This window comes from Roseobacter sp. MED193 (genome assembly GCF_000152965.1).
Classification (GTDB): Bacteria; Pseudomonadota; Alphaproteobacteria; order Rhodobacterales; family Rhodobacteraceae; genus Pseudophaeobacter.
The window spans coordinates 114,275-171,311 of record NZ_AANB01000005.1 but is presented as its reverse complement, the minus strand read 5'-3'; the positions used below and the strand labels follow the sequence as shown (position 1 = coordinate 171,311).

52 protein-coding genes (2 of these 52 cut by a window edge) are annotated in these 57,037 nt (G+C 57.6%); 21 read left to right on the top strand and 31 right to left on the bottom strand.

Annotation, left to right across the window (positions count from 1 at the left end; translation table 11 throughout):
* A protein-coding gene (locus MED193_RS00765) for a serine/threonine protein kinase (RefSeq protein WP_009807705.1) crosses the window boundary here: on the top strand, positions 1-34 show its end. The gene continues 2,135 nt to the left of window position 1, outside the view; 34 of the gene's 2,169 nt are visible here — the last part of the coding sequence; its start codon lies beyond the left edge, outside the window; its stop codon occupies positions 32-34.
* 82 nt (positions 35-116) lie between these two features.
* Here MED193_RS00765 and MED193_RS00760 read toward each other — a convergent pair whose 3' ends face one another.
* On the bottom strand, positions 117-1,259 hold the full coding sequence (locus MED193_RS00760; RefSeq protein WP_039965674.1) for a PLP-dependent aspartate aminotransferase family protein: 1,143 nt from the start codon (positions 1,257-1,259) through the stop codon (positions 117-119).
* Between the two features lie 168 nt (positions 1,260-1,427).
* On the opposite strand from MED193_RS00760, the gene MED193_RS00755 reads away from it, so the two are divergent.
* Positions 1,428-1,913, top strand: a complete 486-nt coding sequence (locus MED193_RS00755) for a GNAT family N-acetyltransferase (RefSeq protein WP_009807703.1) — start codon at positions 1,428-1,430, stop codon at positions 1,911-1,913.
* Positions 1,914-1,926: 13 nt separating this feature from the next.
* Here MED193_RS00755 and MED193_RS00750 read toward each other — a convergent pair whose 3' ends face one another.
* From MED193_RS00750 to MED193_RS00740, 3 genes are all read right to left on the bottom strand, one after another.
* Entirely contained in the window at positions 1,927-3,135 is a 1,209-nt protein-coding gene (locus MED193_RS00750; protein ID WP_009807702.1) for a pyridoxal phosphate-dependent aminotransferase, read from the bottom strand.
* 163 nt (positions 3,136-3,298) lie between these two features.
* Entirely contained in the window at positions 3,299-4,186 is an 888-nt protein-coding gene (locus MED193_RS00745; RefSeq protein ID WP_009807701.1) for a LysR substrate-binding domain-containing protein, read from the bottom strand.
* Position 4,187: 1 nt separating this feature from the next.
* A complete protein-coding gene (locus MED193_RS00740) occupies positions 4,188-5,084 on the bottom strand; it encodes a LysR substrate-binding domain-containing protein (RefSeq protein WP_009807700.1) in 897 nt (298 codons plus the stop codon).
* A 143-nt stretch (positions 5,085-5,227) separates the two neighbouring features.
* On the opposite strand from MED193_RS00740, the gene MED193_RS00735 reads away from it, so the two are divergent.
* Entirely contained in the window at positions 5,228-6,730 is a 1,503-nt protein-coding gene (locus MED193_RS00735; protein WP_009807699.1) for an aldehyde dehydrogenase family protein, read from the top strand.
* A complete protein-coding gene (locus MED193_RS00730) occupies positions 6,720-7,994 on the top strand; it encodes an FAD-binding oxidoreductase (RefSeq protein ID WP_009807698.1) in 1,275 nt (424 codons plus the stop codon). Before MED193_RS00735 ends, MED193_RS00730 begins: the two co-directional genes overlap by 11 nt.
* A 66-nt stretch (positions 7,995-8,060) precedes the next feature.
* On the opposite strand, the gene MED193_RS00725 is transcribed toward MED193_RS00730, so the two are convergent.
* Positions 8,061-9,170, bottom strand: coding sequence for a zinc ABC transporter substrate-binding protein (locus MED193_RS00725; protein ID WP_302621662.1), 1,110 nt, complete (start codon positions 9,168-9,170; stop codon positions 8,061-8,063).
* 118 nt (positions 9,171-9,288) lie between these two features.
* On the opposite strand from MED193_RS00725, the gene MED193_RS00720 reads away from it, so the two are divergent.
* The 3 genes from MED193_RS00720 to MED193_RS00710 are packed head-to-tail and all read left to right on the top strand — an operon-like array spanning position 9,289 to position 11,362.
* Positions 9,289-9,777, top strand: a complete 489-nt coding sequence (locus MED193_RS00720) for a Fur family transcriptional regulator (protein ID WP_009807696.1) — start codon at positions 9,289-9,291, stop codon at positions 9,775-9,777.
* Positions 9,768-10,553: a metal ABC transporter ATP-binding protein gene (locus MED193_RS00715; RefSeq protein WP_009807695.1), complete on the top strand. Its 786-nt coding sequence runs from the start codon at positions 9,768-9,770 to the stop codon at positions 10,551-10,553. Before MED193_RS00720 ends, MED193_RS00715 begins: the two co-directional genes overlap by 10 nt.
* The gene (locus MED193_RS00710) at positions 10,553-11,362 is read left to right on the top strand and encodes a metal ABC transporter permease (protein ID WP_157041240.1); all 810 of its coding nucleotides are present in this window, start codon (positions 10,553-10,555) and stop codon (positions 11,360-11,362) included. The genes MED193_RS00715 and MED193_RS00710 overlap by 1 nt, the downstream gene beginning before the upstream one ends.
* Positions 11,363-11,393: 31 nt before the next feature.
* Here MED193_RS00710 and MED193_RS00705 read toward each other — a convergent pair whose 3' ends face one another.
* On the bottom strand, positions 11,394-13,685 hold the full coding sequence (locus MED193_RS00705; protein ID WP_009807693.1) for a response regulator: 2,292 nt from the start codon (positions 13,683-13,685) through the stop codon (positions 11,394-11,396).
* An 18-nt stretch (positions 13,686-13,703) separates the two neighbouring features.
* Positions 13,704-14,594 carry a PhnD/SsuA/transferrin family substrate-binding protein gene (locus MED193_RS00700; protein WP_009807692.1) on the bottom strand — a complete coding sequence of 297 codons (891 nt, stop codon included), beginning with the start codon at positions 14,592-14,594 and terminating at the stop codon, positions 13,704-13,706.
* A 279-nt stretch (positions 14,595-14,873) separates the two neighbouring features.
* Between MED193_RS00700 and MED193_RS00695 the strand changes: the two genes are divergently transcribed.
* Complete coding sequence (locus MED193_RS00695; RefSeq protein ID WP_009807691.1) at positions 14,874-15,830, top strand: MurR/RpiR family transcriptional regulator; 957 nt, start codon at positions 14,874-14,876, stop codon at positions 15,828-15,830.
* Positions 15,831-15,854: 24 nt separating this feature from the next.
* Here the strand turns inward: MED193_RS00695 and MED193_RS00690 are convergent, their stop codons facing one another.
* From MED193_RS00690 to dctP, 8 genes are all read right to left on the bottom strand, one after another.
* Entirely contained in the window at positions 15,855-16,637 is a 783-nt protein-coding gene (locus MED193_RS00690) for an arginine deiminase family protein (RefSeq protein ID WP_009807690.1), read from the bottom strand.
* Positions 16,638-16,641: 4 nt separating this feature from the next.
* The gene (locus MED193_RS00685; RefSeq protein WP_009807689.1) at positions 16,642-18,249 is read right to left on the bottom strand and encodes a 5-guanidino-2-oxopentanoate decarboxylase; all 1,608 of its coding nucleotides are present in this window, start codon (positions 18,247-18,249) and stop codon (positions 16,642-16,644) included.
* Positions 18,246-19,430, bottom strand: coding sequence for a pyridoxal phosphate-dependent aminotransferase (locus MED193_RS00680; protein ID WP_009807688.1), 1,185 nt, complete (start codon positions 19,428-19,430; stop codon positions 18,246-18,248). Before MED193_RS00680 ends, MED193_RS00685 begins: the two co-directional genes overlap by 4 nt.
* 419 nt (positions 19,431-19,849) lie before the next feature.
* Positions 19,850-21,361 carry a malonyl-CoA synthase gene (locus tag MED193_RS00675; RefSeq protein WP_009807687.1) on the bottom strand — a complete coding sequence of 504 codons (1,512 nt, stop codon included), beginning with the start codon at positions 21,359-21,361 and terminating at the stop codon, positions 19,850-19,852.
* Positions 21,354-22,625, bottom strand: coding sequence for a malonyl-CoA decarboxylase (locus MED193_RS00670; protein WP_009807686.1), 1,272 nt, complete (start codon positions 22,623-22,625; stop codon positions 21,354-21,356). The genes MED193_RS00675 and MED193_RS00670 overlap by 8 nt, the downstream gene beginning before the upstream one ends.
* The gene (locus MED193_RS00665; protein WP_009807685.1) at positions 22,622-23,938 is read right to left on the bottom strand and encodes a TRAP transporter large permease; all 1,317 of its coding nucleotides are present in this window, start codon (positions 23,936-23,938) and stop codon (positions 22,622-22,624) included. The genes MED193_RS00670 and MED193_RS00665 overlap by 4 nt, the downstream gene beginning before the upstream one ends.
* On the bottom strand, positions 23,939-24,487 hold the full coding sequence (locus MED193_RS00660; protein WP_039965671.1) for a TRAP transporter small permease: 549 nt from the start codon (positions 24,485-24,487) through the stop codon (positions 23,939-23,941). It lies immediately after the preceding gene.
* A gap of 81 nt (positions 24,488-24,568) precedes the next feature.
* Positions 24,569-25,555 (bottom strand): TRAP transporter substrate-binding protein DctP, encoded by a 987-nt coding sequence (dctP, locus tag MED193_RS00655; protein ID WP_039965618.1) that lies wholly within the window; start codon positions 25,553-25,555, stop codon positions 24,569-24,571.
* Positions 25,556-25,693: 138 nt separating this feature from the next.
* Between dctP and MED193_RS00650 the strand changes: the two genes are divergently transcribed.
* Together MED193_RS00650 and MED193_RS00645 are read left to right on the top strand one after the other, a co-directional pair.
* Positions 25,694-26,350 carry a GntR family transcriptional regulator gene (locus MED193_RS00650; protein ID WP_009807682.1) on the top strand — a complete coding sequence of 219 codons (657 nt, stop codon included), beginning with the start codon at positions 25,694-25,696 and terminating at the stop codon, positions 26,348-26,350.
* Positions 26,351-26,579: 229 nt separating this feature from the next.
* Positions 26,580-28,298: an alkaline phosphatase family protein gene (locus MED193_RS00645; RefSeq protein WP_009807681.1), complete on the top strand. Its 1,719-nt coding sequence runs from the start codon at positions 26,580-26,582 to the stop codon at positions 28,296-28,298.
* Here MED193_RS00645 and MED193_RS00640 read toward each other — a convergent pair.
* The gene (locus MED193_RS00640) at positions 28,287-30,869 is read right to left on the bottom strand and encodes a non-ribosomal peptide synthetase (protein ID WP_009807680.1); all 2,583 of its coding nucleotides are present in this window, start codon (positions 30,867-30,869) and stop codon (positions 28,287-28,289) included. The two genes, MED193_RS00645 and MED193_RS00640, sit on opposite strands and share 12 nt — an antisense overlap.
* Between MED193_RS00640 and MED193_RS00635 the strand changes: the two genes are divergently transcribed.
* Positions 30,819-32,069, top strand: coding sequence for an indolepyruvate oxidoreductase subunit beta family protein (locus tag MED193_RS00635; RefSeq protein ID WP_050757559.1), 1,251 nt, complete (start codon positions 30,819-30,821; stop codon positions 32,067-32,069). The genes MED193_RS00640 and MED193_RS00635 overlap by 51 nt on opposite strands.
* 68 nt (positions 32,070-32,137) lie before the next feature.
* Here the strand turns inward: MED193_RS00635 and MED193_RS00630 are convergent, their stop codons facing one another.
* Entirely contained in the window at positions 32,138-32,320 is a 183-nt protein-coding gene (locus MED193_RS00630) for a hypothetical protein (RefSeq protein WP_009807678.1), read from the bottom strand.
* Between the two features lie 213 nt (positions 32,321-32,533).
* The gene (locus tag MED193_RS00625) at positions 32,534-33,796 is read right to left on the bottom strand and encodes a replication initiation protein (RefSeq protein WP_009807677.1); all 1,263 of its coding nucleotides are present in this window, start codon (positions 33,794-33,796) and stop codon (positions 32,534-32,536) included.
* A 598-nt stretch (positions 33,797-34,394) separates the two neighbouring features.
* Here MED193_RS00625 and MED193_RS00620 point away from each other — a divergent pair.
* Complete coding sequence (locus MED193_RS00620; protein WP_009807676.1) at positions 34,395-35,780, top strand: AAA family ATPase; 1,386 nt, start codon at positions 34,395-34,397, stop codon at positions 35,778-35,780.
* The gene (locus tag MED193_RS00615; protein ID WP_009807675.1) at positions 35,773-36,840 is read left to right on the top strand and encodes a ParB/RepB/Spo0J family partition protein; all 1,068 of its coding nucleotides are present in this window, start codon (positions 35,773-35,775) and stop codon (positions 36,838-36,840) included. The genes MED193_RS00620 and MED193_RS00615 overlap by 8 nt, the downstream gene beginning before the upstream one ends.
* A 30-nt stretch (positions 36,841-36,870) precedes the next feature.
* On the opposite strand, the gene MED193_RS00610 is transcribed toward MED193_RS00615, so the two are convergent.
* From MED193_RS00610 to MED193_RS22175, 5 genes are all read right to left on the bottom strand, one after another.
* Complete coding sequence (locus MED193_RS00610; protein ID WP_009807674.1) at positions 36,871-37,884, bottom strand: GDP-mannose 4,6-dehydratase; 1,014 nt, start codon at positions 37,882-37,884, stop codon at positions 36,871-36,873.
* Positions 37,885-37,997: 113 nt separating this feature from the next.
* Positions 37,998-39,239, bottom strand: coding sequence for a lytic transglycosylase domain-containing protein (locus MED193_RS00605; protein WP_009807673.1), 1,242 nt, complete (start codon positions 39,237-39,239; stop codon positions 37,998-38,000).
* 83 nt (positions 39,240-39,322) lie between these two features.
* Positions 39,323-40,318: a HAMP domain-containing sensor histidine kinase gene (locus tag MED193_RS00600; RefSeq protein ID WP_009807672.1), complete on the bottom strand. Its 996-nt coding sequence runs from the start codon at positions 40,316-40,318 to the stop codon at positions 39,323-39,325.
* On the bottom strand, positions 40,318-40,992 hold the full coding sequence (locus MED193_RS00595; protein ID WP_009807671.1) for a response regulator transcription factor: 675 nt from the start codon (positions 40,990-40,992) through the stop codon (positions 40,318-40,320). The genes MED193_RS00600 and MED193_RS00595 overlap by 1 nt, the downstream gene beginning before the upstream one ends.
* Complete coding sequence (locus MED193_RS22175; protein ID WP_198133839.1) at positions 40,970-42,349, bottom strand: DUF4173 domain-containing protein; 1,380 nt, start codon at positions 42,347-42,349, stop codon at positions 40,970-40,972. The genes MED193_RS00595 and MED193_RS22175 overlap by 23 nt, the downstream gene beginning before the upstream one ends.
* Positions 42,350-42,551: 202 nt before the next feature.
* Between MED193_RS22175 and MED193_RS00585 the strand changes: the two genes are divergently transcribed.
* Positions 42,552-43,736, top strand: coding sequence for a lytic murein transglycosylase (locus tag MED193_RS00585; RefSeq protein WP_009807669.1), 1,185 nt, complete (start codon positions 42,552-42,554; stop codon positions 43,734-43,736).
* A 57-nt stretch (positions 43,737-43,793) separates the two neighbouring features.
* Here MED193_RS00585 and MED193_RS00580 read toward each other — a convergent pair whose 3' ends face one another.
* The 3 genes from MED193_RS00580 to MED193_RS00570 all read right to left on the bottom strand — a co-directional run bounded on the left by MED193_RS00580 (position 43,794) and on the right by MED193_RS00570 (position 46,995).
* Complete coding sequence (locus tag MED193_RS00580) at positions 43,794-45,344, bottom strand: TRAP transporter large permease subunit (protein ID WP_009807668.1); 1,551 nt, start codon at positions 45,342-45,344, stop codon at positions 43,794-43,796.
* Entirely contained in the window at positions 45,337-45,840 is a 504-nt protein-coding gene (locus MED193_RS00575; RefSeq protein ID WP_039965663.1) for a TRAP transporter small permease subunit, read from the bottom strand. The genes MED193_RS00580 and MED193_RS00575 overlap by 8 nt, the downstream gene beginning before the upstream one ends.
* 69 nt (positions 45,841-45,909) lie before the next feature.
* Positions 45,910-46,995, bottom strand: a complete 1,086-nt coding sequence (locus tag MED193_RS00570) for a TRAP transporter substrate-binding protein (RefSeq protein ID WP_009807666.1) — start codon at positions 46,993-46,995, stop codon at positions 45,910-45,912.
* Positions 46,996-47,376: 381 nt separating this feature from the next.
* On the opposite strand from MED193_RS00570, the gene MED193_RS00565 reads away from it, so the two are divergent.
* The 5 genes from MED193_RS00565 to MED193_RS00545 all read left to right on the top strand — a co-directional run bounded on the left by MED193_RS00565 (position 47,377) and on the right by MED193_RS00545 (position 52,958).
* Entirely contained in the window at positions 47,377-48,903 is a 1,527-nt protein-coding gene (locus MED193_RS00565; RefSeq protein ID WP_039965615.1) for a class I adenylate-forming enzyme family protein, read from the top strand.
* A 79-nt stretch (positions 48,904-48,982) separates the two neighbouring features.
* Entirely contained in the window at positions 48,983-50,047 is a 1,065-nt protein-coding gene (locus MED193_RS00560; RefSeq protein WP_009807664.1) for a C4-dicarboxylate TRAP transporter substrate-binding protein, read from the top strand.
* Between the two features lie 85 nt (positions 50,048-50,132).
* Positions 50,133-50,636, top strand: coding sequence for a TRAP transporter small permease (locus tag MED193_RS00555; RefSeq protein ID WP_009807663.1), 504 nt, complete (start codon positions 50,133-50,135; stop codon positions 50,634-50,636).
* 119 nt (positions 50,637-50,755) lie between these two features.
* Complete coding sequence (locus MED193_RS00550) at positions 50,756-52,096, top strand: TRAP transporter large permease (RefSeq protein WP_009807662.1); 1,341 nt, start codon at positions 50,756-50,758, stop codon at positions 52,094-52,096.
* 67 nt (positions 52,097-52,163) lie between these two features.
* Positions 52,164-52,958, top strand: coding sequence for an IclR family transcriptional regulator (locus MED193_RS00545; RefSeq protein ID WP_009807661.1), 795 nt, complete (start codon positions 52,164-52,166; stop codon positions 52,956-52,958).
* Between the two features lie 49 nt (positions 52,959-53,007).
* Here MED193_RS00545 and MED193_RS00540 read toward each other — a convergent pair whose 3' ends face one another.
* Complete coding sequence (locus MED193_RS00540; RefSeq protein ID WP_009807660.1) at positions 53,008-53,529, bottom strand: CBS domain-containing protein; 522 nt, start codon at positions 53,527-53,529, stop codon at positions 53,008-53,010.
* A gap of 123 nt (positions 53,530-53,652) precedes the next feature.
* Between MED193_RS00540 and MED193_RS00535 the strand changes: the two genes are divergently transcribed.
* The gene (locus MED193_RS00535) at positions 53,653-53,835 is read left to right on the top strand and encodes a hypothetical protein (RefSeq protein WP_009807659.1); all 183 of its coding nucleotides are present in this window, start codon (positions 53,653-53,655) and stop codon (positions 53,833-53,835) included.
* Here MED193_RS00535 and MED193_RS22795 read toward each other — a convergent pair.
* The 4 genes from MED193_RS22795 to MED193_RS00520 all read right to left on the bottom strand — a co-directional run bounded on the left by MED193_RS22795 (position 53,832) and on the right by MED193_RS00520 (position 56,102).
* The gene (locus MED193_RS22795; RefSeq protein ID WP_157041222.1) at positions 53,832-53,975 is read right to left on the bottom strand and encodes a hypothetical protein; all 144 of its coding nucleotides are present in this window, start codon (positions 53,973-53,975) and stop codon (positions 53,832-53,834) included. The two genes, MED193_RS00535 and MED193_RS22795, sit on opposite strands and share 4 nt — an antisense overlap.
* Before the next feature lie 165 nt (positions 53,976-54,140).
* Complete coding sequence (locus tag MED193_RS00530; RefSeq protein WP_009807657.1) at positions 54,141-54,599, bottom strand: FAD-binding oxidoreductase; 459 nt, start codon at positions 54,597-54,599, stop codon at positions 54,141-54,143.
* A 217-nt stretch (positions 54,600-54,816) separates the two neighbouring features.
* On the bottom strand, positions 54,817-55,065 hold the full coding sequence (nqrM, locus tag MED193_RS00525; RefSeq protein WP_009807656.1) for a (Na+)-NQR maturation NqrM: 249 nt from the start codon (positions 55,063-55,065) through the stop codon (positions 54,817-54,819).
* Positions 55,066-55,076: 11 nt separating this feature from the next.
* Positions 55,077-56,102 (bottom strand): FAD:protein FMN transferase, encoded by a 1,026-nt coding sequence (locus MED193_RS00520; RefSeq protein ID WP_009807655.1) that lies wholly within the window; start codon positions 56,100-56,102, stop codon positions 55,077-55,079.
* A gap of 208 nt (positions 56,103-56,310) precedes the next feature.
* On the opposite strand from MED193_RS00520, the gene MED193_RS00515 reads away from it, so the two are divergent.
* On the top strand, positions 56,311-57,037 hold the 5' portion of the coding sequence (locus MED193_RS00515; RefSeq protein WP_009807654.1) for a Na(+)-translocating NADH-quinone reductase subunit A. 611 nt of this gene lie beyond the right edge of the window; only the first 727 of its 1,338 coding nucleotides appear in the window; the start codon lies at positions 56,311-56,313; its stop codon lies off the right edge, out of view.

Genomic DNA, 57,037 nt, shown 5'->3' with positions numbered 1-57,037 from the left:
GGATAGCAAAATCCTGGAAACAGCGCTGCCCTAACGACTGGCCAAGCGGCAGGTCAGCGACACCCCCGGCTCTGTTTTCAACAAAACAGGGGGTGTCGTTCCCATTAACGCGATCGCTAGCCAAGCAGAGCCTGATTCAAATCTGAGATCAGATCATTGGCATCCTCAATCCCGATTGAGATCCGCAACAGGTTTTCGGGAATACCGGTATGGGGTTCAATGGTGTGGCGATGTTCTACCAGGCTTTCGACCCCACCAAGCGAGGTGGCGCGGTGAAACAGGTTCAGGCGCCCCGCCACCGCCAAGGCTGCCTCACGCCCACCCTTGACGAGAAACGACATCAAGAACCCATAGCCTCCCGACATCTGCTGACTGGCCAGCCCATGTCCTGCGTGGCTGGGGAGGCCTGGATATAGCACATCTTCGACCTCAGGGTGACTGGCAAGAAATTCTGCCACAGCCATTGCATTTGCGCACATCTTTTCCACCCGTAGCGGTAATGTGCGCATGCTGCGCACCAGCAGCCAGGCTTCAAATGGCCCCATTACTGCGCCTGCCTCGTTGCGATCCATACAGATCGCCTCCCAAAGCGGCGTGCGCAGACGCGTGCTCAGCACGCCCCCCAACACATCGGAATGACCGTTGATCACCTTGGTCGCCGAATGCATGACAATATCCGCCCCCATTTCCAAAGGACGGGTCAGCAGCGGTGTCGCCGCCGTGCTATCCACAACCAGACTGGCACCCGCGGTCTGCGCACAGGCCTTTGCAGCTTTGATATCAACAGTTTTCAACCAGGGGTTCGACGGGGTTTCAATGAACAAGAGCTGCGCCTGATGCACGGCACACACCGCCTGCAGGGCCCCGATGTCGCTGGCATCAACTTCGTGCAGAGCGATATCGCGGCGGGTGCAAAAATCACGGATCCATTTTGTGGTGCCCCAATAGATACCGGACTGCACAATCACTGCGCCGCCATTTGGCACAGTGCGGAACACCGCCGCGATGGCCGCCATGCCCGATGGAAACAACTGGGTATCCTCAGCGCCTTCTAGACGGGATAGGATTTCCTCACCCAGGCGCACCGCCTCATTATGGGACCGCAGATAGACGTTGCTTTCATTGACCAGCTGATAGTCACGGTCTCGCACAAATGTCGTCGAGGGCTGCAAGGGCGGCACAACGCCGCCACTGGCCGCGTCAATTGTTCCAGCGGCCTGGGCCGCAATTGTCGCGGGTTTCAAATCATTGCGCTGCATATTAAAAGCTCCCTGGCTGCGTTGCCCCATCTTTGAAGCGCACCAGCGCCAAGTTCAATCGCCTTTCACGCAAAAGCTGCAGCGGCCGAGTTCCAGGCCGCACTTGTGGTCACTCAAAATGCATGTTCCTGTCCCTGGCACCAACGGCGCCCAAAGGAGAGCCAGCCCATGCCCGTAGAAATTCGCCAGGCCCAGCCACGGGACGCGACCGGCATTGCGCGCATTGCCAATTCAATGATCCGCGAAACACTGTTTACCTTCACTACTCAGGAGCGTCGACCTGAAGAAATCGCCCTGCGCCTGCGTGAGGACCCACGGCCGTTTCTAGTGGCGGAGCTGGACGGGCGGCTTCTGGGCTTTGCCACCTACGGTGACTTCCGCACAGGGCCGGGGTATCGCCACACGCAGGAACACTCTATCCAGCTATTGCCCGACGCGCAGGGCCATGGCTTGGGGCGGGCCCTAATGGCCAAGTTGGAAGATGCCGCCCGTGCCAGGGAGGTGCATGTCTTGGTGGCTGGCATCAGCAGCGCCAATCCCAAGGCCGTTGGGTTTCACAGCGCCATAGGGTTCACCCAGACCGGCCTGATGCCCCAAGTTGGGCGCAAATGGGATCAATGGCTGGACCTGATTCTGATGCAAAAACGATTGTAGTTCTGTGTGACCCTCAGCTCAACTGCGCCACCGCCCGCGTCAGTCGCGCCAGGGCCTCGCGCAGCTCAGCCGTGCTGGTCGCATAGGAGATCCGGAAATAGGGCGACAGGCCAAATGCCCGCCCTGGTACCATGGCCACATCGTGATGTTCCAAGACATAGGCGCAAAAATCAGCATCTGTGTGCAAAACTGAGCCCTGCGGGGTTCGGCATCCTAGAACACCTGCACAACTGGCAAAGGTGTAAAAGGCGCCCTCGGGACGCGGACAACTGATACCGTCGATAGCGTTCAACCCATCAACCACCAGATCACGACGGGCCTGAAAACTGGCGCGCCGCTCGCGCAGGATCTCTTGTGGCCCGTTCAGTGCCGCCTCAGCCGCCGCCTGCGACACCGAAGAGGCACAAGAGGTCGACTGCCCTTGGATCACCGCCATGGCGGCAATCAGAGCAGCTGGCCCGCCGGCATAACCAATACGCCAGCCAGTCATAGCGTAGGCTTTGGACACACCATTGATGGTTAGGCAGCGCGATTTCAATCGCGGCTCAACCGCAGCCGGGGTGGCAAAATCGAACCCCGGGTAGGTGATGTGCTCATACATGTCATCGGCCATGATCCAGACATGAGGATGCTGCAACAACAGCTCCAGCAGGGGCGCATAGTCCTTTGCCGAATACGCCGCGCCAGATGGGTTGGAGGGAGAGTTGAACAAAACCCAGCGCGTGCGCGGTGTGAGCGCCTGCTGCAACTGCTCCGGTGTCATCCGAAAACCGGCCTCAGCACCGCAGGGCACCAGCACCGGCTTACCTCCCGCCAGAGCAATAATATCCACATAGGACGTCCAATAGGGGGTAGGCACAATGACCTCATCCCCCGGTTCCAGACTGGCCATGAAGGCATTGTAGAGCACCTGTTTGGCACCAGTAGAGACGATGATTTCATCCAGCCCGTAGTCCAGATCATGGTCGCGAGCAAACTTGGCGCGGATCGCCTGCTTCAACGCCGGGGTTCCGCCCAGGGCCGTGTATTTGGTTTCTCCCGTCCAAATGGCATCAACAGCCGCCTGTTTGATCGCGTCTGGCGTGTCGAAATCCGGCTCCCCTGCGCCCAATACGATCACCTCTCGCCCTTGGCGCTTCAGCTCCGCAGCCCGAGCTCCGATCTGCAGGATCTCCGAAACTTCAATGGCATCAATACGGCTGGCCTTACGAAACTCTGACATGGATGGGGTCCTCTCGCTGCAAGAACTGGCGCCCAGACTTACCGCCCGAAGCTCACCGTCGAACCTACGCTGGGCAGGCTTGCAGAATACTCCTCAAATCGGACAGCACTCATTCCACCACTGCATGAATGGGCGCAAACAGATGCACCGTTGAGCAGGTAAACTAGCCAGGTTTCTGTCGCAATTGCCGCGTGATCCAGGTCTCAAATTTGCGCACAGCCTCTGGCGCGGCCCCATGCGGGCGGGTCAGATAGTAGCGTTTACTCGACCTCAGAACCGGCCCCGGCAACTGTAGCAAAGTGCCTGCATCCAGCTCCGCCGCCACCATATCAAAGGGCACAATCGCTGCCCCAAGCCCAGCAGTAGCCGCGCCGATCACCATGGAATACTGATCAAAATAGCGCCCATCCTGGCGGGGTTGGCCACGCATATCGGCGGCAAGAAACCAGTCCGCCCAGGCATCACTGCGGCTTTCCAGATGCACCAGGGGCACATCTGTCAGCCTGTTCACACTCGCCAGGTCATGGCTGGCAAATAACTCTGGTGCCGCAATCGGCACCATCTGTTCGCCAAACAGCTCCACCATGCGGGCTCCGGGCCAATTGTCGCGCCCATAGTGGATCGCAAGATCAAAAGGGTCGCGGGCAAAATCAAAGGGCTCCAGCCGCGTCGACAGGCTCAGCTCGATCTCTGGATGGCGCGTAAAAAAGTCCGGCAAGCGCGGGATAAGCCAGCGATTGGCAAAGGTTGGCAGCACCGCAATGCGCAGTGCACTACGCCCGGCCCCAGCCGCCACAGCCTTTTGCACTGAGTTGCGCAGCGCCCCAAGATCCTGGGCCAGATCTGCCGCGAGGCTGGCACCAGCTGCCGTCAACACCACACCGCGCCCCACCCGCTGAAACAGAGCAAAGCCAAGATCCGCTTCCAGCTCCTTAACCTTCTTACTGACAGCACTTTGGGTCAGGCCAATTTCTTCACCCGCTGCTGTAAAGCTCTGGTGACGTGCAGCACTGTCAAAGCAGCGCAGATGTGTGAGGCTCGGCAAACGCATATCAGCACTCCTCTGCTTTGATTTGATCCAGCAGCCAATTGCGAAACTGCATAAGCGGATAGTCATCGGCGTGTTCCGCAGGCCAGACCAGGAAATACTCCCCCAGTGTGACCGGGGCTCCGCTGATGGCCAGTTGCAAGCGACCAGCAGCGATCTCCCCCTCCGCCAGGAAGGTCGGCAGCAGGGCGATCCCCAGCCCGTGCACCGCCGCCTGTGTCATGGCTGAAGACTGGTCAAACAGCATGCCCTGTAACCGCGCTGCTTCCACATCATGCAGGCCAAACCACTGCTCCCAACTGTCGGGATGCGTTTCCAGGTGCAGCAGGGGATAGTCCAGCAGATCCTGGGGCCGGTGCAGGGGGCTGGGCAAAAGGTCTGGCGCACAAACCGGGAGCACATGTTTGGGCATCAGAGGAAGGTATTGCACCCCTGGCCAGTCACGGGTGCCATAGTGAATGGCCGCCTGCGCGGTGCCTGCCTCAAAGCTGAAAGGCAGGTTGTGGGTCTGCAAATTGACAGTGATACCCGGATGCTGACCGACAAAACCTTTGAGCCGGGGCGCCAACCAATGCAGCCCAAAGGAGGCCAGAATCGACAGATTGAGGCTACCCCCATCCGGATTTGCCCGCAGTTTGATCGAAGCCTGCGCCAATCGGGACAGGATGGCCCGGGCCTCTTTGGCATAGTTTGCCCCGCCCGGCGTTAACTGCATCCGCATCTGGTCCCGCGCGATCAGATCGACCTCCATCTGCTGTTCCAACTGCTTTAACTGGCGACTGATAGCACTTTGCGTAAGGTTGAGATCTTCTGCCGCTGCCGAAGCACTCCCGAGGCGGTCCACAGCCTCCAGTGCGAGCAGGGAAGAGATAGAGGGCAAGAACCGACGGGGTGCTATCATATAACCTTACCTCATAGCTTCAGGATTTAGTATCATGTGCATTTTGCGATTTGTCTTGTGATTTATAGAAAAGTGCCGTGAGTTGCCAGACAATAACCCCGCAATGAGCTCATGGCTTGATAGATCCCCTGAAAGGATAGACCATGCCTCATACCCAGATTCTTGCCGCTGCCGGTTTCACCAAAGACGCGCTGACCGGCGGCAGTCTCAGTGTCAAAACCCCGGTTGATGGCAGCGAGATCGCCTGTATCCCCATGCACAGCCTGACCGATGCAGAGGCGCAGATCGCAAAGGCCAAAGACGCCTTCAAATCCTGGCGGCTTGTCCCCGCCCCCCGTCGTGGCGAACTGGTGCGTCTGCTGGGCGAAGAGCTGCGCCGGGAGAAAGAAAACCTTGGGCGCCTGGTGACGCTGGAGTGCGGCAAGATCTATCGGGAAGGTCTGGGCGAAGTGCAGGAGATGATCGACATCTGTGATTTCGCAGTCGGTTTGTCGCGTCAGCTTTATGGCCTGACCATCGCCTCGGAACGCCCCGGCCACGCCATGCGAGAAACCTGGCACCCGATGGGAACCTGCGGCGTGATCACCGCGTTTAACTTCCCCGTAGCACCCTGGTGCTGGAACGCCGCTCTGGCACTGGTCTGTGGCGATCCGGTGATCTGGAAACCTTCGGAAAAGACGCCGCTGACCGCCCTTGCCGTGCAGAAAATCTGTAACCGGGTCACCGCGCAATTCGGCGAGGATGCGCCCGACGGTCTGATCCAGACCCTGATCGGCGAACGCGATCTGGGCGAAGCCCTGACGGCCTCCAAGGATGTGGCGATCATTTCCGCAACCGGGTCGGTACCCATGGGCAAGGCTGTGGCGCAGGATATGTCCCAGCGACTGGGCCGCACCATTCTGGAACTTGGCGGCAATAACGCGATGATCGTAGCGCCCTCGGCGGATCTGGAAATGGCCCTGCGCGCCATTGTGTTCTCAGCCGTGGGCACCGCCGGTCAGCGCTGCACTTCGCTGCGTCGTCTGATTGTCCATGCCGACATCTATGACGCGCTGATCCCGCGCTTGATCAAGGCCTATGCCGGCCTGCCCATTGGCGATCCTCTGGTCGATGGCACCTTGGTGGGACCTCTGATTGACGAACAGGCGTTAAAAACCATGGATCGCGCCTTGACCCAGGCCAAGGCAGAAGGCGGCAAGGTTCATGGCGGCGGCCAGGCCCTAACCGATAGCCACGCTGCTGCCGCCTATGTGCATCCGGCCATTGTCGAGATGCCCGCGCAATCGGCGATCATGCATACCGAGACCTTTGCACCGATCCTCTATGTGGTGAAATATCACGATTTGGATCAAGCAATTGAGCTACAGAACGAAGTCCCGCAAGGGTTGAGCTCCTGCATCTTCTCGACGGATCTGCGTGAGAGTGAATATTTCCTCTCGGCAGCCGGATCTGATTGCGGTATCGCCAATGTCAACATCGGCCCCTCAGGCGCTGAGATCGGTGGCGCCTTTGGCGGTGAAAAGGAAACCGGCGGTGGACGGGAAAGCGGCTCAGATGCCTGGAAAGGCTACATGCGCCGCCAGACCAATACCGTCAACTACTCGCGGGAACTGCCGCTTGCACAGGGAATAAAATTTGACATCTGACCTAACCACGAGCCTCTGGCATCAGACCTGCCAGGAAAACCCCGCCTCCTCGGTTCTGACCGGGGAGGTCACGGCAGATCTGGTCGTCATTGGCGGCGGCTATACCGGGTGCTCTGCCGCCCTAAAGGCAGCCGAGATGGGGGCCTCTGTCTGCCTGATTGAGGCGGAGGTCTTTGGCCATGGTGGATCTGGGCGAAATGTTGGTTTGGTCAATGCAGGGCTGTGGCTGCCGCCAGAGGACATCAATACCCGCCTTGGTCCCGTAAAGGGCAACGCCCTGTCCCAGGAGCTGGGGAAGGCGCCAGACCTGGTTTATGGGCTTATTGAGCGCCATGGTATTTCATGCGAGCCCGTGCGCAATGGCACCCTGCACTGCGCCCATGCCCCCAGCGGCATGCAGGATCTACAGCGCCGCGCCGATCAATTGCAGTCCATTGGCGCGCCAGTTCTGTTGCTGGATGCGGCCCAGGCACAGAGCCGCGTTGGTTCAGAGGCCATCCACGGGGCCCTGTTCGATCCACGCGCAGGCACCATCCAACCCTTGGGCTTTGCGCGTGGCCTTGCCCGCGCCGCAATCAAAGCTGGCGCGCAGCTCCATGATCAAACTCCAGCCACAGCCATCAACCGCAACAAAGGCCACTGGCAAGTCACCACCCCCAAGGGCAGCATCCGCGCCAAGTATTTGGTTATGGCCACAAATGGCTATGCCCGTGCGATGACCGGTTACAGCGCGCCGGCGATTGTGCCCGTGCACTATTTCCAGGGCGCTACCGCGCCACTTAGCCCGGCGCAACAAGCGCAGATTCTGCCGGGGCTCGAAGGCTGCTGGGACTCCGCCCTGGTGATGTCCTCCTGGCGAATGGATCAACAGGGCCGACTGATCATCGGCGCCATGGGCGCCTTGGACCATTTTGGCAGCAGCATTCACCAGAGCTGGCTCACAAGGAAAATGGCTGCCGTTTTCCCAGCGCTTACTGGTGCAAAATTTGAAAGTGAGTGGTTTGGCCGCATCGCTATGACCCAGGAATATTTGCCCAAGATTGGCAAGCTGGAAGATGGCTATGTCAGCTTTGGCTATTCAGGGCGCGGTATAGGGCCCGGTACGCTCTTTGGCCACAAGATCGCAGAGGCGCTGATCTCCGGCGACGAGGGCCTGCTGCCCTTGCCTGCAAGCACGGATCACAAACTGCCCTTTGCCCGGCTCCGCGGCGCCTATTATGAGGCAGGCGCAACGCTGACCCATCTCGTCAACGACAGGATATAAAGCAAAAAAGGGTCAGAGTTTTCCCTGACCCTTTTGAATTTTTCACGGTTCAGTTCAAACCCCTATTTAGTGACAAGCCGCCATGGCTGCGCCCAGCTCTTTCAGCAGCGCCGGATAGAAGTTAGCGCCCAGCTCCAGTCCCGTTCCCAAAGGATCAATGACCACGGTTTGAGCGCCGCTTCCCTCTAGCACAGTTGCCACCAGTTCCGGATTGAACTGCGGTTCTGAGAAGACACAAGAGACCTGTTTCTCCTTCACCACCTGCTGGATTTCCGCGATACGCGCGGGGCTTGGATCGGAGGAATCACCCAGAGAGATTGCGCCGGCGGCCTGAAGGCCAAAGCTGTGCTCGAAATACTGATAGGCATCGTGGAACACCACAAAACCGCCGTCGCGTACTTCCCCAAGGCTAGCCATGATTTCTGCTTTAGCCTCTTTGATTTCCAACTTCCCAGCCGCAGCATTGGCGGCATAGGTTGCGGCGTTTTCGGCGTCATGCTCCGACAGTTCGGCTGCAATCACATCAAGCCAGAGCATCGCGTTTTCAGGTGCCAACCAGGCATGGGGATCCACTCCCTCATGGGCGTGGCCCTCATGGCCTTCGTGATCGTGTCCCACGTGATCTTCATCGTGGCCTTCTTCGTGCTCATCTTCATGGGCATGCCCCGCCTCAGCGTGGCCCGCGTGGTCATGACCTTCATGGTTGCCATGGTCATCGTGGTCATGACCTCCATGGTCGTCGTGGTCACCATGGTCATGACCCTCATGGTCTTCGTGGTCACCATGGTCATCGTGATCGCCATGATCATGGGCCTCAAACCCAACGCCCTCACGGAAGGGAAGCGCCAGACCGCCTTCAAGCTCCAACAACTCGATCACATGGGCATCTTTGGCCAGCTCATCCACGGCGCCCTCCAACCAAGGTGTCAGCGCCTCGCCCATCCAAAAAACGACATCCGCCTGCGACAGCGCGAGGGCCTCAGAAGGGCGCATGGAATGCTGATGTGGTGAGGCACCCGCCGGCACCACCAAGCTCGGCTCACCCAGCCCCTGCATAACCCGCGCCACCAGGCCATGTACTGGCGTGATATCGGTTGCAACCTTTGGCACATCGGCCAGAGAAACGCCTGCCAACCCCATAAGGGCAGCAACGGAAGTCAGAGGAGTATTTAGCATGGGAGCTCTCATGTAATTTTATAACATCTCACGGCTTGTTAAACGTCATACCATAACATATCAAGAGCCAAGATCATCACAGGCCAGGCGACGCCCCTCTCAGCGGAGACCCAAGACCATGGATTCCATCGGGTTTGAAACTCACGACCACGCAAGCTGCATTGCTGACTGCATTGAAACGGCCGATGCCCAATGCAAAGCGCAGGGGCTGCAATTTACCCCCGTGCGCAAACGGGTTTTGGAAATCTTGCTGCAAGAACACCGGGCGCTCGGGGCCTATGAAATCCTAGATCGTCTGCGCGAAGAGGGCCTTGGCTCACAGCCGCCTATTGCCTATCGCGCGCTGGACTTTCTGGTAAGCAACGGGTTTGCCCACAAAATCGAACGCCTGAATGCCTTTATTGCCTGCACCCATCCCGGCGAGGATCACGCCCCAGTATTCATGATCTGCCGGATGTGCAAATCAGTGGCTGAAGCTCAGGCGGTGCCGACCAACGGTCAGCTCGGTCAGGCCGCACGCGACGCAGGGTTTCAGATCGAACGCACAGTAGTCGAGGCCGAAGGTCTCTGCCCAAAATGCCAAGAATCCGCCAATAAATGCAACTGATCTCCCTACAGGATCTCTCTGTCAGCTATGGCGGCAATACAGTTTTGTCGCATGTGACTGTCGGCATCTCACCTGGTGAGATCGTCACGATTGTTGGTCCCAATGGGTCTGGCAAATCCACCCTTCTGCGCAGCGTCATAGGGGCACAGCTACCGAGCCAGGGCAAGGTGATCCGCAGCCCGGGTCTGCGCATTGGCTATGTTCCACAAAAATTGCATATCGACCCAACCCTGCCAATGACAGTGCGTCGTTTTCTCAGCCTGCCGATCAAAGTGTCAGACAAACAGGCCAAAGAGGCATTGGAACAGGCAGGCGCCGGGCAACTGTCCAACCGCCAGATGGTTGATCTTTCAGGCGGGCAGTTTCAACGGGTGTTGCTTGCACGTGCCCTGCTGTGCAAACCGCAGCTCTTGATCCTGGACGAAGCCACCCAGGGGCTGGATCAACCGGGATCCGCCGCCTTTTATCAACAGATCGAAATCCTGCGCCAAACCTTGGGATGCGCCATTTTGATGGTCAGCCATGAGCTGCATGTGGTGATGGCAGCCTCAGACCGGGTGATTTGTCTGAACGGTCATATCTGCTGTGAGGGGGAGCCTGAACATGTGGCCTCGGCGCCAGAGTATCGCGCCCTGTTTGGCAGCGGCACCCAGGGAGCCCTGGCCTTGTATCGCCATGAACACAATCACAGCCATGACCATAGTTGTGGCCATGACCACGGCAAGGAACACCCCGGCTCCCACAGCCCGGATGTTATACAAGAGGCCCGAGGATGATCACGCTGTTGGATAGCTTTCTGCTGCGCGCCGCCCTGGCTGGTACCGGCGTCGCCGTTGCGGCCGCACCATTGGGCTGCTTTGTTGTCTGGCGCCGCATGGCCTACTTTGGCGATGCCACCGCCCATGCCTCCATCCTGGGGGTGGCCTTGGCGTTAGGGTTCCAAGTGCCTATTTTTGCTGGGGTTCTGATCATAGCCTTACTGATGGCGACCGCCGTTTCTGGCCTCAGCGGGCGAGGCTTTGCGATGGACACTTTGCTGGGAGTTTTGGCGCATTCCTCACTGGCCTTTGGTCTGGTGGCGGTATCCTTTTTACAGGGTATCCGCATTGATCTGATGGCCTATCTGTTTGGCGATATCCTGGCGGTGAGCCGCATCGACCTCGCTGTGATCTGGGGCGGAGCTTCGCTGGTCCTGCTGCTGCTTTGGGCCAGATGGTCGGCTTTGCTAACGGCCACGCTCAGCCCCGATTTGGCCTATGCGGCAGGGATCAACCCCAAGCGCGAACAGCTGGTTCTGACCATTGCCCTGGCTCTGGTTGTGGCCGTTGCCATCAAGGTGGTGGGTGTTTTGCTGATCTCAGCCCTCTTGCTTGTCCCTGCGGCAGCGGCCCGCCCCTTTGCCGCCACACCTGAGCGCATGGCTGCCATCGCCGCCGGGATCGGAGCCCTGTCTGCACTTGCTGGTTTGCAGCTGTCTTTTATGCTCGACACCCCGACCGGGCCAACAATTGTCTGCGTTGCGGCGGTGCTGTTTGCGCTGACCAATCTGGGTGGCACGATTTATCGGCAAATAACCGCGGCATAAGAAAGGGCCTGGTAAACACACCAGTCCCTGGCTAGTTGCGGCGGGTCCTGATGTCGACTGGCGCATCCTCGTCGACTTCGACCCATTTTTGAATGGTCGCAATCAAGGCCTTCTTGTTAATTGGCTTGCTGAGGAAATCATCCATCCCCGCGCGCATGCATTTGTTGCGATGGGACTCCATCGCATTCGCGGTCAGTGCAATAATGTGGCAGCCCCTAGACCGAGCAGCCCGTTCGATCTCTCGGATTTTCACTGTAGCCGCAACGCCGTCCATCACCGGCATCATCATATCCATCAAAATGATATCCGGCTGAACCTCCTTGAACCGCTCGACCGCTTCAACGCCGTTAGCAGCAATGGTGATATCGAACCCAGCATCCTTGAGCATTCGGGTCACTACCAATTGGTTGGTTCTGTTGTCCTCAGCGATCAACAACTTGACAAGATTGGAGGTTTGGTAGGTCGCCTGGCTGGACTGAGGCACGCTGAGCGGCTGTTTCTCAAGATGAAGAGCCCGCCGCAGAACCTGCTTTAGTTGCGCAACCCGCAGAGGTTTTTGCGCTATTTCAAAGTCTTGTAACGCGTTCGGATCTGATCGATCTAAAGCATGATCAACCGCTGACAGCACAACAATTGGAGATGTGGCGTAAGCAGGGATTGCCCGAATGCGCTGCGCCAACTCGCAGCCGTCAGTCTCGGGCATCTGGTAGTCCAGAATGAAAAAATCTACAGACCGCCCTTCCCGCCTCAGGTCGGAAATCCGTTCCAAAGCCTGGATTGCGCTCCCAGCCTCAAGACAATCGACACCCCAGGCCCGCAGCCGTTCAGTCAGAACGGATCGGTTCAACTCCAAATCATCTACAATCAGTCCCGTCAGCCCCTGGAAAGCTGTAGTGTTTACTTTGATTTCGCCAACTCGCTCTGCTCTTGGCAGCGGCAGCTGCACCGTAAAGATAGAGCCTTCCCCCGCCTTAGAGGCCACCGCCACCTCACCCCCCATAAGGGCAAGAAGACGCGCGGAAATTGCCAGTCCCAAACCCGTCCCTTCGAAACTGCGAGTTGCGCCACTGTCCACCTGTTCAAAGGCACTAAAGACCGCTTCTAGACGGTTTGCCGGAATTCCAATCCCGGTGTCAGCCACCTTGATCGTCAGGCTATAGTTCTCAGAATTTTTGCCACCCGAAACATCAACATGGACATAGCCCACGTCGGTAAACTTCACCGCATTGCCAATGATATTGGTAATCACCTGACGGACCCGGCCAACATCTCCCTCAAAAAACTCAGGCAGGTTTGGATCATAGCGTAAAATTATCTCAACCCCTTTTGCATTGGCCCTGGGAGAGAGCAACGTGACCACGTCTTCGATCGCGGTCAACAGGTTGAACGGCGCCAGGTTTAACTCCACCTTGCCGGCTTCGATCTTGGAGAAGTTGAGAATATCATTGATAATTGTCAGTAGTGCAGTACCGGATTTTGATATCGTTTCTGCATAGATCTGTTGATCCTCGTCCAGATCGGTTTCCATGATCAGCTCTGCCATACCAATCACACCATTCATAGGCGTACGGATCTCATGGCTCATATTGGCAAGGAAATCCGATTTGGCCTGATTGGCAATATCTGCGTCCTCACAGGCCCGTTCCAGCGCCGCTTCGCGCTCATCGCGCTCGACAAAGGTATCTTCTAGCACGCCAACGGAAAAGTTGAGTGCCCAGAACTCACGCGAGGCATACCAAGGTAATTTCCTCACCTGCCCCTGCACCCCAGAGAGCGCGTCCGACATACGGTCATGGATGGTTTTCAGCGGCTGCAGTGCCAGCATGTTGAGCAAAACCAACATAACCGCAGATAGCCCCACGACAGCGAGAACGGTCCACATGATCGTAAATTGCACCCGATCTTGAACGAGAGCCTTCCCTTCCCGCAGCGACCACTGAACCACCATGGTTCCAAACGTAAATCCCGCCAATTCAACCGGTTGCTCGTAGGTAACAGTGTCTTCCTCTGCGAGGATCTGGCGCCGGTTGGCAGATGCAATTACGAGGCCGTCATTGTTCAATATCTGAATGGACAGGATTTTGGGTACTCGAGCCAGCGTCTCGTAGAGACCTGTTTCCAGGACTGGTACGTCTTCCACAATGATCGATTCAAGCATCAACCCGCCAACCAGCGAGATTGTCAGTCCCGCCTGCTCGGTCAATTCTTCACGTGACCGGTCACTCTCATACCGCCGGGCAACGGCTCCCACAACCATGGCAACCAAAAAGGCCGCCAGAGACAGCGACAGGACAATCTGAAACAGGATGCCGTGGCGTTTCATTTCTCTATTCTTCCCGCGCTAAAAGCTGCGACTTTGCTCGATGGCTTCGCGGATCAAATTAAAATCTGCATCGTCACTCGGCAAAAATCCATTGTTAGAAATATTCCGGATGATCTCTACGTTCTGCGGTGCCAACATGACATCCCGGATTGCCTGCAATATCTCCAAATCTAAATCAGCAGAGGCCAGCCAAGGGTTTGTCACATTTTCAAATGAGACCAGAACTCGGATCGGGACACCCTTGGCAACAAGTGTTCGAAACGTGCTCTGCTTTAGGGCCCCCGCTGCAAATTTTCTGGCGCCAACCGCCTCACCCACCAGATCATGCCGCCCCAAGTAGGAAAATCCGCGCAGATCCACACTGGTGATACCCGCGCCAAGGAGCTGCGCCTGCGCCAGATATCGCCCGGTTGTTGACAGCTGATCCCCAAAAGCAAAGGTCAGGCCAGCCAGCTCCTCCAAGGACTGAATGGGACTGTCGCGATGCACCACAATCACCCCTGTAAAGCGCTTCTTACCTTTTTTCGTCTCAATCGCAACGATACGGATCCCAGGGTTGAGCTGCTTGGCCCTGACATAGGAAGCAGGACCAAAGCGGGCCAAATCAATCTTGCCCTCGGCCAGCTGGCGCACGGCCTCGACATATTGCTTGGAGATTGACATCTTGATCGTAACAGGTTTCCCCAGCCGCTGAGACAAACGCTCTTCCAGGAAGGCCAAAAAGGGCCGGTACTGACGCACGGTTTCCGTGGGTTTATCCGCAGCATAGGTCCCAAAGGTCAGAGAGATTTCAGCGCGCGCCTCGCTAAGGCCAATTGTCAAAAGCATCAGAGCAATTAGCAAGACAGTGCCGCAGATACGTCGGCATTTTAATGCAGCCGAGGAAACGCTGCTTTCCGTCTGCTTCATGTCTGAACCTCCTGGCTCTTTCGCTTTGTCTCAGCTCCCCAAAGACACTGCAAGCCGCAATCAAGAATTGCAATCATCACGTGAGTGATCCTTGCACTCTTGTCAGCGAATTAAAATGAGGCGATCGCGTTTTCTGCCACTTTACTGATCTGAGACATGTTGATTGGCCTTTTTTACAACCCCACAATCATAGCCGCTTTCCCAGACCAAACATAACGGCCACCAAAAGCAGGACTTCACGGCCAGCTATTAGTTGACGGCAGATCAAGCTAAATACACATGTTTTGGATTTCGCACGAAGAGATCATATGCTTCTATCACACCATGGACCCACATCTTGACCCGAAACAAACCGCCCGCCTGATCGCCGCTCTGAAGGACCAGATCGTGCAGATGCCTACCAAACTGGCGCAGGCGGCAAAATATATTATCGACAACCCAGGCAGTTTTGCACTGGATCCCGTCCGCGACACCGCGCGAAAAGCACAGATCAGCGCAAATAGCTTTGTGCGGCTCGCTGATCGCCTTGGCTATGACAGTTTTGAAGCCCTGCGCCGCCCCTTCCGCGATGCGTTGATCACCACCAACGAAAGCAACCTTGGGGCGGATTGGATCGCGCAGATGGCCGAGGCTGGGCCGACAGCGGCTCAGCAGGCACGCATGGTGCAGAGCGAGCTGAACATGGTCTCTCGGTCGCTGCGGCAGATGGGGGCGGACCGCACGCAAGCGATTGTTAAAACCCTACGACAGGCGAAGCACTGCTATGTGACGGGCAGTCGCGCCAGCTATGCACTGGCGTATTATTTTCACTACGTCGCTCGCATGGCGCTACCCACGATCGATTTGGTGCCCCGTCACATTGGCACGACCCTGGATGATCTGATCGGGCTCGGAGCTGAGGATTGCCTGATCGCCATCACCTTTGCACCCTATTCCGCCAGCACCATCAAAGCTCTGCGTCAGGCCCGCAGGCTTGGAGCCCAAATTGTGCTGATTTCAGACAGCGAGGTTATCGCGCCAGGCGTAGACGTCGATCATGTGCTCCCAGTAACCACCGCCTCTGCACATCCCTTTGGCGCCTATGGGGGGGCAATGGCAGTGCTTGATTGCCTGCTGTCCCATCTGATTGAGGCAGGCGGCGCCGAGGCACGTCAGCGCATAGAGGCCTATGAGGCCCTAAGACAGGACAGCGGCGCCTATTGGACAGGATCTAAACTGCCACAGATCCGCAGTTAAGCAGATCTGCGGCGGGGCATGAATTCAAAACCGCAAGGACAGGCAGGACATGCCACCATCCAGTTTGGCACAGTCAGCATTGTCGATCTGCACCACTTCAAAACCGGCCTTATCCAGCATCTCTACCGTGCGCGGGAACCCCGCAGGGCACAGCACCAAGTTGTTAAAGCGGATGGCATTGGCTGCGGCCTCTTCCCCCTCGGCCACATCCAGAATCCTGTAGCCCTCAAAACAGCCAGAAGCCGACAGACGTTTGGTCGACAGAATCGTCTCACCGTCCATCAGTGAACAATCCGTCTTAAAATGCAAAACACCCGGGGGGGTGAAAACCTCGCGCAGGCTGTGCCCCCACTCCGCAACTATCTCCGCCAGTTCGGCAACGCCCGCCGCATCGGTCCGGTCCGAGCGACCAACCAGCACTTCGCGCCCCGTCACCAGGATATCGCCGCCCTCAATATGGCCGGGGCCGCTGATTTCACGAACATCGGCGTAGCACTGCCGCAGGGTAGGCGCCATCTCGGCCACTTCCCCCATACGCGACGGGGCCCCAGGGCGCATCAGTACTGCCCCCTGTGGCAGGCAAAGCGCGGTGTCCTCTACAAAAACCGCATCTGGAAAAGCCTCCAGCGGTTCCAACTCGATCACCTCTGCACCCGTGCTTTTGAGCGCCGCCACATATTGCGCATGGGCGGCCAGCATGCCGGTCAAGCTGGGTGTGCCCATATCGGTGGCGCGCAACCCGTCAACGATACTGGACGCAGGACGACGGGTAATAGCGCGGGAGAATTCAAAACTCGGGTTCTTCATCAGCTTAATCCTTAGCTGGCGCAAAGACAGGCGCAGTAATTTCAACAATTCTGGGCCCTTGGCCCTGATTTTTCGTAATGGCCGCAGATATCTCAGCGGGGTCAGTTGTCACCGTAACATGGGGGATCCCAAAGGACTGGGCAGTACCTGCGAAACTTGGGGGGGTTGGATCGCAGCCGATAACTTCGACCCCTACATCCTCCATCGAGGTGGCGATTTCGCGGTACCCCTGATTGTTCCAAATCACAAAAGTGATCGAAAGGTTCTCGTCCACGGCGGTCATGATCTCAGGCAGAGAGAACTGCGCCCCCCCATCGCCAACGATGCAGATAACAGGCGTATCAGGGGCAGCAATCGCAGCGCCAATGGCAGCAGGAATGCCATAGCCAAGTGCACCATAGCCCGTAGCGGCATTGAACCAGCCACCTGGCCGGTCGTGATCATAATAGAGATTGCCTGCATAGATGGGCTGGGTGGAATCCCCCACCATCAAACTGCCTGGCACGGCGTCCCGCATAGCCCCTAAAACGGCAACCTGCCCCCGGTAGTCTGCCCCAATTTCCTGCAGCGCAGCCGCGCGGGTTTCTGCAGCTCTGATCTCCCCATCTGTGCCCGCGCAATCTGCCGGCAGGACCGCCAGCAGATCTGTTGCAAAGGCAACCGCATCGGCCTGAACCGGAACCAAAGCCGGGTGACGGGACAGTTGCTGATCACAGATATCGACCCGGATCAATTGCTGTATCTGTGGCCACTCACCCGTGGCATACATGTCGTAATCCGTGGGGCCGAATTCAGTTCCCAGGGCCAACACAACATCGGCTCCTTCAATCAAGGCACGCACCGACACAAGGCTCGGGCTTGCAGGCACACCAAGAGCATGTTGATGCATCAACCCCCGGCCATTTGCGGTTTGCACAACCGGAGCATCCAGGCGTTCCGCCAGCGCCTGAAGTGCCTCCGCTGCCCGTTTGGCGCCACCGCCTGCCAGAATAACCGGGTGCTTTGCCTGTGCCAAAAGGCGCGCGGCCTCCTGCAGCTGCGCGGCCTTCACAGGGGCGGGCTCAGCCACCGCAGGCATCGAGAGATCCGTCGCAGCATCACCGGCAACATCCAGCGGGATCTGAATATGGGTTGGGCCCGGCCGACCGGAGGTAAAGGGCGCAAAAGCCTTGTTTAGAGCCGGATCCAGAGCCTCTGCCTTGGCAATATGCTCCGATGTCAAGGCAACTGTTTGGGCCAGCGCATGCTGGTTTGGCAGCTCATGCAGATGCCCCATGCCCTTGCCCAGGCTCGCCTGGGCATTGACGCCTGAAACCACGAGCATCGGCACCGAATCCGCGCGCGCCTGTGCCATTGGCGTCAGCACATTGGTCAGCCCCGGCCCGGTGATGACAAAGGCGACACCTGGCTTGCCAGACACGCGCGCATAGCCATCGGCCATAAAGCCCGCTCCCTGTTCATGACGCGGTGTCACGTGGCGCAGGCCAGAAGCCGCAACCCCACGATAGAGCTCAACCGTGTGCACACCGGGAATGCCAAACACGCAAGAGACTTCGCGCGCCTTCAGCCCGTCAACCAGGGCCTCTCCAATGGTCTTGACTGCCTCGCTCATGCTGCCCCCTTGGCCAATTTTTGTGCGTGAGAAATCAATCGGGTGAGGGCGGTCTCGAACTCTGCGTCATCAATTGTCAAAGCCACACGGACCCAGGAGGTCAGGCTTTCACTGAAAGCAGAACCCGGCATCACCGCAACGCCGTGGTCCAACAGATCCCAGGCATAGTCATCACCGGTCATGCCCGTTGCAGCAACATTGATCATCGCAAACATACCCGCTTCGGGCCGATGCACCTGCAGGGCGGTTTCCGCTTCGACCCGCTCCGACAGCAGCCGGGCACGGCGGCTGAAACGCGCGCACATCCCCGCAGAAACAGAAGAGCCTTCGCGGATCGCCAGTTCAGTCATATCGGCAATAAAGGGCTGGTTCCCAAAGAGCATGGTTTCCGAGAACGGCAGCAGCGCATCACAGAAGGCCTTGGAACCAACGCACCAGCCACTGCGAAACCCCGGAGAGGCGTGGGACTTGGAAATCGAAGAGACCGCAATAACCCGATCAGCATACTCCGCAAGCGACAGAGGGGAGGCAAATTCCGAGCCCTCAAAAACCAATTGCTCATAGACCTCATCTGAAATGATCCAGAAATCATGGACCCGGGCCAATTCGCACAGCTCCAACAGTTCGGATCTGCCCAAGATGGCACCTGTAGGGTTGTGGGGACTGGTGAGCAATAGCGCGCGGGTACGCGGCGTGATCCGATCGGCCACATCGGCAGCCTGCATGCGGAAGCCGTTTTCCGGGCTGAGCGGCACCGGCACCAAAGTCGCCCCTGTGGCAGCCACAACACCCTCATAGGTCGCATACATTGGGTCTCCGACCAGCACTTCGTCCCCGTGCTGCGCTACCCCCATCATCGCCGCAAAGAGAGCCGTCTGGGTGCCGGGAAAACACAGGAAATTATCCGGCTCAAACTCTCGTCCACGGCTGGCGCTATAGCTTTCAGCCAGGGCACGACGCAGATTGATTTCACCTCGCCCATCGGAATACCCCGTGCGCCCGGCGCGCATCGAGGAGATGGAGCGCTCCATCAACTCTGCCGGAACCGGAACATCGGGCTCGCCGATGGTCATCTCGACGATATCCGCGCCAGCCGCGATGCGGTCACGCGCGGCCAGGTGGAGATCCCATTTGGCACCACCAAAGGAAGCCAGTCGTTTAGTAACATCCGTGGTTTTCATCTTTCCCACCCATCAGAAAACAGGTCCCAAGGCGCCCCTGCCGTGACAGGCAGGTCGGTAACGTTCAGGAATCCTGTGAGATCCAGTAATTATTCACTTGTATAATTACTGGATCTCAGATTTTCAGCAAGCCCAAAATCACCGAGACTTGCTAAAGGGCAGCACTCCCTTTCATCGACCTCCGCCTAGGGGCGCGTTGCCACAGGCATAATTGGCTCAAAAACCAAGGGGCGCAGTCAATTGAACTGCGCCCTTATCAAAGGTCAACCAGCTGGTGATTTCACGGGAATTGAGGGGAAATTGCGTTGCAGGACCGAAATTCAGTGTGACCCGCCCTGCCGAAAAGCGGCTCTTGTTGTGAAAGTTTCATTGTACAACAAGAGCCGCGCTTTAGGTCCGGCGGACAACTGCAGCTTTCTTCAGGATGTGAACATGCCTTGATACTGCTCACGCAGGATGTTCTTTTGCACCTTGCCCATGGTGTTCCGCGGCAGCTCCTCCAGCATGACGAGCTTGCGCGGATGTTTGAAACGGGCCAGGCTTTGGCTCACAGCTTTCTCTATACTTTCCACATCCGGGGTCACGCCGTTTTCGGGAACAATGACCCCTAGGACGGTTTCCCCAAAATCTGGGTGCGGCACGCCAATCACTGCGCTTTCCAGAACGCCGGGCTGATCGTCGAGAACCAGTTCGATTTCTTTGGGGTAGATATTGTAGCCTCCCGAGATAATCAGATCCTTGTTGCGGCCGACAATTTGAACATAGCCGTCCTGGTCAATGCGCCCCAGATCCCCGGTGATGAAAAAGCCGTTCTCGCGCAGCTCAGCGGCCGTTTTTTCTGGCATCTGCCAGTACCCCCTAAAGACATTGGGGCCGCGCACCTCTATTTCGCCAATCTCCCCCTGCGGCATGGCTGTACCCTCCGCATCGCAGATCCTGACTTCGACCCCAGGCAAGGGAAAGCCAACTGTGCCTGCCCGCCGCTCTCCCTCATAGGGGTTTGAGGTGTTCATATTGGTTTCTGTCATGCCGTAGCGTTCCAGTATCCGGTGGCCAGTACGGTGCTCAAACTGAACATGGGTTTCCGCCAGCAAGGGGGCCGAGCCTGACACGAAGAGGCGCATATGAGCGCTGAGTTCTTTGGTAAAACGCGCATCCCCCAGCAGACGGGTATAAAAGGTCGGCACCCCCATCATGGTGGTTGCCTCTGGCAGGCGATCAAGCACCTGATCCAGATCGAATTTCGGCAGGAATATCATGCTGCCGCCTGCGGCCAGCGTCACATTTGTCGCCACGAACAATCCATGGGTGTGAAAGATCGGCAGGGCATGCAGCAGCACGTCCGCCGAGGTAAAACGCCATTCCTCCACCAGGGTCTGCGCGTTCGACAACAGGTTGTTCTGGGTCAGCATCGCCCCTTTTGAACGCCCCGTCGTGCCAGAGGTATAGAGAAAGGCTGCCAGATCATCACCGTCACGCTCAACCGTGGCAAAACTGGTCGCCATCTCGCGGGCCTGTTCCATAAGGCTGCCGCCGCCATCACTGTTCAGGGTTTCGATCTTTGCATTCAGGTCCTTGGCCACGATCCCCAACTGATCTGCACTGCCGCCATCGCACACAATCAACGATGCGCCGCTGTTCTCAATAAAATAGCTTAGCTCATCCACTGTGTAGGCGGTGTTGAGCGGCAAAAAGACCAGTCCCGCCTGGGCACAGGCGGCATAAAGCGCCAGGGCCTCTGCGGATTTTTCAACCTGAACTGCAACGCGGTCTCCCGGCTTCAGCCCTATCTGCGCCGTCACATGGGCGATCTGGGCACTTTTCGCCAGAAAATCCCTATGCGTGATCACCTGGCCATTGGGCAAATAAAGGAAGGCTGTGGTCTTTTCGGCATGAATACCAAAAAGACCATCATAAAGCGGATTAGCCATGGGAGGTCCTTTCTTGGGTCGTTGGAACAGCCACGGATGCCGCCAGAGCTTTGACGGGAGAGGCGGCAACGACTTCACGGGTGGTGGCAAAATTTTCGTGGTTCTGGCCGACTTTTGAAAGGTCGTAGAGGTAGTTTACCATGGTGCCTCCTGACTGAGATCGCCCCTTTTCCGAGGTATCTGCGTCAGCATGCACCGCATGAACGATGGCGCCATTGCCAAGGTGGAACCGAGCGACCGGATCAAAGGGTAACGTCCCACGGGATTTGGCGTTCAGCAGATAATGCGCGGCCAGAGCCTGCATGGCCTCTGGCGCTTCAACGTCCCAGCTCAACCCAACCTGATCCAGCCATTTGGTCAGCCCCGGAATAGGCGATAGGGTCACAAAGGTGTTCAGTTTCGACAGCTCAGCAGAGAGGTCAGAGGCCACCTGTTTGATCAAAGAGTTGCCAAAGGAAATGCTGGCCAGGCCCGCCTGACAGTTGGAAATCGAGTAGAAGACAGCCGTATCTGCGTCTCCTGCTGCCATGGCATCACGGTCTTCCGCCAAGAGCGCCTGAACCGATCCTGGAATTCCTCGGGTCAAAGCGACCTCGACAAAAATCAGGGGTTCGTCAGGCATGGAGGGATGGAAAAAGGCAAAACAACGGCGGTCCGCAGGCTCCAACCTGCGGCGCAGATCTTCCCAGCTGTCGATCGCATGCACCGCCTCATAGGCGATGATTTTCTCCAGAATATGCGCCGGGCTTTCCCAGTTTATCGGGCGCAGAACCAAAAAGCCCCGATTGAACCAGGAGGCAAAGAGATGACGGAAATCCAGATCCAGGGCTTCCAGCTCTGGATCCCGACGACCTAGCCTCAGCAGATCTGCCCGCATATTTACCAAGGCGCCGGTGGCACCAGGCACACTGTTCAGGCGACGCACCAGCTCTTGGCGGGCAGGTTCCGCAGCCTCCGAAAAGGCCCGGTAGGTGGCCTTGGATGGGGCCTGTTCATAGGCATCCAGGGCGCTGCGAACCTCTTCGGGATCAATGTTCATCGTGGTGGCAATGTCGCAAAAGAAAGACAGCTTTTGCGCGTCGTCCAAATCAGCAAACCGGGACAGTATCTGCCGGGCCAGGGCGAGCCCTGATGTCTCACCCGTTGATCCCACCAAATCCGTTGCCAATTCGATCAATGGCCGACCATCTTCGACCAGCTCCGATGCATCGCGGCGATAACGCCGCTCAAACACCGTTGAAAGAAGATCCGCGAGCAATGTCATCGGGTTGCCCCCATAACCAGATCAGGTAACCAGGTCGCCAGGCTCGGAAACAGGCACAGCAGAACGATGGCCAGTACCATACAGCCGACAAAGGGCAACGACCCCGTGAGAATGGTCTTGAGCGAGATATCCGGTGCGATACCGTTGATCACATAGAGGTTCAAACCCACAGGCGGAGAAATCAGGCCGATCTCCATATTGATGGTCAGAACCACTGCGAACCAGATCGGGTCAAACCCCGCCGTGTCGATGATCGGTAACAGGATCGGGGCAGCCATCAGGATCACCGCAACAGGTGGCAGAAAGAACCCGGCGATCAGCAAAAAGACATTCACAACGCCCATCAAGACCCAGCGGTTTACCTCAAGCGTCCCGATCCATTCGGCAATCGATTGGGTGATAAAGAGCGAGCTGAGCATGTAAGAAAACACACCGGCCGCTGCGATGATAAAGAGGATCATCACCGATTCTTTGGTACTGTCGCGCAGCACCACCCAAAGATCCTTTGGATTCCATAGCTTATAGATGACCATCGCGATCAGTAGACAGAGCAATGCGCCGACGGCCGCGGTCTCGGAAGGGGTCGCAATGCCGCCATACATGGCATAGAGCACCCCCAAAATGATGCCCAGGAAAGGCAGAACCCGTGGCAGAATTTCAAAGCGCTCGGCCCAGGTATAGCTGCCTGCGCCCAGTTGGGCCGCATTGCCGGATTTCCATGTGGAATAGAGCGACCAGGCCATGAACAATCCTACCAACATCAACCCGGGGATTACTCCGGCCAGAAACAACCGACCAATGGAGGTTTCAGTAGCAATGCCATAGACGATCATCGTGACAGAGGGAGGGATCAGAATGCCCAGCGTGCCACCGGCTGCAATTGATCCAGCCGCCACGCCATCCGGATAGCCACGCTTGCGCATCTCTGGGATGCCCATTTTGCCAATCGCCGCACAGGTCGCTGGCGATGAGCCAGACATCGCGGCAAAAAGCGCACAGGCCCCGAGGTTGGACACCACCAGCCCACCGGGAACACGGGTCAGCCAGCGTTCCAGCGCTTCATACAGATCGGCACCTGCCCGCGTCGAGGCGATGGAGGATCCCATGATGATAAACATCGGGATAGACAAAAGCGCAAAGTTATCCAGCTTGCCGAACAAGAGTTCCGGCATCAGCTCCAGTGAACGCGCCCCGTCAAAGATGAGCAGAAAGGCTGCAGAAACGATCAGCAGGCCCAGAGCCACGGAGACGCCTGAAAACAGTACGAGGATGGTGGCAATTGCTACAATTGCCCCAAGCAGAAGTGGGTCCATTTAGGTGTCCTCCAAGCCAAAGGGCTTGTCTATGCCAATCAAGACGGCGAACAGATCGGCAATCAGCTGCAGCAGCAGCAGGCCAAATCCAACAGGGATTGCAAGATAGGGGATCCACAGTCGAACGCCCCAAACGGTGTCTGATTTCCATCCACGCTGCCAGGCAAAATGCCAGTACTCGTAGCCGTAAAACAGCATGATCGAAACGATTGTGATAGACAGAAGAGAGGTCACAATCGCCATAAAGAAACGTGGCCGTGGCGGCAGCGAAATCGGGATCAGGTCCACGTTCACATGCCCGCGCAGGCGCTGAACATAGGGCAGGCCAATCAGAGTTGCCGCAATGACCAAATAGATCACTGCTTCGGTTTGCCAGATGGTGGACTTGTTCAGCACGAAACGTACAACGATCATCTGACAGGTGATTGCCACGGCAGAAACAATCATGGCAGCGGAGCACCAGCCAGCCACAGTGGATAACGCCGCAACGACGCGTAGAAAAAGATTGTTCCCCGTATGGGAAGCAACGGCAGAGCTATGACCAGCCATTTGCACCTCTTGTTGGTATGAATGCAGAAAGAGAAAAAGCGGTGGCAGGGCGCGGCTAACAAAGCCCGCCCCGCCCAAGACTCATTCGACGGCCAAAGCCAGATCGAGCAGTTCTTGTCCGTCAGCGACCTCTTCCACAAACTTCTGGTATGAGGTCTCCATCGCCAACTGGCGCCAGGCCGCAAAATCCTCAGAGCTCATATGAGCGATTTCCACGCCCGCATCTGCAAAGACCTTGGCGGAGGCTGCATCCTGCTTTCTGGCCTCTTCCAGATAATAGGCTTCTGCCTTCTCTGACGCTGCCAACAGCGCGTTCTGCTGGGCCTCATTCAGACCTTCAAAGGTGCGTTTATTCATCAACAGGGGCTGATACATGAACCACAGAGCCACATCGCCTGCAGGCGTATAGCAGCTGACCTGCTCGTAGATACGATAGCTGACAAAGGACGAGGACGAGGTATTTGCGGCCTGAAGCACACCCGTCTGCATCGCGTTGTAGATCTCAGACGAAGCCATGGATGCGATCGAAGCATCCGCACCTGCCAGCATCTGCTCAAAAGACTTGCCCGCGGCACGGGTCTGCAATCCCTTCACGTCTTCGGGGCTGGTGATGCATTTGTCTTTGCCTGCAAATCCGCCTGCAAGATAGCCGTGCACCAAGACCATCACATCATCTTCGGCCATCTTGGCCTCAAGCGCCTCCATAAACGGAGAGTTTGACAGACGCGCAGCGTGGTCGTGGTTCTTTACCAGGCCCGGCATAAGAGTGAGGTTATATGCTGGCTGCTGGCCACCGGCATAAGACAGGGGCAGCACGGTCATATCCAATTGACCCCGGCTCAACGGCTTATACTGCTCACGTGGCTTAAAGAGCGATTTCGAGCCAAAAATCTTGATGTCCAAATCCACATCTGCCGCAGCAACTTCGTCAGCAACAATCTGGGCGACCTGATGCCGGATGTCTTTGGTGGACCATTGGTGCGATAGGCGCAGTTCAGTTGCCCCGGCCAATGTCCCAAAGGACGCAAGTGCCAGCGTGGCAACGGCGGTCTTCAAAATAGATGTCATGTCTTCCTCCCAAAAGAATCCAACCCGGAACAAGCCGGGTGGCCTTCACGATAGGCGGATTGTGTTTTTCAAGTCAACATTCTTGTATACAAGATGCCAACTCTTGAATTTCATAGTCGCGTTTGTTAGCTTGAAACCATGGAAAAACGTCACGCGGATCTTATCGCCGAACAATTGGAAGAGCGGATTTTTGACGGAACCCATTCAGATGGGGACCGGTTGGATGAGGTCCGTCTTGCAGAACATTTTGGCGTTTCCAGAACCCCTTTAAGAGAGGCGTTACAAAGGCTTGCACGTTCTGGCCTGGTAGAGCTTATTCCCCGCCGCGGGGCCTTTGTCCGCCAGCCTGGACCGGTTGAGCTCTTAGAGATGTTCGAGGTCATGGCCGAGATGGAGGCCGCCTGCGGTCGGTTGGCAGCGAAACGCATTTCAGACGCTGCGCTGGCAGAGTTACATAGCGCCAATGAGAAATGTCAGGCGGCGGTCAGTGCCCAGAACACTGATGACTATTACGCCGAAAACGAAAAGTTCCACAAAATCATCTACCAAGAGGCAGGCAACGGGTTTCTTGCAAAAGAGACCGGAAATTTGCACCGTCGGCTTCAGCCTTTTCGCCGCCAGCAGTTGCGGTTTCGCGGTCGTATGGCGCAGTCCATGAGCGAACACAAAGCCATACTGGAAGCCTTGGAGGCTGGTGATTCAGAGGCTGCCGCCCATGCGCTTCGCGGCCATGTGGCAATCCAAGGCGAAAAGTTTCACAGCTTGATGGCAGGCCTGAAAAACGCTGCCGAATAAGGTCCCTAACGACGGGTCCGAACCAGGGCGCTTTCACGCGACAGACTGCCAGACACCAAGAGCACTACTTAAGGGTGTTTTTTATCCAAAAAATCACCTATAAGGGTCTAAAGCCCCCTGTTCTCTGACATCGTGGAAGATGGTCCCGACCCCTGGGGGCCCAAAATCCGCACTCCAAGATCGCGACATCTCCAGTTCTTTGTCTAGGCCCCTTATGATTGGATAAGCTATGCGCCTCATATTTTTGGTTTCGCTCCTGTTGGGAACATCAACGCTGCTCTCTGCTCAAGGGCGGGACCTGCCGCCGAAACTGATCGTGCAAATTACCGTGGATCAACTCAGGGCCGACCTTTTGCTGCGATATTCGACCGGTTTCACCGAGGGCGGGTTTCAACGCCTCATGACCAAAGGCACCTGGTTCAGGGATGCAGAACATCGCCACGCCAATACGGAGACGGTGGTTGGGCACACCACCCTCTCAACCGGGGCAGATCCCGCGGTTCATGGGCTCATCGGCAATAATTATCTCGACACCCAGCTTCCAAGTTCCGATGTAAATACAACAGGCAGTGACACACAGGGTATCGTGCTGGACGTGTCGGATGCGCTGCACTTTGCCACCCAGGATTCCAGCGCCCCCTTGCTGTACCCAGACGGCAGCCTGTCTGCTCCAGAAGCAGGCCGGTCCCCGCGCGATCTTCTGGTAACGACAATCGGCGATGAGATTCGCCTGTCCCGTGGCGCAAAGGCCAAGATCTTTGGGGTTTCGATGAAAGACCGCGCCGCCATTGGGGCAACAGGCCATGCGGGGACGGCCTATTGGTACAACACTGAAAAATCGACTTTTCTCAGCTCTACCTTCTATGTCGAAGCGTACCCGCAATGGCATCAAAACTGGACCGACAGGCAGCTACCCGAGAGCTACGCCGGTTCAGGCTGGGAGCTGCTTTACGACATAGCCAACTATGTGTTTGCCGCCTTTGATGACCAACCCTGGGAGAAAGACTATCCCGGCTGGGGTATCACCTTCCCGGAGCATCAATACCCAGATCCGTCAGATGGGTTTTATCAAGCCTTCCTGGAGACATCGCCAGCAGCGGATGAGCTCACGCTCAGCTTTGCAAAGGCCCTGATCGCGGGCGAGCAACTTGGCACGGATGAGGTGACGGATTACCTGGCCGTCAGCCTAAACTCCGTCGATTATGTTGGCCACACCTTTGGCCCCTCCTCGCTGGAGGCCGAAGACACTCTCAAACGGCTTGATGCGCAATTGGCCGCGTTTTTTGACCACTTGGAGCGGGTTGTTGGGCTAGAGAACACGCTGGTGGTTCTTTCGGCCGATCATGGCGCGACCGAAGTTCCCGATTATATGAATGCACGGCTGCGCACAAACTTGGATCTCTTTGACTATGATCAGGTTGAACAGGCACCGGCCATACAGGCCTTCAAGGCCAAATACGGTATCAATGACCCCATCAGCAGCTACACCTCTCCCTGGATCTATCTGGATCATGACCTCCTGCGGTTCACAAGGGCTGGCGCGGCTGAGGCTGAGGCGCTGATAATTGCGACCCTGCGCGGGCTGCCGGGGCTGGCCTGGGTCTTTGAAAGGGACCACATCGCACAGGGAAGCCTGCCGGATACGCATATTGGACGGGCCGTGACAGCGAATTTCATGCCCTCCCGGTCCGGGGATTTATATCCGATACTCTCTCCTGGCTGGTTCATGAAAGATCCAGACCCGCTAGCAGGTGCATCACAGCATGGTTCTCCCTATGCCTATGACCGGCATGTCCCGATATTTTTCATGGGCCCCGGAATTCCGGCTCAGGTGGTGCATCGCAAAGTGCAGACCGTCGATGTGGCACCCACAATCGCCGGCTATGCAGGCACCCGACTGCCATCGGGCACAACCGGACGCATGTTGCCAGAAATTCTAGACCGCTGAGGATCGGCTCACCTCTCTTTGGTCAAGGCTCGCTTTCAGTGCCTGGGCCAGAACCTCGACATGAGGCTGAGCCATCATGGTGACATGATCACCGGGCACCACCTGGGTCTCAAACGCACCCCCAGCCGTTTCGCGCCAAAACTGTGCCCAATCCGGATCCGCTTTGCGATCGTCCTCCGCCTGAAACAGGACCACTGGGGCGGTGTGACGCCCAGGGTGATACGCAAGCCGTGCCGCGCGGTGGGAATTGGAAATCCGCAACACCCCCTCGACCAATTTGCGCGCGGCCGGTTTCGACCCGATACTGGCGGCCATCACATCAGCGGCGCGCCCAAGCTGTTCCTCCAGGGAGAGATCGGACAAGGCCCCTTCCTCCAGGCTCAGGTCACTCTGGGTAAAACGGGCATATACCTGGACCGCAACAGAAAGATCCCGCGCCGCCACACGCGCCGCACTATGGTCGGCGTGCCAGGCGTCATCAGGACGGGTCAAGCTACTGTCGAATAGATAGACCCCAGACACCTCTTCCCCGGCTGCCTGCAATTGACAGGCCATCTCCCAGGCCACCAGGCCCCCAAAGGAGTGCCCAGCCAAGCGATAGGGCCCCTGTGGCTGATGATGACGCATATTTTGGATAAAGGATGACGCCATCGCTGCAATACTGTCCTGCGGCTCAGCCCCGTCAAACAGGCCTTTGGCTTCGAACCCGTAGATTGGGAAATCTGCCGCAAGGGCGCGCACCAAAGGCTGGTAATTCCACAGCATCCCACCGCCAGTATGTACTATCCAAAGTGGCGGCCCCTCCCCACGCAACCAAAGAGGAACCAGGCCATCGCCTGTCTCCCTCGTCTGCGCCACCTCAGCAAGATGGGCGATGGTGGCAGATTTGAACAGCTCCGCCAGGGGAATTTTGACCCCCATGCGTTGTTCAATTAGCAGCACCAACCGCAAGGCCAGGAGCGAATGACCTCCGACATCAAAAAAGTCATCATTGACCCCTAAGTCCGACTTTTCTAACACCTCTTCCCAGATCTGCAACATCTGACCCTCAACAGCAGAGCTGGGCGCTTGCCCAGAGGGGCTATTTTGCAGCGGGACTATAGGGGGCAGTTGACGACGGTCTAGTTTATGATTTGGCGTTAGCGGCAACTCTGGCAGCAGCAAGGGCCCATTAGGTACCAATGCAGCAGGCAGACGCGCGCGCAGATAGCTGCGCAATTGGGCCCGCATTTGCGGCTCTGTTGTTTGGGTATTGTTCAGGTTGGCGTGCGCCATAACATAATAGGCGTCCAGCTCCATCTCCCCTGCTGCGTTCCGGCGTGCCACAACCGCGCTGGCAGCGACTGCGGGGTGCTGCTCCAACAGCGCAGAGATCTCAAGGGGTTCCACCCGAATACCACGGATTTTGACCTGATCATCAATTCGGCCCGCGACATGCAACCGCCCCGCCGGATCGAGCCAACCCAGATCTCCGGTCAGATAAATGAAATCCTCTTTACCTCTATCCCTATCGCCCGCGTCAGGAGAGGGAATAAACCTTGCCTTGGTCAAAGAGGGGTCATTGACGTATCCCAAGGACATAAATGGAGTGGCGATGGCAATTTCACCCAGTTCACCCGAAGCGGCAGGTTTGCCACGCGCAGTCACGATAACCGCCCTGGTCTGAGGCAGCGCATATCCCACGGGCTGCCCAGCCTCAAAGACATCAGGGCCTGGCTCAAACGCGAATTTGGCCAGCGTCGTTTCGGTCGGCCCATAGAGGTTGACCAACCTCACAGCCTGACCGAAACGGTGGCGCCATCGGCGCAGCAGGGCGCCCTCCAAAGGTTCCCCAGCAATAAATGCAAGTCGCAGATGCGGAAGTTTTGATACAGAAAGCTCTGTCGACACCCAGCTTTGCAGGAGCGAAGGCACACTGTGAAGCAGAGTTATTTCGGCCTGATCCATCCAGCCGAGCGCCCCAGGCTGGGCAGGTCCGGTCCCCTCTGGGGGGATCACAAGTGTCGCCCCTGAAATCAAGGGGACAAAGACATCGCGCAGCAGCACATCAAAGGACAGCCCGGTAAACTGCGCAGCACGATCACCGGGCCCAATCTCAAAGCTATCACGCTGCCAGCTGAGAAAATGCGCCAGCCCGCCGGCTGTGCCCAAGATTGCTTTGGGGGTCCCGGTAGAGCCGGATGTAAAGACCAGATAGGCTGGATCCCGCGCCCCGCAGGGTGGCGCAAAACGATTGGCGCTAAAGGTTTGCACCTCTCGGCGCGATACAGCCTGTGTAATCGGAAGGCGCGGAAGCTCCAGCCCTTTTAACCAGTTCATTTGCGAAGCAGTGAGCCCGCCACCATAAAGAATGCGCTTGACCCGCCCTTGTTCCAGCATAACCGCACGTCGATCCTCGGGCAGATCCGGATCAAGAGTCATGAGCACGCCGCCACACTCCAGAACTGCGGCCATTGCCAGCACCTGTGCTGCGCCGCGTGGGGCAAAAATCGCGATGTTTTGACCTGCGGCCGCGCCATCATGCGTGGCTTTGTCACGCCGGACCGCACCACCTTGATTGCCTCCAGCCACCGCACCCTAGCCCTGTCGGAAAAGATGGCGCCCGGAGATGGCATTGCCTCAAGTGACGAAGTGCGCGCTGCTGCTGAAATAGCTGCTGATCACCTTATTCTGTTTGATATGGACCGGTTGGCAGTGGAAAACGGGTCGGTGATTTCATCGGCGCTGTTTGGGGCTCTGGCCGGGTCAGGGGCTCTGCCCTTTCCCCGTGCAGCATTTGAGGAAGCAATCCGCGCCTCTGGCAAAGGAGTCGAGGCCAGCCTGCGCGCCTTTGGGGCTGCCTATGCGCGCGCCCAGGCAAAGTCCGATGAGACCGCACCGTCAAGACCTGTTGCGCCGATCACACAAACGCAGCCTGCCCAAGGACCTGCCCGACAGGTTCAACACTGGCAAGAACTGGCAGCCCAGGCTGAGGCCCTGCCCGGTGCTGACATGGCGCTGCGTGGGCTGCGCCGCGTCGTGGCCTTTCAGGACCTGGCCTATGGGCGAGAATACCTCTCCCATCTGACCGCCTTTGCTCGACAAGACTCCGGTGACGGGCGCCTGGCCGAGGCCGCCGCCAAACATATTGCCAATGCCATGTGCTACGATGACATTATCCGGGTTGCTGATCTCAAAACCCGCAAGAGCCGGTTTGACCGTATCCAAACCGAGATGAAGGCTGAGGAAAAGCCAGTCCTCCTCACCGAGTTCTTTCACCCCCGCGGTGAAGAGATCATCAGCCTTCTGCCTGCCCGCCTAGGGGCGTGGATAGAGTCCCGCCCAAAACTGGCAGCCTGGATTGACCGTCGCCTGAACAAGGGGCGTCGCATCCGCACCCACCGGCTGCGGGGATTTGTTCTGCTCTACCTGATCGCCGGATTGCGCCGCACCCGGCGCTATAGCCTCCGCCACAAGATCGAACAGGCGCATCTACAGAACTGGCTGTCGCTGTGCCAACAAACCTTGCCACAAAAGTATGATTTGGCGATTGAAATTCTTCTTTGTCGTCGCCTGATCAAAGGCTATTCCGACACCCATAGTCGGGGACTGTCAAAATTTTCCCGGATCATGGAGACTCTCCCGCTCTTGGCCCATCGCGATGATGCTGCTGAGTGGGTTGCCCGGCTGCGTACCGCAGCACTACAGGATGCCGAGGGCAAAGATCTGGAGGGGGCTATTGAAACCGTGATATCTTTTTCAAGCACGGTTCCAGCAACTCCCCCACCATAGCAGGGTGCAACTGGACGGCTCAGGCCTAAACCCCGCCCCAAACACCTGGCTCGTTGAAACAGGAAGCCCTATTTCTTGGGGCCGTCGCGGGCGGCTTTTTCTTCTTTGGTCATCTTGTTGTTCCAGACATTGTTGCTCAACCCAAGCTCGCTTGGCATGGGTTTGGTTTTGCCAACGCTGACTGTTCCACCCTTGTTCAGAAATTCCTGAATAAGAGCGTCATCGGTGGTTTCTTTTGGAACATGTTTCATGCGGTCATTTCTTTCCTCTACCCCATATAACTGGGCAACAAAGCGATTCAGATCCAGCAGTGACAGGTCTTCAGCTGTCCCATTTTTTCTATCCGATTCCCGGGGCTTTCACCAGCATGCAGACCCTATGTGATCTCCGTGTGACCCCTTAGGGAAAAGCGCACAGCTTTGAGCAAGGGGAAACCAAACGGCAGAGCCTTGTCCCCCGCCCAGTTAGACCTCAAAAGCCTCCGGCTCCATCTCTTGCCAAAATGCGATGATCGCACTGGCGTTCAGAGCAGATCGCCAGCCATGGGCGCGAAAGTTTTCGCGTTCCAGGTCTTCGTCAAGGCTGGCCATGAATAGCTGCTTGTCTGCATCCCGCTGGGTAGGGTTTCGCCGCGAAACCAGGTCCTCCACCAGGTCAAGCAGGCGCGCGCGCCCTGCCCGCTCCGCCTGACGCGCCGCATATTCAGCCTCTTCTTGGGCCCGCTGCTGATCCCGCAGACGTGCGGCCTCAATCGCCTCCGGGCTGGGTTCGACCTTTGCCGGTGTTTTCTGAGGCTGGTAATCATCGCGCAGCGCTGCTGACAGATAACCAACCGAACTTTTGACCTGGGCCTGCTCCCCCATCAGCGACAGTTTCTGCTTCACATAGTCTTCCCCATGTTCGGTGATCCATTGCCGTGCCAAACGGTCAGAGACCCCCTGCCCACGCAGCGCCTTGTAAGTGGACAGATTGCGCATGCCATCGCTGTCATCGATCTGGAACATCGCCATCTGCGGGTTTGACTTGATCAGGAAACGGATTTCCGTAACCGCCCTGCCCTTTTTCTGGAACTCTGGCGTGATGATGATATCCGAGCTTTTGTTTACCTCTGCCACCGCCGGTTTGATGATCTTGGCGTTCAGATGTTTAAAGCTCTCGTAGTAGCTCGAGCCATCCACGCCCATCAGCTTCCGAAAGGTCTCAAGGCTCCACCAGCCCGTCGAGCGGGTGCGTACAAATCGATAGCAGTTTTCATAGAGCGCCAACCCGTGGCCGGAGCTGAAGTTGCGCTGGATATGCACATTGATCAGCGCGTAGATCTTGGGGTCGTGCAGTTTTTGCGCCAAGGCTGGCGAATAGGCATATTCGCAAACCCCATTCTTGAGCTTGGCAAAGGACAGCAGGGACGAGACCCCCCATTCCTGCCGCCCCTTCTCATCCAGCATATCCCATTCCGCCACCGTTTCGGCCAGGGCCCTTAGGCTGGCGCGCAGGGTGTCAAAATCATTGGAGTTGTAGCCAACGATGGTCGCCAAGGTCCGCGCATCGATTGTATGGCTCTGCGCCGTCGTCAGCGCATCATAGGCATTGAGCAGCAGCACATTGGACAGCTTCCGCTGCAACAGGCTGAGTTTGCCGCTGATATGAATTGCAGCCACATTCTTTTTCACTGTCTCCCGCCGCAACGGGCCAGAGAGAGAATCCATGTCAATCTGGGAATCGCTCATACCATTTGCCTGCTCGATTTTTTTGGCATCATGCCATATAAGGTACCTGCCAATCAATCAATGATAGGTTCCCAACATCGAACTTCTAAGGTACCCATATACAGGAAAGACCCAGGCCGGTCCGTTTTGCTTCGCGACTCGCCCAGCCACCAAATCGCCATAACGGGCCATACAGCGCACCTCAACCCGACCCCGCCACAGAGTCAATTCAGAGCCTAAACACCCTCTCAAGAGCCTAATATAGACTCTAAGCTCCATCCTGAGAATCGGCACCTTACATCCCGAACCAGGCAACCTACTGTCCCGCTACCGGGTACCTTTGATACCGCAGAAAGGTACCTTTAGACCCGTTTGCGGGCACCCAAAGTGGGCTAGAGAATTGAAATATATTACTATTTCCTGAATAAAGATTCTAAAATTACTAAAATACCTAAACATATGTTGTGCCTAATATTCTGATTTCAGACAGTTTCGTCGCGAAACCTGCGATTTTTACATCTCTTGGACAATAATTCATAACAATGCTGGATTGCTGCGGGGATGTCCGCTAGTTTCCCAGATATACGCCAAAAAGGCGAACATGATATGAGGCAATCCCATGAGCAAACCCACGTCTCCCGCCCTGCCCCCCTATCTTAATCTGGACCCAGAAGCGGCTGCGAAGAAACTGCCGCCCCCCATTGGCACAGCGCGCTTTGCCAAGGCCGCAGCGTTTTGCACAAAGGGCCGTGAGGATCTGGCGCGCCGAGGCTATGCCCCAGATGGGCAGAAACGTCTGCGAAAGTTTTCGACTTGGGAAATCACAAAGTACCTGATCCCCGTCGCCCCAGCCCATCTACGCCGCGTCTTAAAGGCCAATCCTGACCTGCCACAGGGAGAGGGCGAAGGCGGATCCAAATGGTTCACGCTGGAAGAAGTTCTGGCCCTGCGCCAGCATTTCGACAGCGAAGGTGTGAGCACCAAAGAATATGTGCCTTACCGCCCCAAAGGCCTGCCAGCCAAGGTCGTATCAGTGGCGAATTTTAAGGGAGGGGTAGGAAAGACCTCGACCGCTGCCCACCTGGCGATGTCCGCGGCTCTGGACGGCTATAAGGTGCTTGTGATCGATCTCGACAGCCAGGGATCCATGACCTCGATCATGGGGGGGAAGGTTGCGGATGAATGGCAAACGGTCTTTCCCCTGGTGGCGAAGGACTACGCCAAAGCCGTCACAGCTGAGAATGAGGTGCGCGCCGCTGCCGGTCAGCCTGAAATCCCTTTAGACGAAACCCTGCAAGAGGCGTTGAAGACCACGCCTCAGGATGTCATCCAAAAAACCCATTGGCCCAATATCGATCTTATCGGGGCGCAGCTCAATCTCTACTGGGCCGAGTTTCAAATTCCGGTCTGGCGCATGGGGCTGCGCAGCTGGCCGCTGTGGGATGGGCTGACCAATTTCCTGCAGGATGAAGATATCCTCGAGCAATATGATGTGGTCTTTCTCGATACACCGCCTGCGCTTGGCTATCTTACGATCAATGCCTTGGCGGCGGCAGATATTCTGCTGGTGCCGCTGGGGGCGTCTTATCTAGAATTCGACTCTACGGGGCGGTTTTTTGACATGCTCTATACCACCTTTGCCTCGATCGAAGACGGTGAAAATTCCGCACAGCGCGCGGCGGGGTTACCTGAAATCAAGTTCGAATGGGATGTAGTACGGGCCATTGTCACACGGTTTGACGCCAGCCAGCAGACCGATATGGCCAATGTGATCCAAGCCTACTTTGGTGATTTCATGAATGCCTACCGGCAAGACTACACAGCCTTGGTTGGTCAGGCTGGCGAGCAGGTGAACGGGATTTATGAGGCCGACTATCGGGACTTTAACCGCGACACCTATGTGCGAGGGCGGGAGACCTTTGATCGAACATATGCCGAGTTCAAAGAACTGCTGATCGGCTGCTGGTGGCGCGATGCAAATATGGGAGACGAACAGAATGGCTAAACGTAGAAGACTGATCGCCCCGGATGCCAGCGAGTTACAAGAGCTGGAGGAGGGTTTCGCGACGAAACCCTCGGCCAATCCGTTTGAAACAAAATCTGCGGTGCCCCCGATAGCCCAGGTTGCCGCCGAGGCCGCCAGTTTGAACAGTATGGCTGGGGTCACGGATCGGGTGGCGCTGGCCCATGACCAAAGCGATGCCGCCCGTTGGCGCGCGGCTGAAAAAGACGGCCTCGTGGTGCAGATGCTGGCGCTTTCTGACATCGATCAGGACTTTATCCGCCGCGACCGGCTGGTTGAGGACGCCGAGGCCATGGCGGAGCTGCAAGCCTCGATCAAAGAAAACGGTTTGCGCGCACCGATTGAGGTGGCCAAAACGAGCACGGGCTATGGCCTGATCTCTGGCTTTCGTCGCTTGCAGGCCTATCGCGCGCTTGCGGGCGGGGATGAGCGATTTGCCCAGATCCCGGCCTTTGTGCGCGAGGCCGACGCAGGGCAGGCGGCCTATGTTTCCATGGTCGAAGAAAACGAGGTGCGTGCCAACCTCAGCCATTATGAACGCGGGCGCATTGCCGTGCTGGCAAAGGGCCAAGAGGTTTTTCCCAGCATTGAGGCCGCGGTGGATGCGCTGTTTGCAGCGGCCTCCAAGGCGAAACGCTCCAAGGTGCGCAGCTTTGCCCTGGTGCATGAGGCCCTGGGCGATCTGTTGCAGTACCCAACCGGCCTGACCGAAAAGGCGGGGCTGGCCCTGGCAACCGCATTGCGGGATGGCCGCCAAGGCCAGTTGCGCGCTGCGCTGGCCGAGGCAAAATCACAGGACGCCAAATCCGAATGGGCGCTGCTGCAAAAGACACTAAAGGACGCAAGCGCCGCGCCACGTGACAGGTCTCGGGGGGGGCGTCCGCAGGAAATCACCCGGTTGCCAAGCCGTGATCTGCCCAAAGGTGGTGCGCTGAGTGCGGAGGTGTCATCCGATGGGCTGCGGATCGAGCTGAAGGGGAGGGTGATCAATGCCGATACGGCAGAGCAGATCCTGAAATTGATCGCCCGTCAGATTGGCTGAGGCTACACGCCGTTGCTTAGATCGGGGCTGCTATTTCTGATAGTAGTCCCGAAACCAGGTGACAAAGCGATCAATCCCCTCGCGGAAATTGGTTTGCGGCTGATAGCCCGTTAGCTTTTTCAACAGCGTCGCATCGGCCCAGGTGGCGGGCACATCGCCGATCTGCATCTCCATGTAGTTGCGAATGGCCTTTTTGCCGAGGCTGATTTCAATCGCGTCAATGAAATCCAGCAAGCGCACTTTCTCGGAATTGCCGATATTGACCACCCGGTAGGGCGCCACCGGAGACAGGCTATCGCCCTCTTCGATCTCTTCTTTGCTGGCCGGGCGCTGGGGCACCACGTCGATCAGCAGGCGGATACCGCGCACCAGGTCGTCGACATAGGTGAAATCGCGGTACATCTCACCGTGGTTGTAGATGTCGATAGGGCGTTCTTCGAGGATGGCATCGCCAAATTTGTAAAAGGCCAGATCTGGCCGCCCCCAGGGCCCATAGACGGTAAAGAACCGAAACATGGTGGTGGGCAGGTCCCAGAGATGCGCGTAAGAATGGCCCATGCTCTCGTTCGCCTTTTTACTGGCGGCATAGATGGTCAGTGGGGCGTCAGTGCGATCCAACTCGGTAAAGGGCATCACATCATTGCCACCATAGACAGAGGAGGAGGAGGCCATCAGCAGGTGTTCGACTTTTAACCGGCGGGCAGCTTCCATCACATTGAAGGTGCCCATCACATTGGTCTCTAGGTAAGATCTAGGATTTTCAAGGCTGTAGCGGACACCGGCCTGTCCGGCGAGGTGAATGATCACTTGGGGCGCAAATTCATCGGCCATGGCGTCAAAGGCTTGTGTATCCTCCAACATCGCTTCGGTGGCTGAAAAGTTCGGGTGTTGCAGCAGCATGGCATGGCGGCGCTGTTTCAGGGCGACATCGTAGTATTCCGTCATGCCGTCAAACCCATGCACACGAAAGCCTTCGTCCAGCAGCAGTTTGGCGAGGTGAAAACCGATGAAGCCGGCCGTGCCGGTAACAAGAACGCGTTTCATGTGATGTTTTTAAGTCCTGCGTTCGGGTCGCCAAAGGGGCCGCCCTGGTGATGATCGCGTTGCTATAGCACGACAGATCCCCCTGCGCGAGGGGGCAGGGGGATCTGATCACACTAGTTTGAAGTCAATGATTTTATTGAACTATCTGGAAAACAACGGGGCTCTTTGCCTTGGCTCTCTTGCCACAGACCGATGGAGCGACGGGTTTTGAAGCCAACCAAGCCATCGGCGCCGCCGACATCATGGTCCAGGGCCTCTAGTCCGCGCTGCATGGCAGCCACCTCCGAGCGGTAAAGCTTATCCAGGCCCTGCCAGGGGGCGGTGAAATCCCCGACGCCATATTGGATGCGGTCGCCAACATGGCCGACAAACAGCGCATAGAGGTCACTTTTGTTGTAGTCCTTCAGCACATAGAAGTTGGGCGTGACGATAAAGGCCGGCCCATAGCGCCCGGCTGGCATCATCAAAAACCCTTGCCCTGGACGTTCAGCTGCTGGGAACGGCCGGCCTGAAACCCGGGTGATGCCTAGGGCCTCCCAGTCGGCAATACTGCGCCCTTGATCCGGACCTTCGAGGCTGCACGACACCGAGGCTGGGACCTTTACCTCAAAGCCCCAGTCGCGGCCCTTTTGCCAGCCATGTTCGGCTAGGAAATGTCCTATGGACATCAGCGTGTCGGCCTCAGAACCCCAAATATCGGCGCGCCCATCGCCCGTGCCGTCCGCTGCATATTTCAGGAAACTGCTGGGCATGAACTGTGGCTGCCCCAAGGCGCCGGCCCAGCTGCTTTTCATGGTCGAGGCCTGAACATGTCCTGCCTGCGCAATCTGTAGCGCAGCGATGAGCTCTTGGCTGAAATAGTCTGCGCGGGTGCTCATAAAGGCCTTGGTGCCCAGCACCCGGAATACATTATGTGGGATCTTGGCCCGACCATGGGCGCTTTCACGCCCCCAAATTGCAATGACAATGCGGCCGGGTACGCCGGTTTTGGCTTCGACACGCGCCAGAGTGTCAGCGTGACGCTGCAACATTTGCCGACCCGTCGATGTCGCCCCATTCAGGCCGCCGCGGTTAAAGTACTTTGCCGGAACGCCAAATTCCGCCTGCCGTTGTTGGCGTGGCACCTGGGGCGTGCTGCCGGGCGGTACCAGATCGGGCAGATCCCAGTCCAAGGCCACGCCTGAAAATGCTGATTTAAAGGTCTTGCGGCTGACGCCCGCCGCCTTTGCTTCGGGCCAAATCTCCTGTTGGAGCCAGTTCTGAAACTGGCGCTCCACTTTGGCACGGTTTTGCGCCGGGGCGGGCAGGGGCAACAGCCAGAGGGCCATAAGCAGGATGAGAAAACGAGTGACCATGAAAACAGGCTCCGGCGCGCAAGGGGTAGCTGCTGCCAGCCTAGCGAGGTTGCGGAGAAATGCCACCCAGGCGTGAGCGGGTTTCAGCGCGTCGGGACAGGTGTAAAAGCGACAACAAAGCAGGCCCCGCTCTCGCCTGGGCGTAGTGAGATCTCGCCGCCATGGACGCTCAGCATATTACGCAGGATTGTCAGCCCCATGCCGGTGCCGCCCTGGTCGCGTTTGGTGGTGAAAAACGGGTCAAAAATCTGCGCGGCATTGCCGGGAGAGATGCCCTTGCCATCATCTGAAACGCTGAGCTCTAGCCCAGAGGGAGACCCCTGCGCAGCAATCACGACGCTTTGTGCCCCTTGTTCACGGGCGTTGTTCAACAGCTGCGTCAGGATCACCCGTAAGCCGCTTTCGCCGATCGGCAGTGAAAGCGCCGCGCCAGAGAAGGACAGGCCTAGATCGGCAAAATCCTCCCTGAGCCAGGTTCGAAGCGTGTCGAGTCTGGCGCTGCCTTGATGGGTCATTTCACGGGCGCGGGCAACTTCGCGCAGGGCCGTCAGTTGGTCCTCAATCTGACGGGCAGCCCCATCAATCTGTGCAAGCAGTTTTTGATCGTCAGGCGCGAGGGTGCCGCTGTCTTCGATCAACTCAGAGGCGGCGCGAATGGCGGAAACCGGGGTTTTGATCTCATGGCTGACGTGATCGGTGAAACTGCGGATAGTCATTTCGCGGTTGCGGAGATGATCCGCCATGTCGACCACATTCCTGGCCATCTCGTGTAGCTCTGCGGTTCCAGATTGATCAGGGGGATCAAGGGTTTGCCCCGGTTGGCTGCGGGTCTGAGCGGCATAGGCGTTGAGCGCGCGAATAGGCGAGAGCAGCAAGCGCACCAAGAGCCAGCCCAGAAAGGCGGTTGCCAGCAGGATCAGGGAGCCCAGAAGGGCGGCAGCATTGCGAAAGCCGATTTCAGGCCCCAGATAGCGGAGGGCAACCAACCCGATCAGGGAGAGCACCAGCGTGCCCGCCAACCCGCCACCCAGCACCAGCGCCAGAGACGGACGCCATTTTTGGACCAGTTGCGCCCGCATCAGCTCAACCCCCTCAGGCGAATGCCAACGGCATGCACCGTTTCAATTAGATCATTGCCCCCGGCCTGTTCCAGCTTGGCGCGCAGATTGCGCAGGTGGCTGTCCAGGGTCCGATCTGAGACCTGACTGCCCGCCCCCCAGATCTGAGAGATCAGTTCGGCGCGGCTGCGAATTTGGGCGGGGTCCTGCAGCAGCAGGGCAAGAATGCCCTGCTCGCGGGCGGTCAGTGCGATTTCCTGCCCGTTGATCTGGCAACGGTGGGCGCGCGGGTCCAAAGAGAGCTCCCCATGGGTCAAAGAAGTCGAAGCCTGCGCTTTCTGACTACGTTTCATGATGGTCCGGATGCGGGCCACCAGCTCACGCGGGCTAAAGGGTTTGGTGACATAGTCATCCGCCCCCAGTTCAAGACCCAGAATGCAGTCGACCTCATCGTCGCGGGCGGTGAGAAACAGGATCGGCACCTCTGAACGCTGCCGGATGCGGCGGCAGACCTCAAACCCGTCCAGTTCCGGCAGGCCAATATCCAGCACGATAAAATCCGGGTCTTCGCGGCTGGCATGCAGCAGCGCCTCTTGCCCGTCGGCGGCGGTCACCACCTGCCAGCCTGCGCGTTCCAGAGCGATGCGCACCAGGTCACGCAGGCGGGGATCATCATCGACCAATAGGATTTTCATCGCTCTTTGCCTTATCTGCGCTTGCGCCGTCAAAATTCAGCCCTGCATAAGAACTTACCCGCCAGGAGCGAAAGCCCCATTCGCGCCAGTTATCCTGTTCCGCAGAGATCTCCCAGCAGCTGTGATAGCCGGATGGTATTTTGAGGTCTGGATTTGCTTGCAGGGCAGTGTGGATACCACCAGAGGCATTTGGCCCGAGGGTGCACAGGTAGTAGAGGTCCAGCATCTGCGTTGACTTCATGCTGAGGTTCTGGGTGGCTATCACGCTGGCAAAATTGACAAACGCACAGATATAGAGCGTGCCCAGCCCCAAGCCGGCACACCGTAGCAGCAACCACCGGTTTGAACGCACTTTGAGAATTTGCCAGGCAGTCAGCATCAGGCCGACCACCACCAAACCGATCCAGATCATCGCGTAGAGCCGCAGGTAGGTAAGGCCAAAGCTGGCAACATAGAGATCAAGGCGCAGGACTGAGCTGAGGCCCAGCAGGGCATTCTGACCAAGCCAGAGCATCATCAGCGGTTTCAGGCTGGCATGACTGCCCAGATAGGGGCGTGCTGCCAGGGCAAATCCCCCAGCCAACATGGCGGTGGCCAGCAAAGGGTAGGCGCCACGATGGGCATAGGTCGCCAGGCTCATGCCCTCTGGCAAGGCCGCTCCGCCGATGAGGATGGAGAGATCCATCACGCTTTGTACTGCCAGGATCAGGTTGAACATGACCAAGGCCCTCAGCACAGATCCTGCATTGAGGCCAAAGCTAAAGCTCCTGCGCTCTTCGGGCTTGGCTGCTTTTGTGGGTGTGGATTTTTTGCTCTTTTGCGTGTCCTTTGCGCCTGTGTCGATGGGGCTGGGAAGCAGGGCCTTAAGAAATGCACGCAGGGCTGAAAGGGGCAGGGCGCGCAACAATTGCATCGCTGCTGCGGGTAGGGTCGCGAGGTGATCCTTGGATGATAGCTGCAGCCAGGCCACAGCAGTGATGAGGCCAAGAAGCTGAAACCCCATTGATAGAGCCTGATAATGTTCGATCACCGGCAGACTGGTGAGCAGCAAGAACAACAAGGCAGGTTTTATATGCCGCATATTGGGGGTGCTTAACAGGGCCGCTGCGCCAAACAGGGCCCAGCTGAACAGCGCCACGGAAATTCCGGGCGCATAGCCCCAGAACAGCCAGTCTGCCAGGGCCACCAGAACCACCAGCGCCAGCAGACCACTGCTGCCTTTGCGGCTTAGATCTGCCCAGTTGCGTTGCTCGGTTGGGCTGTCAGTGGGAGCTTCATCTGCGCTGTCACAGGACAGCCACCAGCCGTCGCGCTCAAGTGAAGCGGGCAGCCCGCGTATGATGTATTCACCTGTCATCGTCTGTTCCTCGTTTTTCATTTTCTTTGAAAGGACAGGGAGAGAGATGCCACAGGCCACGCGCAGGGCTTGCGCAAGAGATGTGCAGGAGTTGTGCAGATAGGCAGCGTCCCGTTCGGCGGGGAGACGCCCACGCGCGTTTCGCCTAGATTGCAAGCGGGGAGAGATGCGCTAGGGTAAAAGAAAACAGCGAGCAGAGATCATGAGTTTTTCTAAGAAAGTGACGACCCAAGTCTCCCGGCGGGCCTTTGGCTTTGGCTTTGCCGCCTTTGGGCTGGTAGCCTGTGGCAATGTCACCTCAGCCAATCAGCGGGTGAATTCAGCCAGTAGGCCTGTGGCGAAACCGGGCCTGCCCGCAGATCTGCAGCCGACGCCCAACGCGGGCTATGATAAATGGGTAGAGGGGTTCTACACCCGCGCGCAAGCAAAGGGCATAACCGAGGCAACGCTGCGCACGGGCTTTCGCAATGCGGGATACCTGCCCGGCGTGGTCAAGCGAGACCGCAACCAGACAGAGTTTAAACGCACATTGGAAGACTACCTGTCGATTGCCGTCTCGGATGAGCGGGTCAGCAAGGGGCGTGCGGCCTATCAGAAACACCGGAAAACCCTGTTGGCACTGGAGGCGAAATACGGTGTTGATGCCTCGATCATTGCGGCGATCTGGGGGCTAGAGAGCTTTTACGGTGAACGGCGTGGCGATTTGCCAGTGGTTTCGGCGACCTCAACGCTGGCCTATGATGGGCGACGCGGGGCGTTCTTTGAAAAACAGCTGATTGCAGCGCTGAAGATCCTGCAAAATGGCGATATCTCCGCCAACAAAATGACCGGCAGTTGGGCCGGCGCCATGGGCCATACCCAGTTTATTCCCACTTCCTATCAGGCCTTTGCGGTGGATTTCACCGGCGATGGGCGCCGCGATATCTGGTCTGAGGACCCGACCGATGCCCTGGCCTCTACCGCCGCCTATCTGGCGCGCAATGGTTGGACACGAGGCCAAAGCTGGGGACGTGAGGTGACCGGCGCAGCGGCGGCAGGGGCCTTGCAGCCGCAGGCGGGTGGGCCGAGCTTTGCGGTGACCGGGAACTTCAAGGCGATCAAGCGTTATAACAACTCCGATGCCTATGCCATTGGGGTTGGTCACTTGGCTGATCGCATCGCAGGTGGCCCGCCATTGCGTGGGAAGTTTCCACCAGACGCCAATGGGTTGACCAAGGATGACCGGGTTGCGTTGCAAACGCGCCTGACGGCCAAGGGTTTTGACACCGGGGGCGCTGATGGCGTTTTGGGACCCAAAAGCCAGGCGGCGATCAGCGCGTATCAGACCAGCATCGGCCAGCCCGCAACCGGCACACCCTCACAGGATCTGTTGCGGTCCTTGAAGTAAGAGCAAACGGTGCAAGACATCTAGGACAGAAAGGCGGCGACGCGAGCCGCCCTTCTGTTAGAACATCACGCTTGGCAGATAGGTGGCTATCTCTGGCAGAAACCAGATCAGCGCGACGGCTATGATCTGGATGAGGATAAAGGGCGTCACCCCCGCATAGATCTGACCTGTTGAAATCTCCTTTGGCGCCGCGCCGCGCAGGTAGAACAGTGAAAAACCAAAGGGGGGCGTGAGGAAGGAGGTCTGCAGGTTGATCGCAATCAGCACCGACAGCCAGACCGGGTCATGGCCCATGATGATGAGGGTTGGCATCACCAGTGGCAGTACAATGACCGAGATCTCGACAAAATCGAGGAAGAAGCCCAGCACAAAGATAAACAGCATAGAGAAAATCAGCGCCCCGGTTGCGCCGCCCGGCATCGCTGCCAACAGCTCTTGCACCCGGTCTTCGCCGCCCAGCCCGATAAAGACCAGCGAGAAGATCCCGGCCGACAGGATGGTGGCAAAGATCATGGCTGTCATGGTGAGGGTGGAGTTCAGCGTGGGTTGCAGAACTTTCTGGGTCACCATGCTGCGCAAAGCCAGGGCGATGGCGACCAGCCCTGCCACGGTGAGCCCCACATAAACGGCCCCCAAAGCATAGCTGCCAAGGCCGAGATCACTGCGTTGCAGCCGCACGGGGAACAACCCGGCGCCAATCGCGAGGAGAACCAGAGACAGCGTTCCTATCAGGATAACGCGGCGGTTGGCGCCGGATTTGACGGCCGCCATCAAGGCGGCTCCAATGCCGCCGACAGATGCGGCCTCAGTAGGGGAGGCAATCCCACTGAGAATCGCGCCGAGCACGGCGAGGATGAGCAGGATCGCAGGTAGGATCGCCTTGGCCACCTCAGACAGGGGCGGGCGCGCCATATCGGCGGGGGCAGGGGGCATGTCCTGGGGGCGGATCCAGCCGCGCAGCAGCACATAGAGGATGTAGAGCCCCACCAGTGTCAGACCGGGCAGCAGGGCAGAGGCAAAGATCTGGCCCACCGAAATGGTGTCGATGGTGAATTTGCCCTGTTCATACTGCGCCTGCTGATAGGCGTTTGACACCACATCAGACAGAATGATCAACAGGGTTGAGGGCGGAATAATCTGTCCCAATGTCCCTGCGGAACACACCAGCCCCGAGGCCACGCGCGGATCATATCCGGCCCGCAGCATGGTCGGCAGGGCGATCATCCCCATAGCCACCACCGTGGCCCCGACAATGCCGGTGGAGGCGGCCAGTAGCATCCCCACCAGGATGACGGAAATGCCCAGGCCCCCGCGCAGCTGGCCGAAGGAACGCCCCATGGTGTCGAGCATATCTTCTGCGATGCGGCTTTTCTCCAGAATGGCTCCCATCAGCACAAACAGCGGGATAGCGATCAACACGTTATTGGTCAGCAGCCCAAAGATCCGCTGCGACATCGCTCCCAGCAGGTTGATGTTCATCACGCCAAGCGACCAGCCCAGAATGGCAAAGAGTATGGCGGTGCCAGCGATCGAGAAGGCCACCGGAAAGCCAGAGAGAATGGCGACAACAAGCGCGCCAAACATGAGGATATCGAGATATTCAGCCATCACGGGTCTCGCTCTGGAACAGGATGCGCAGCACGCAGGAGAGCGATTGCAGCAGGACAAGGATGCAGAAGGCGGGGATCAGGCTTTTCAACAGGAAAACCGCCTTGATTCCGCCAACGGAGATGGGGCCTTCCAGGATCTTCCAGGCGTTTGTGACAGCGGGCCAGGACCAATAGATCACCATCACCATGGCGGGCATCAAAAGCAGCAGATGCCCAGCCAGATCAATGCGGTTTTTGCCAGAGGTGCTCAACCTGTCGTAAAAGATATCAACCCGCACATGGCCATCGTTCAGCAGGGTATAGCCAGCGCCCAGCATGAACAGGGTGGCATGCATATAGAGCACTGATTCCTGCGCTGCGATAGAAGAGTAGCCAAAGACATAGCGCGCGATCACGATCAGGAACTGCGCCAGCAACATGGCCAGCGCCAGCCAGCGCACCAGATTGCCCGTGGTCCGGCTGATGCCGTCCAAAACTGAGAGTATTCGCTGCATCTGCGCCTCAAATCCAGAAAACCGGCGCGAGAGACCCCGCACCGGTATTGCTTCGTATATAAACGGCTCTTAGTAGCCGAGCGCCTTGGCGCGGGCGTTCATTTGACCGTTGTCGGCATAGCTCATGTAAGAGCCAACCGAGTCGCGATAGGCGGTGAAGCTTGCAGTGATGCGGCGCACCAGTTCGTCCTCGTCCTCCGCCAGTTCCGCCATCACCTCAGCCGCGGCCGCAGCCATGGCGGCGACCACATCGTCAGGCAGCATTTTGACCTGAACGCCTTCGTTTTCCACCATCTGTTTCAACGCCTGAGCATGTTTGGTGGTGTATTCCGTCCAGACCGGGTTGTAGAGGCTCTCGCAGGCAAAGCTGACCGCCTGTTTCAGATCATCCGGCAGCTCCGCATAGGCGGTGGCGTTTACGGCGCATTCCTCAGCCGAAGAGGGCTCACCTACGCCGGGCCAGTAGTAGTTTTTGGCAACCTGATAGAAACCCACGGCGCTGTCGGTCCAGGGGCCGATGAATTCGCCGGCATCCAGCGCGCCGGTCTGCAGAGCCTGGAACATGTCGCGTGGCCCCATCGCCTGCACTGCCATGCCGATCTTGGAGCACATTTCTGAGGCCAGACCTGTGGTGCGGAACTTGAGACCTTTCAGGTCATCTAGCGAGTGGATCTCATCGCGGAACCAGCCCTGCCATTGCGGGCCAGAGTTGCCACAGAGGAAGGGCTTGAGGTTGAACCGGCCATAGATCTCATCATAGAGCGCCTGTCCGCCGCCGTGATACAGCCAGCCAAACTGTTCGTCCGCGCGCAGGCCAAAGGGTTGCGAGCCAAACAACAGCATGCCCTTGGACTTGGAGCCCCAATAGGCCGGAACCGCGTGATAGAGCTCTGCCGTGCCTTCAGAGACGGCATCAAACACACCGCGTCCGGGCACCAGCTCCCCTGCGGCGTGCAGTTTCACTTCAATGCGCCCGCCCGACAGGGTGGTGATCCGATCTGCCAGCATCTGCGCGGCGACACCGGGCCCGGGGAGGTTCTTGGGCCAGGCGGTGACCATGTTCCACTGGCGAATCCCCTGCGCTGTTGCTGGCGCAGCCAAAGAGCTGGCCGCGGCACCCGCGGCGCCAATTTTGATAAAGTCTCTGCGTTTCATTTCACTCTCCGTCCCTGAAGATTTTTTATTAAGCATACGCATGAATTTTTTAAGTCTGCACATAATTAATGTCAATTCTCCTTTGATTTTGAAGGAGCCAAGGGCGCTGAAACAAGGCTTTTATGGGTCGTTTTGGCTCAATCCTGCTTAGGCCCAAGGCGCTATGCGTAATTTTTGAGCTATGGCGAACAAGGGCTTAGGAGTGGTTTCAAGTTTCACTATGGCGACATGAATTCCACATATTGAAATTTACAATGAAGGGGTCTATACCCTTGGCTGTAGCGCGTCCCCCGCAGCTTTCGGGGCCGCGGTACGCAGCCTTCCAGTGCCATAAGGGGAGAGGCACTCGGATTTTGTAGGATTCATAGGGAGGGGACCTGCGTGCAGACCCGAATTCACGACACATTAAGCGCGGCTGTCGCTGCAAAGCCTGACGCCTTGGCGATGATCGACTATGCGGATGGGAAGTTCACCTGGTCCGACCTGGCTGAGGCCACGGCTGCAGCACGGGAGGTTTTGCTGGCGCAGGGTGTCAAACCCGGGGACCGTGTGGTCATGGTGTTTGAGAATTGTTTGGCCGTTTGCGCCTTTATCTTTGCCACCAGTCAACTCGACGCGATCTCTGTGCCACTGAATGCGCGGCTGACCCATGCCGAGCTCGACCGGCTGATCACCCACAGCGACCCAAGCGTAGTGGTGTTTTGCAATGATGCTTCAGAGTCCGCAGTAATTCACGGGAAAGCCTTTTCGGCCAAGGCGGCCATTGGCCGCTATGGCACCGTCGGTCTGTTTCAACGCCGGGGCAGCCAGCCGGAGCCCTGTTTTGAAGATGGTGCAGAACAGGTGGCGCTGCTGCTTTATACCTCAGGGACCACCGGCGTGCCAAAGGCGGCGATGCTGACTCATAACAATCTGCTGTGTGCAGCTGTGGCCTCGGCAAAGGTGCGCGGCATGCAGGACGACGATATGACTTATCTGGCGCTGCCATTGTCGCATATCTTTGGCTTTGTCACCTTTGTGTCGATCTGCGGCGCGCAGGGTGCGATGCGGCTAGAGGCGCGGTTCGCAGTTGAGCGGCTGTACAAGGCCCTGCAAATGGATGTGACCCTGCTGCCTGCTGTGCCACAGATGCATGCCCTTTTGTTCCACTATGCGCGGGCGCAGAAGAACCCGCGCTATGACGTCGGTCTGTTGCGCTTTGTCTCCTCTGGCGGGGCGCCGCTGGATCCGGTGTGGAAGCGCGAGGCAGAGGCGTTCTATGGCATTCCACTGCAAAACGGCTATGGTTTGACGGAGGGCACTGCCGGGGTCTGTGCCACCGCCAGCCCGCTGGGGGACCCGGATGTGAGTGTTGGTCACCCGATGCAGGACAGCCTGTTCCGGCTGGATTTTGAGGCCGAAGGTGCCACTCCGGATGAGGGGATCGGTGAGATCCTCGTGGGTGGCCCGCAGATAATGAACGGCTATTTCCGCGATCCAGAGCAAAGCGCCAAGGTGCTGACAGAGGATGGGTTCTTCCGCACTGGTGATTTGGGCCGGTTTGATGACGCGGGACGCCTGCATATTGTCGGTCGGTCAAAAGAACTGATCATCCGCTCAGGGTTCAATGTCTACCCGGTGGAGGTCGAAGGCGCGTTGACGGACCATCCAGAGGTGATCATGGCCGGTGTCGTTGGCAGGCAGGTGTCTGGCAATGAGGAAGTGCTGGCCTTTGTGAAGGTTGCAGCCGATTGCAGCTTGAGCGAGGCGGATCTCTCCGCCTTCGTGAAGGACAAACTGGCCCCCTACAAACGGCCTACAAGAATTGTCTTGGCACAGGATCTGCCTGCGGCACCGACAGGAAAAATTCTCAAGGCAAAGTTGATCAGCACCTTTGCGGATCAGTTGATGCCCGAAACCACTCACTAAACAAAAATTCTACTATACGGAATGTGATTCTGTATGGTAGCCATTCTTGCATGATAATCTCGGGGAGGAGATTTTGACTATGAGCGTAATTAAAACCACATTGGGTGCAGCTGCTGTTGCCCTGTCCTTTGGCACCGTTGCAGCGGCGCAGACAACGATTTTCTACGGCCACAGTGGCCCGGCGCGCGGTACGGTTCCGGCGGCGCTGAAATGGTTTGATGGCCGCATCGGTGAATTGTCCGAGGGTGATCTGAAATTGGACGTACAATGGGGCGGTGCCCTGTTCAAAGCTTCCGCTTCGGTTCAGTCGATTGGCGACGGTGTGGCGGACGCGGGGTCGATCATCTCGGCCTATTTCCAAAAGGAAATGGCGGCATACTCCCTGGCGGACCTGCCGCTGGGTGGTCCCAACCCTTGGGTTGGTCTGCGCGCCACCGACCACCTGATGCGCACCATGCCAGAGATCACCGAGAATCTGGCGCGCCAGAACCTGGTCTATATCGGCACTTTCACCGCGTCTGATGTGAACGTTGCCTGTAAAGGCGCTGAGATCAATTCGATCCAGGATATCGCAGGTCTGAAAGTGCGCGGTGCCGGCGTTTACGGCAAGGTCTTTGGCGAGCTGGGTGCAACTATGGTGAACCTCAGCGTCTACGACGCCTATCAGGGGCTCGACACCGGGTTGATCGACTGCACGCAGGGCTATTCCTACATCATCCCCGCGCTGAAATGGCACGAAGTCATCGACAGCTATACTGTGTTGAACTGGGGCCAAATCGGTGGCTACGGTATGTTCATGAACAAGCAAAGCTATGACGCGCTGAGCGATGAACAGAAAGCTGTGATGACCCAGGCGGGCACAGAGCTGGCGGACAAATTTGCTCAGATCGTTATTGGCGCTAATTCCAAGGCCCTGAACGCAATGCGGGCAGATGAATATGAGCGTCCGGTCAAGGTGCTGGAAGTTTCAGCAGAGGAACGCGCTGCGTTGAACGCAGCCACCGAACCTTTCCTGGCGGATTGGAAAGAAAACGCAGCCAGCGTTGGTCTGAACCCTGACAAGATGATCGAGGTCTATACCCAGGCGGTCGCGGATTACACCGCCGAGTTCGAAGCCAAGGGCTATCCTTGGGAGCGCAACTAAGCTGCGCCACTGATCAGAGGCACCGGGGCAGGGGAGATTCTGCCCCGGTGTTTCAAAATTCACTCGCTTGCAGGGAGGGGGCAAGATGCTGGATCGTATTGAAAAACTCTTTATCGACGTGGCAACGGCAGCGATCATTCTATTGGCTTTGATGATCTTTGCTGATGTGGTTGCGCTTAACCTGTTCAAAGCTTCGGTGCCGGATGCGGTGATCATTGTACGCGAACTGATGGTGCTGGCGATCATCATGCCCTTGGCGGCGGCCACCACCCAGCGGGCGCATATCTCTGTTGAGTTCCTGACCAATATGCTGCCGCCCAAAGTGGTGGAGTATTTTGTTGTCTTTGGTACTCTGTTTGGCGTCTTTGCCCTGTCCCCGCTGATCTATTCGGGTGCCAAGGAGCTGATGCATCAGATCAATACCGGCAGCGCTTTTTATGGCGATCTGAACCTGCCGCAATGGCCCGGGCGTCTCGCCTTTGTCATTGGCATCTCGTTGTGCTGGCTACGTTTGTTGATCATGGCTTTGGGCGACATGAGGACCGTCTGGCGCGGCAAGACCCTCAATTTTGAACCCACAGGCCACTGACAGGTTAGCTGACGGGTTACCGGAGCGCGCCCTTTTCACAACAAGATCGCGTCCCCGGCGCGTCGGCTGCTGAGGGTCGGTGCGCTTCGTAGAACACTTCAATTTCGGGAATAGACTTCATGGATCCGGCAACGATTGGATTAGTGGCCTTTGGCCTGATGCTGGTACTCTTGGCGATGCGGGTGCCGATTGCCTTTGCATTGATTGGGGTAGCCACGCTGGCCGCCTTTACTATCTTTGCCTTCAGGACCGGCACATTCATGCCCGAGCGGGCCATTCGCGCGACCTCGTCTTTGGTGTTTTCCAACTCCTTTGATCTGGTGCACAGTTTTGACCTGTCGATGATCCCGCTGTTCGTCGCACTTGGCAATATTGCCTATCGTGCAGGCATCACCACGGCTGTTTACAACTCGGCCAAGGTCTGGCTGGTGCGTCAGCGCGGCGGGTTGGCAGTGGCTTCGGTCATGGGCTGCGGCGGGTTTTCTGCGATCACCGGCTCCAGCCTCGCCTGTGCTTCGACCATGGGGAAGATCTGCACGCCCGAGATGTTGCGACTGGGCTACGATCCCCGCCTGGCCACGGCGAGTGTCGCTGCGGGTGGCACCCTGGGATCGCTGATCCCGCCGAGCATCCTGTTCATCATCTATGCGATCTTTACCGAAACCTCGGTCAGTAAGCTGTTCCTGGCCGGTGTACTACCTGGGTTGTTGACACTGGCAGGTTTTGTTTTGGTGATCTGGGTGTGGATCCGTGTCAATCCCAAACTTGTTCCTGAGCAGGGCGCAGCTGCCAGTTGGTCCGAAAAAATGGCCGCCGTGCGTGAAGCCTGGCCAGCGGCGTTGATCTTCTTGATCATTGTAATCGGCATCTACGGCGGCTTTTTCACGGCGACGGCTGCAGCGGCGGTGAGTGTGGTTGTGACCACGCTGATTGGCTTTGCCCAGAGACGTTTGACCCTGCAGGGGCTCTGGGAGGCGGTGCGCGAGACCTGCGTACAGACCTCAGCGATCTTTGTGGTGGCGGCAGGGGCGAAAATCTTTGTGGCAGCAATTGCGCTTACAGGTATGGCGCCAGCTCTGGTGCAATCGGTGGCGGATGCGCAGCTTTCGCCTGTGGTGCTGCTGATCTGCATCTGTGCCGTCTACCTGATGCTGGGTATGTTCCTGGATCCGATCGGGATCATGGTTCTGACCCTGCCCCTGGTGGTGCCGCTGGTGGAATCTTACGGAATGAACCTGATCTGGTTTGGGGTCGTGGTGGTCAAGCTGTTGGAGATTGGTCTGATTACACCGCCCGTCGGGTTGAACGTCTTTGTCCTGTCAAATGTGGTGGGCAAGGCCGCGCCAATCGGCACCGTCTTTGCTGGCATCTGGCGGTTCTTGTGCGTTGATGTGGTTGTTCTGGCACTGATTGTCGGCTTTCCGTCGATTTCTTTAGTGTTGTCGATGACAGCGAAATGAACGGGGTTTTTCATTTGCAAGAAATTCTATACGTTGGAATTTCTAACCACCGCTAGGACTTGAGGCGATGCCAGATCTGAAAGACGACAAGCGATTTGCCAATACTCTGGCGCGCGGCCTCAATGTGCTCCGGGCTTTTGGACCCAATGACGATGGTCTTGGCAATCTGGAGATCTCAGAGCGCACGGGTCTGCCGCGTTCTACCGTGTCGCGGCTGACCTTTACCCTATGTGCACTTGGGTATCTGACCCATGGCCATCACCACGACAAATATCGCCTTGGGCCTGCGGCCCTGGCACTTGGCAATATCGCGGGGGCCTCTTTTGGTTTTGTGGAAACAGCCGGGCCGATCATGCAAAAGCTGGCGGATGCCACCAAGACCCTGATTGGTGTGGCCATTCAGGACGATGGCAAGATGCTGATCGTCAAGACTTGGCGCCCGCGCAATTCCACCACCACCTGGCTCAACGTTGGCTATCGGATGCCGATGTTGCAGTCGTCTTCGGGGGCGGCCTTCCTGGGGGCCTTGGCGCGCAGCGAGCTGGCAAAGCTGACGCAGGCCATGTCCGCTGAGGATCAGGCCCTGTATCAGGATTTTGGCGGGAAAGCGCAGTCCAGCCTGTTGAGCGATGGCTATGCTTTTGTGCGCGGAGAACAACGGTTCAACGCCACCATCAACGCTATTGCCGCGCCCTATCGCCCCTCGGAATTTGGGGAACCGGTCGCCTTTCTGAGCGGCGCGCGCAAATCGGACCTGACGGATGAGCAGGTCACTGAAAGCGTTGGCCCGGCACTGGTGACAGCGGTGCAGGAGTTGCTGCACATCACTGGCAGACGTTTTCCGATCATGTCTGACGACTAAGAGTTGGGGAGTTGCCCTTTCGCCGCCGATGGCAAAAGGGCAGAGGCTATTAGCCGACAATCATCTGTTTAAGCTGCAGCGCTTCATATTCCAGTTCGTTCAGGCGGTAGTTGACCACATCGCCAATGGTCAGCATCCCGCAGAGTTTGCCGTCATCGACCACCGGCATGTGACGGAAACGCCCCTCGTTCATGCGCCGCAGGACCGCCACCAGAGGATCGCTGGGCGAACAGGTTTCAACCTTGCTGGTCATGTTCTCACCCACGGTTTGTGGCAGGGTTTGACCAGGTGTTTCCGCCAGTTTTCGCACGATATCGCGCTCTGACAGGATCCCCTCCAGGGCTCCACCTTCGCCAGTGACAAGCAGCGCACCAATGCGACGATCGCGCAAAACGGTGACAGCCGTGCTGAGCGTATCACTTGAGGTGATGGTATAGGTGGTGCCGCCCTTTTTGCTGATCAGCTGGCCAACAATAGCCGTTTCGTGTGAGATATTGCTCTGGGCGGACTGGCTATGAGTGGTCTTTTTGGCCTGATCCCCGCGGCTGGGGGCCTGATAAGAACTTGGCATGTTGAAATGCTCCCTGTTGTTGGCTGCGCCTGGTTGTCTAATGGTCCTGTGCTGTGTCATTCAGGTCAGACACCATAGTGCCTTAGGGTAGCTTAGACGACAAAATGCCTTAGGGGGAATAGCTTGCTTGCCTCGCAGATCACACTGACGCCGTTAATCGCCACCATTTTGATTTTCTTGGCGGTGCTGGCGGGCAACCGCTATCGTCGGGTCTGGAAGGCCGAGGGGCCGCGCTGGCAGCTGTGGCTCTTTGGTTTGATCGCGGCTGCGTCTCTGCTGACACTGGCTTTTGTGCCGATGCCCTAGTTGTTGCGCGCGGCGCGGTGCAGTTCCAACTGGTCCTTCCAGCGATACCAGCTAACGGCGGCGGGCAGGAACCACGGGGTGCCGCGATAAAAGGGTCGGGTTGGGAACTTTAACCCATCAAGCGCAGTTGCCGGTGACATGGACCCCGGCTTCAATTGCCGTATTCAGCAAGGCCCGGTGGTATTTTGCCGGATCCAGCGAGGCATGGTGTGGAAAGACCACCCCACCAAAATAGGTTTCCGAGCCCAGCTCGGTATGTTGCTGGTGGCGCGGAATGGCATAGGCTTCTGCGCCTTCGGTCTTGTTCAGAACATCAGCAGAGCGTCAAAATGCTTGGGGCTATGGGCCGCTTGATAGCGCCCGCAGCGGGCAAAATCGCAATCAAGCGCCTCTGACTGGATGAACCCATCAATCCAATTCAGCGCATCAATGCCTTCCTGGCGAATGGCGCGGGCCTTTTGCGCGCCGTAGCGTGAGGTCAACATTTTTAATGTGGGTTTGATGCTGGTGCTGATCTGGCCGCCGTTTTTGGTGCTACAGCCCCAGCCGGGCGCGCCTGCATCCAGGACCAGTGTTGATCTTCCGGCCCGTGCTGTGACCAGGGCGGCGTTTAATCCAGTATAGCCTGACCCAATGATAGCCACATCTACTTGGGGCAAAGGGTCTCGCGGCGTTGCAGGCGCAGCAGGCAGACCGTCACACCAGTAGATGTCGCGACGATCTGAAGAGGCAGGCGCGGTGGCCGCCAGGCGGTTTGTGGTCATTTGGCTCTTCCGGGGCAAATATAAAAAGGCGCATGAAGCCCTAGCAAATCAACGGCGGGCCTCAGGCCTGAATACAGGCTGCAGGCCGTAAAAATCCTAGCCTCTTTACGAGAGCAGGGGCAATTATTTTTGCCACCGTTTCAACGTAGTATTACAAAGCAAAAGGCAGCCACAGCGACTGCCTTTCGAACATTTACCCGGCGGATTGAAACAGATGCTAGCTCTCCGCGCGCATCTCTGCTTCCATCTGCTCGACCATCTTGCGGGCGCGCTTGCACTGCAACTTGTCGCGCAGCGGGCTGTCTGGATCGATGTCTTTGCTGCAGACCACACATTTATCGGCGCCTGAAATGGCGTTTAGCCCGCCGCAGCTGCCCTTGATCGTCTTGCCCATCAGCAAAACGCCCAGCGACATGCCCAGCATGATCAGCGCCAAAAACCCAAAGGTGAAAAGAAAGGTTGCCATTGGATCTATCCTTATTGCTTGGACTGCAGTTTGGAGAACTGCGTGCTGGTCGTGGTTTCAAAGCCTGTTTCACCGGAATCAGGCTGGCGTGCAATGAACAAAACCGCGAGGCCCTCGGCCTCGGCAATCTTAAGCCCGCGTTCCTGACCCAAGGCGAGCAGCGCCGTTGCCCAACCGTCGGCCATCATGGCATTCTCCGCCAGCACCGTAACAGAGGCTGTTCCATGGGTGATCGGGCGGCCGGTGACGCCATCGATGATGTGAGAATAACGGGTCCCGTCTTGCTCAAAGTAGTTGCGGTAATCCCCTGATGTGGCCATGCCAAGCCCCGAGACATCGACAATTTCCTCTATCGTCTGGCTGGCCGAATCGGGGCGTTCAATGCCAATGCGCCAGGCTTCCCCATTGGGGTTCAGCCCTGCGGTGACCAGATCACCACCGATTTCAACCATGTAGTCGGTGATACCGGCCTCGGCCAGAACAGCGGCAACCTGATCCACACCATAGCCCTTGGCGATGGCCGCAAGATAGACGGAGGTCTCCGGCAGGTTTTTGCGGAGCGTCAGGTCATCCTGCGACAGCGAGAGGATTTTGCCCTGGCCCACGACTTTCAGTGCGGCGGCGATCTCTTCATCAGCAGGGACGGGGCTGTCGGCGGTGCGGGCGCCAAAGCCCCAGATTTCGATCAGGGGGCCAAGGGTCACATCAAACAGGCCTTCGCTTTTGCGATGGATCTCATTGGCGGCCGCCACAACGCGGGCCAGTTCGGGCGAGATCGCGACCGGATCAGTGGTGGGGGCGCTGTTGAACTGTGAGATTTCAGAGTTCGGGTCCCAGTTTGACATCTGGCTGTTCACCTTGGCCAGTGCTGCGGTGATGTCGGCTTGCAGCGTCTCTGGTGATAGATCTGCGGTTTTGTCGATTGCCACGATGTTATATGTCGTGCCCATGGTCTCACCGCTGAACTTCAACGTGAGTGGGTCTGATTTGCATGCTGCCAAAATAAACATCAGTGCAACAACAAAGAAGCGAGCCATTTATTCACCTACCCTTGAAACGCCCTTCTATTGTACGCTATTCGCGGCCCTGTCAATCAAGGTCGCGTATGGTCGTGAATGACACGATACGAGGCTTTTTCATTTTCCCGGTGGGAAATTGATCCAGATCAGACTATTTGCAGGCCGAATCCGAACAACGGCCCAGAGATGTTGGCTCTGACCAACAGCAAAAGAAGAAGAGATAGAGTTGCGGCATTACAAGCTACGAAAAGGACTCGAACTTCCGGTTGCGGGCGCTCCCGCGCAGGAAATTCACGATGGTCCGGCAGTCAGGACCGTTGCCTTGCTGGGCAGCGACTACCTAGGTTTGAAACCCCGTCTTGCGGTGCAAGAGGGCGATGTCATCGCCGCTGGCGCCCCGGTCTTTGCCCATAAGGACACAGCCGATGTGCAGGTGGTCTCGCCGGTGTCGGGCCGCGTCAAAGCGGTGAACCGTGGTGCCCGCCGGGTGCTGGTAAGCGTCGAGATCGAAGTGGACGCGACAGCGGCAGAGCCTGTCGATTTCTCATCGGTGGGAGATGTCTCTACTGCAGAAGGTCTGGCTGAGCGTCTTTGTGCGGCGGGTCTGTGGACCTCGTTCCGCACCCGGCCCTATTCCAAGGTGCCCGCATCCGATACACGCCCAGCAGCGATCTATGTGACGGCGATGGAATCAGAACCTCTGGCTGCGGATGCCAGTGTGATCATCAACCAGGCAGCGGATGAGTTTGCTGCGGGGCTTAAGGCTATCGCGGTTCTGAGTGAGGGGAAGACTTACCTCTGTCAGTCGGGCGACGCATCCATCCCCAGCGCAGATGGCGTTGAGGTTGTCGGTTTTGACGGTCCGCATCCTGCGGGTCTTGCTGGCACCCATATGCATTTCATCGAGCCCCCCACCGCCACTAAGACTGTCTGGAGCATTGGCTATCAGGATG

What these genes read in the sequence shown, in the direction of transcription:
- MED193_RS00760 (WP_039965674.1), bottom strand. Translation starts at nt 1,259, where the DNA reads ATGCAGCGCAATGATTTGAAACCCGCGACAATTGCGGCCCAGGCCGCT.
- MED193_RS00755 (WP_009807703.1), top strand. Translation starts at nt 1,428, where the DNA reads ATGCCCGTAGAAATTCGCCAGGCCCAGCCACGGGACGCGACCGGCATT.
- MED193_RS00750 (WP_009807702.1), bottom strand. Translation starts at nt 3,135, where the DNA reads ATGTCAGAGTTTCGTAAGGCCAGCCGTATTGATGCCATTGAAGTTTCG.
- MED193_RS00745 (WP_009807701.1), bottom strand. Translation starts at nt 4,186, where the DNA reads ATGCGTTTGCCGAGCCTCACACATCTGCGCTGCTTTGACAGTGCTGCA.
- MED193_RS00740 (WP_009807700.1), bottom strand. Translation starts at nt 5,084, where the DNA reads ATGATAGCACCCCGTCGGTTCTTGCCCTCTATCTCTTCCCTGCTCGCA.
- MED193_RS00735 (WP_009807699.1), top strand. Translation starts at nt 5,228, where the DNA reads ATGCCTCATACCCAGATTCTTGCCGCTGCCGGTTTCACCAAAGACGCG.
- MED193_RS00725 (WP_302621662.1), bottom strand. Translation starts at nt 9,170, where the DNA reads ATGCTAAATACTCCTCTGACTTCCGTTGCTGCCCTTATGGGGTTGGCA.
- MED193_RS00720 (WP_009807696.1), top strand. Translation starts at nt 9,289, where the DNA reads ATGGATTCCATCGGGTTTGAAACTCACGACCACGCAAGCTGCATTGCT.
- MED193_RS00715 (WP_009807695.1), top strand. Translation starts at nt 9,768, where the DNA reads ATGCAACTGATCTCCCTACAGGATCTCTCTGTCAGCTATGGCGGCAAT.
- MED193_RS00705 (WP_009807693.1), bottom strand. Translation starts at nt 13,685, where the DNA reads ATGAAACGCCACGGCATCCTGTTTCAGATTGTCCTGTCGCTGTCTCTG.
- MED193_RS00700 (WP_009807692.1), bottom strand. Translation starts at nt 14,594, where the DNA reads ATGAAGCAGACGGAAAGCAGCGTTTCCTCGGCTGCATTAAAATGCCGA.
- MED193_RS00695 (WP_009807691.1), top strand. Translation starts at nt 14,874, where the DNA reads ATGTTTTGGATTTCGCACGAAGAGATCATATGCTTCTATCACACCATG.
- MED193_RS00690 (WP_009807690.1), bottom strand. Translation starts at nt 16,637, where the DNA reads ATGAAGAACCCGAGTTTTGAATTCTCCCGCGCTATTACCCGTCGTCCT.
- MED193_RS00685 (WP_009807689.1), bottom strand. Translation starts at nt 18,249, where the DNA reads ATGAGCGAGGCAGTCAAGACCATTGGAGAGGCCCTGGTTGACGGGCTG.
- MED193_RS00680 (WP_009807688.1), bottom strand. Translation starts at nt 19,430, where the DNA reads ATGAAAACCACGGATGTTACTAAACGACTGGCTTCCTTTGGTGGTGCC.
- MED193_RS00675 (WP_009807687.1), bottom strand. Translation starts at nt 21,361, where the DNA reads ATGGCTAATCCGCTTTATGATGGTCTTTTTGGTATTCATGCCGAAAAG.
- MED193_RS00670 (WP_009807686.1), bottom strand. Translation starts at nt 22,625, where the DNA reads ATGACATTGCTCGCGGATCTTCTTTCAACGGTGTTTGAGCGGCGTTAT.
- MED193_RS00665 (WP_009807685.1), bottom strand. Translation starts at nt 23,938, where the DNA reads ATGGACCCACTTCTGCTTGGGGCAATTGTAGCAATTGCCACCATCCTC.
- MED193_RS00660 (WP_039965671.1), bottom strand. Translation starts at nt 24,487, where the DNA reads ATGGCTGGTCATAGCTCTGCCGTTGCTTCCCATACGGGGAACAATCTT.
- dctP (WP_039965618.1), bottom strand. Translation starts at nt 25,555, where the DNA reads ATGACATCTATTTTGAAGACCGCCGTTGCCACGCTGGCACTTGCGTCC.
- MED193_RS00650 (WP_009807682.1), top strand. Translation starts at nt 25,694, where the DNA reads ATGGAAAAACGTCACGCGGATCTTATCGCCGAACAATTGGAAGAGCGG.
- MED193_RS00645 (WP_009807681.1), top strand. Translation starts at nt 26,580, where the DNA reads ATGCGCCTCATATTTTTGGTTTCGCTCCTGTTGGGAACATCAACGCTG.
- MED193_RS00635 (WP_050757559.1), top strand. Translation starts at nt 30,819, where the DNA reads ATGCGTGGCTTTGTCACGCCGGACCGCACCACCTTGATTGCCTCCAGC.
- MED193_RS00630 (WP_009807678.1), bottom strand. Translation starts at nt 32,320, where the DNA reads ATGAAACATGTTCCAAAAGAAACCACCGATGACGCTCTTATTCAGGAA.
- MED193_RS00625 (WP_009807677.1), bottom strand. Translation starts at nt 33,796, where the DNA reads ATGAGCGATTCCCAGATTGACATGGATTCTCTCTCTGGCCCGTTGCGG.
- MED193_RS00620 (WP_009807676.1), top strand. Translation starts at nt 34,395, where the DNA reads ATGAGCAAACCCACGTCTCCCGCCCTGCCCCCCTATCTTAATCTGGAC.
- MED193_RS00615 (WP_009807675.1), top strand. Translation starts at nt 35,773, where the DNA reads ATGGCTAAACGTAGAAGACTGATCGCCCCGGATGCCAGCGAGTTACAA.
- MED193_RS00610 (WP_009807674.1), bottom strand. Translation starts at nt 37,884, where the DNA reads ATGAAACGCGTTCTTGTTACCGGCACGGCCGGCTTCATCGGTTTTCAC.
- MED193_RS00605 (WP_009807673.1), bottom strand. Translation starts at nt 39,239, where the DNA reads ATGGTCACTCGTTTTCTCATCCTGCTTATGGCCCTCTGGCTGTTGCCC.
- MED193_RS00600 (WP_009807672.1), bottom strand. Translation starts at nt 40,318, where the DNA reads ATGCGGGCGCAACTGGTCCAAAAATGGCGTCCGTCTCTGGCGCTGGTG.
- MED193_RS00595 (WP_009807671.1), bottom strand. Translation starts at nt 40,992, where the DNA reads ATGAAAATCCTATTGGTCGATGATGATCCCCGCCTGCGTGACCTGGTG.
- MED193_RS22175 (WP_198133839.1), bottom strand. Translation starts at nt 42,349, where the DNA reads ATGACAGGTGAATACATCATACGCGGGCTGCCCGCTTCACTTGAGCGC.
- MED193_RS00585 (WP_009807669.1), top strand. Translation starts at nt 42,552, where the DNA reads ATGAGTTTTTCTAAGAAAGTGACGACCCAAGTCTCCCGGCGGGCCTTT.
- MED193_RS00580 (WP_009807668.1), bottom strand. Translation starts at nt 45,344, where the DNA reads ATGGCTGAATATCTCGATATCCTCATGTTTGGCGCGCTTGTTGTCGCC.
- MED193_RS00575 (WP_039965663.1), bottom strand. Translation starts at nt 45,840, where the DNA reads ATGCAGCGAATACTCTCAGTTTTGGACGGCATCAGCCGGACCACGGGC.
- MED193_RS00570 (WP_009807666.1), bottom strand. Translation starts at nt 46,995, where the DNA reads ATGAAACGCAGAGACTTTATCAAAATTGGCGCCGCGGGTGCCGCGGCC.
- MED193_RS00560 (WP_009807664.1), top strand. Translation starts at nt 48,983, where the DNA reads ATGAGCGTAATTAAAACCACATTGGGTGCAGCTGCTGTTGCCCTGTCC.
- MED193_RS00555 (WP_009807663.1), top strand. Translation starts at nt 50,133, where the DNA reads ATGCTGGATCGTATTGAAAAACTCTTTATCGACGTGGCAACGGCAGCG.
- MED193_RS00550 (WP_009807662.1), top strand. Translation starts at nt 50,756, where the DNA reads ATGGATCCGGCAACGATTGGATTAGTGGCCTTTGGCCTGATGCTGGTA.
- MED193_RS00545 (WP_009807661.1), top strand. Translation starts at nt 52,164, where the DNA reads ATGCCAGATCTGAAAGACGACAAGCGATTTGCCAATACTCTGGCGCGC.
- MED193_RS00540 (WP_009807660.1), bottom strand. Translation starts at nt 53,529, where the DNA reads ATGCCAAGTTCTTATCAGGCCCCCAGCCGCGGGGATCAGGCCAAAAAG.
- MED193_RS22795 (WP_157041222.1), bottom strand. Translation starts at nt 53,975, where the DNA reads ATGTCACCGGCAACTGCGCTTGATGGGTTAAAGTTCCCAACCCGACCC.
- MED193_RS00530 (WP_009807657.1), bottom strand. Translation starts at nt 54,599, where the DNA reads ATGACCACAAACCGCCTGGCGGCCACCGCGCCTGCCTCTTCAGATCGT.
- nqrM (WP_009807656.1), bottom strand. Translation starts at nt 55,065, where the DNA reads ATGGCAACCTTTCTTTTCACCTTTGGGTTTTTGGCGCTGATCATGCTG.
- MED193_RS00520 (WP_009807655.1), bottom strand. Translation starts at nt 56,102, where the DNA reads ATGGCTCGCTTCTTTGTTGTTGCACTGATGTTTATTTTGGCAGCATGC.